General features: G+C 39.9%; 59 protein-coding genes (1 of these 59 cut by a window edge). 29 read left to right on the forward strand and 30 right to left on the reverse strand.

Features of this window, described 5'->3' with window-relative positions; translation table 11 throughout:
- The 3 genes from IPZ59_RS01220 to IPZ59_RS01230 form a co-directional block, all read right to left on the reverse strand.
- A protein-coding gene (locus IPZ59_RS01220; protein WP_236138070.1) for a TlpA family protein disulfide reductase crosses the window boundary here: on the reverse strand, positions 1–853 show its 5' portion. Its footprint begins 482 nt before the window's first position; 853 of the gene's 1,335 nt are visible here — the first part of the coding sequence; it begins with the start codon at positions 851–853; the stop codon falls past the left edge of the window.
- A gap of 371 nt (positions 854–1,224) precedes the next feature.
- Complete coding sequence (locus tag IPZ59_RS01225; RefSeq protein ID WP_236138071.1) at positions 1,225–2,502, reverse strand: M20/M25/M40 family metallo-hydrolase; 1,278 nt, start codon at positions 2,500–2,502, stop codon at positions 1,225–1,227.
- Between the two features lie 359 nt (positions 2,503–2,861).
- Positions 2,862–3,647 carry a zinc-dependent peptidase gene (locus tag IPZ59_RS01230; protein ID WP_236138072.1) on the reverse strand — a complete coding sequence of 262 codons (786 nt, stop codon included), beginning with the start codon at positions 3,645–3,647 and terminating at the stop codon, positions 2,862–2,864.
- Positions 3,648–3,748: 101 nt separating this feature from the next.
- Between IPZ59_RS01230 and IPZ59_RS01235 the strand changes: the two genes are divergently transcribed.
- The 3 genes from IPZ59_RS01235 (at position 3,749) to IPZ59_RS01245 (ending at position 6,387) form a co-directional block, all read left to right on the forward strand.
- The gene (locus IPZ59_RS01235; protein WP_236138073.1) at positions 3,749–4,564 is read left to right on the forward strand and encodes a DUF481 domain-containing protein; all 816 of its coding nucleotides are present in this window, start codon (positions 3,749–3,751) and stop codon (positions 4,562–4,564) included.
- 90 nt (positions 4,565–4,654) lie between these two features.
- Positions 4,655–5,797, forward strand: a complete 1,143-nt coding sequence (locus IPZ59_RS01240) for a DNA polymerase III subunit gamma/tau (protein ID WP_236138074.1) — start codon at positions 4,655–4,657, stop codon at positions 5,795–5,797.
- A gap of 56 nt (positions 5,798–5,853) precedes the next feature.
- Positions 5,854–6,387, forward strand: a complete 534-nt coding sequence (locus IPZ59_RS01245; protein ID WP_236138075.1) for a DNA polymerase III subunit gamma/tau — start codon at positions 5,854–5,856, stop codon at positions 6,385–6,387.
- Here the strand turns inward: IPZ59_RS01245 and IPZ59_RS01250 are convergent.
- The 4 genes from IPZ59_RS01250 to IPZ59_RS01265 are packed head-to-tail and all read right to left on the reverse strand — an operon-like array spanning position 6,384 to position 10,847.
- A complete protein-coding gene (locus IPZ59_RS01250) occupies positions 6,384–7,376 on the reverse strand; it encodes a DUF3078 domain-containing protein (protein WP_236138076.1) in 993 nt (330 codons plus the stop codon). The two genes, IPZ59_RS01245 and IPZ59_RS01250, sit on opposite strands and share 4 nt — an antisense overlap.
- Positions 7,377–7,393: 17 nt before the next feature.
- Positions 7,394–8,974, reverse strand: coding sequence for a LysM peptidoglycan-binding domain-containing protein (locus IPZ59_RS01255; RefSeq protein ID WP_236138077.1), 1,581 nt, complete (start codon positions 8,972–8,974; stop codon positions 7,394–7,396).
- Positions 8,971–9,615 carry an O-methyltransferase gene (locus IPZ59_RS01260; protein WP_236138078.1) on the reverse strand — a complete coding sequence of 215 codons (645 nt, stop codon included), beginning with the start codon at positions 9,613–9,615 and terminating at the stop codon, positions 8,971–8,973. The genes IPZ59_RS01255 and IPZ59_RS01260 overlap by 4 nt, the downstream gene beginning before the upstream one ends.
- Positions 9,616–9,617: 2 nt before the next feature.
- Complete coding sequence (locus IPZ59_RS01265) at positions 9,618–10,847, reverse strand: M16 family metallopeptidase (RefSeq protein ID WP_236138079.1); 1,230 nt, start codon at positions 10,845–10,847, stop codon at positions 9,618–9,620.
- Between the two features lie 127 nt (positions 10,848–10,974).
- Here IPZ59_RS01265 and IPZ59_RS01270 point away from each other — a divergent pair, with 127 nt between their 5' ends.
- From IPZ59_RS01270 to IPZ59_RS01290, 5 genes are all read left to right on the forward strand, one after another.
- Positions 10,975–11,130: a hypothetical protein gene (locus IPZ59_RS01270; RefSeq protein ID WP_236138080.1), complete on the forward strand. Its 156-nt coding sequence runs from the start codon at positions 10,975–10,977 to the stop codon at positions 11,128–11,130.
- A 209-nt stretch (positions 11,131–11,339) separates the two neighbouring features.
- Positions 11,340–12,626: an aminopeptidase P family protein gene (locus IPZ59_RS01275; protein ID WP_236138081.1), complete on the forward strand. Its 1,287-nt coding sequence runs from the start codon at positions 11,340–11,342 to the stop codon at positions 12,624–12,626.
- 184 nt (positions 12,627–12,810) lie between these two features.
- Entirely contained in the window at positions 12,811–13,128 is a 318-nt protein-coding gene (locus tag IPZ59_RS01280) for a DUF6922 domain-containing protein (protein ID WP_236139846.1), read from the forward strand.
- A gap of 8 nt (positions 13,129–13,136) precedes the next feature.
- Positions 13,137–13,259, forward strand: a complete 123-nt coding sequence (locus IPZ59_RS01285) for a nucleotidyl transferase AbiEii/AbiGii toxin family protein (RefSeq protein WP_236139751.1) — start codon at positions 13,137–13,139, stop codon at positions 13,257–13,259.
- Positions 13,244–13,345: a hypothetical protein gene (locus IPZ59_RS01290; RefSeq protein ID WP_236139752.1), complete on the forward strand. Its 102-nt coding sequence runs from the start codon at positions 13,244–13,246 to the stop codon at positions 13,343–13,345. The genes IPZ59_RS01285 and IPZ59_RS01290 overlap by 16 nt, the downstream gene beginning before the upstream one ends.
- Positions 13,346–14,408: 1,063 nt before the next feature.
- Here IPZ59_RS01290 and tsf read toward each other — a convergent pair.
- The 10 genes from tsf to IPZ59_RS01340 all read right to left on the reverse strand — a co-directional run bounded on the left by tsf (position 14,409) and on the right by IPZ59_RS01340 (position 23,021).
- Positions 14,409–15,239, reverse strand: coding sequence for a translation elongation factor Ts (gene tsf, locus IPZ59_RS01295; RefSeq protein ID WP_236138082.1), 831 nt, complete (start codon positions 15,237–15,239; stop codon positions 14,409–14,411).
- A 160-nt stretch (positions 15,240–15,399) separates the two neighbouring features.
- The gene (gene rpsB, locus IPZ59_RS01300) at positions 15,400–16,161 is read right to left on the reverse strand and encodes a 30S ribosomal protein S2 (RefSeq protein ID WP_236138083.1); all 762 of its coding nucleotides are present in this window, start codon (positions 16,159–16,161) and stop codon (positions 15,400–15,402) included.
- A gap of 45 nt (positions 16,162–16,206) precedes the next feature.
- Complete coding sequence (gene rpsI, locus IPZ59_RS01305) at positions 16,207–16,593, reverse strand: 30S ribosomal protein S9 (RefSeq protein ID WP_236138084.1); 387 nt, start codon at positions 16,591–16,593, stop codon at positions 16,207–16,209.
- A 12-nt stretch (positions 16,594–16,605) separates the two neighbouring features.
- Entirely contained in the window at positions 16,606–17,049 is a 444-nt protein-coding gene (gene rplM / locus IPZ59_RS01310; protein WP_236138085.1) for a 50S ribosomal protein L13, read from the reverse strand.
- Positions 17,050–17,170: 121 nt separating this feature from the next.
- On the reverse strand, positions 17,171–17,881 hold the full coding sequence (locus tag IPZ59_RS01315) for an RluA family pseudouridine synthase (protein WP_236138086.1): 711 nt from the start codon (positions 17,879–17,881) through the stop codon (positions 17,171–17,173).
- Positions 17,882–19,013: 1,132 nt separating this feature from the next.
- On the reverse strand, positions 19,014–19,397 hold the full coding sequence (locus IPZ59_RS01320; RefSeq protein ID WP_236138087.1) for a DUF3037 domain-containing protein: 384 nt from the start codon (positions 19,395–19,397) through the stop codon (positions 19,014–19,016).
- Complete coding sequence (locus IPZ59_RS01325) at positions 19,375–20,178, reverse strand: HipA family kinase (RefSeq protein WP_236138088.1); 804 nt, start codon at positions 20,176–20,178, stop codon at positions 19,375–19,377. The genes IPZ59_RS01320 and IPZ59_RS01325 overlap by 23 nt, the downstream gene beginning before the upstream one ends.
- 125 nt (positions 20,179–20,303) lie before the next feature.
- Positions 20,304–21,389: a sensor histidine kinase gene (locus tag IPZ59_RS01330; RefSeq protein ID WP_236138089.1), complete on the reverse strand. Its 1,086-nt coding sequence runs from the start codon at positions 21,387–21,389 to the stop codon at positions 20,304–20,306.
- 4 nt (positions 21,390–21,393) lie between these two features.
- A complete protein-coding gene (locus IPZ59_RS01335) occupies positions 21,394–22,083 on the reverse strand; it encodes a response regulator transcription factor (protein ID WP_236138090.1) in 690 nt (229 codons plus the stop codon).
- Between the two features lie 149 nt (positions 22,084–22,232).
- The gene (locus IPZ59_RS01340; RefSeq protein ID WP_394800722.1) at positions 22,233–23,021 is read right to left on the reverse strand and encodes a DUF3108 domain-containing protein; all 789 of its coding nucleotides are present in this window, start codon (positions 23,019–23,021) and stop codon (positions 22,233–22,235) included.
- A 162-nt stretch (positions 23,022–23,183) separates the two neighbouring features.
- Between IPZ59_RS01340 and recA the strand changes: the two genes are divergently transcribed.
- Complete coding sequence (gene recA, locus IPZ59_RS01345; protein WP_236138092.1) at positions 23,184–24,215, forward strand: recombinase RecA; 1,032 nt, start codon at positions 23,184–23,186, stop codon at positions 24,213–24,215.
- Positions 24,216–24,318: 103 nt separating this feature from the next.
- Here the strand turns inward: recA and IPZ59_RS01350 are convergent, their stop codons facing one another.
- Positions 24,319–25,563 carry an ABC transporter permease gene (locus tag IPZ59_RS01350; protein WP_236138093.1) on the reverse strand — a complete coding sequence of 415 codons (1,245 nt, stop codon included), beginning with the start codon at positions 25,561–25,563 and terminating at the stop codon, positions 24,319–24,321.
- A 127-nt stretch (positions 25,564–25,690) separates the two neighbouring features.
- On the opposite strand from IPZ59_RS01350, the gene queA reads away from it, so the two are divergent.
- The 5 genes from queA to IPZ59_RS01375 all read left to right on the forward strand — a co-directional run bounded on the left by queA (position 25,691) and on the right by IPZ59_RS01375 (position 30,290).
- Positions 25,691–26,740, forward strand: coding sequence for a tRNA preQ1(34) S-adenosylmethionine ribosyltransferase-isomerase QueA (gene queA, locus IPZ59_RS01355; protein ID WP_236138094.1), 1,050 nt, complete (start codon positions 25,691–25,693; stop codon positions 26,738–26,740).
- A gap of 142 nt (positions 26,741–26,882) precedes the next feature.
- Positions 26,883–27,563: a 2-C-methyl-D-erythritol 4-phosphate cytidylyltransferase gene (locus IPZ59_RS01360; protein WP_236138095.1), complete on the forward strand. Its 681-nt coding sequence runs from the start codon at positions 26,883–26,885 to the stop codon at positions 27,561–27,563.
- A gap of 117 nt (positions 27,564–27,680) precedes the next feature.
- Entirely contained in the window at positions 27,681–28,478 is a 798-nt protein-coding gene (locus tag IPZ59_RS01365; RefSeq protein WP_236138096.1) for a LiaF transmembrane domain-containing protein, read from the forward strand.
- Positions 28,479–28,543: 65 nt separating this feature from the next.
- On the forward strand, positions 28,544–29,599 hold the full coding sequence (locus IPZ59_RS01370) for a sensor histidine kinase (RefSeq protein WP_236138097.1): 1,056 nt from the start codon (positions 28,544–28,546) through the stop codon (positions 29,597–29,599).
- Positions 29,574–30,290 (forward strand): LytR/AlgR family response regulator transcription factor, encoded by a 717-nt coding sequence (locus tag IPZ59_RS01375; RefSeq protein ID WP_236138098.1) that lies wholly within the window; start codon positions 29,574–29,576, stop codon positions 30,288–30,290. Before IPZ59_RS01370 ends, IPZ59_RS01375 begins: the two co-directional genes overlap by 26 nt.
- A 92-nt stretch (positions 30,291–30,382) precedes the next feature.
- Here IPZ59_RS01375 and IPZ59_RS01380 read toward each other — a convergent pair whose 3' ends face one another.
- Both IPZ59_RS01380 and IPZ59_RS01385 read right to left on the reverse strand, forming a co-directional pair.
- Positions 30,383–30,604 (reverse strand): DUF2795 domain-containing protein, encoded by a 222-nt coding sequence (locus tag IPZ59_RS01380; protein WP_008625540.1) that lies wholly within the window; start codon positions 30,602–30,604, stop codon positions 30,383–30,385.
- 75 nt (positions 30,605–30,679) lie between these two features.
- Entirely contained in the window at positions 30,680–31,927 is a 1,248-nt protein-coding gene (locus tag IPZ59_RS01385) for a DUF349 domain-containing protein (RefSeq protein WP_236138099.1), read from the reverse strand.
- Between the two features lie 131 nt (positions 31,928–32,058).
- On the opposite strand from IPZ59_RS01385, the gene ettA reads away from it, so the two are divergent.
- Positions 32,059–33,738, forward strand: a complete 1,680-nt coding sequence (gene ettA / locus IPZ59_RS01390; protein WP_236138100.1) for an energy-dependent translational throttle protein EttA — start codon at positions 32,059–32,061, stop codon at positions 33,736–33,738.
- 519 nt (positions 33,739–34,257) lie between these two features.
- On the opposite strand, the gene IPZ59_RS01395 is transcribed toward ettA, so the two are convergent.
- Entirely contained in the window at positions 34,258–35,262 is a 1,005-nt protein-coding gene (locus tag IPZ59_RS01395) for an alpha/beta hydrolase family protein (protein ID WP_236138101.1), read from the reverse strand.
- Between the two features lie 38 nt (positions 35,263–35,300).
- Here IPZ59_RS01395 and IPZ59_RS01400 point away from each other — a divergent pair, with 38 nt between their 5' ends.
- Positions 35,301–35,468 (forward strand): hypothetical protein, encoded by a 168-nt coding sequence (locus IPZ59_RS01400; protein ID WP_236138102.1) that lies wholly within the window; start codon positions 35,301–35,303, stop codon positions 35,466–35,468.
- Between the two features lie 68 nt (positions 35,469–35,536).
- On the opposite strand, the gene IPZ59_RS01405 is transcribed toward IPZ59_RS01400, so the two are convergent.
- The 3 genes from IPZ59_RS01405 to IPZ59_RS01415 are packed head-to-tail and all read right to left on the reverse strand — an operon-like array spanning position 35,537 to position 36,871.
- Complete coding sequence (locus IPZ59_RS01405) at positions 35,537–36,271, reverse strand: hypothetical protein (protein ID WP_236138103.1); 735 nt, start codon at positions 36,269–36,271, stop codon at positions 35,537–35,539.
- 29 nt (positions 36,272–36,300) lie between these two features.
- Positions 36,301–36,501, reverse strand: a complete 201-nt coding sequence (locus IPZ59_RS01410; RefSeq protein WP_317208031.1) for a helix-turn-helix transcriptional regulator — start codon at positions 36,499–36,501, stop codon at positions 36,301–36,303.
- A complete protein-coding gene (locus IPZ59_RS01415; protein ID WP_236138104.1) occupies positions 36,491–36,871 on the reverse strand; it encodes a hypothetical protein in 381 nt (126 codons plus the stop codon). Before IPZ59_RS01415 ends, IPZ59_RS01410 begins: the two co-directional genes overlap by 11 nt.
- Positions 36,872–37,297: 426 nt before the next feature.
- Here IPZ59_RS01415 and IPZ59_RS01420 point away from each other — a divergent pair, with 426 nt between their 5' ends.
- Positions 37,298–38,599, forward strand: coding sequence for a pyridoxal phosphate-dependent aminotransferase (locus IPZ59_RS01420; RefSeq protein WP_236138105.1), 1,302 nt, complete (start codon positions 37,298–37,300; stop codon positions 38,597–38,599).
- 675 nt (positions 38,600–39,274) lie between these two features.
- Here the strand turns inward: IPZ59_RS01420 and IPZ59_RS01425 are convergent.
- Positions 39,275–40,258: a zinc dependent phospholipase C family protein gene (locus IPZ59_RS01425; protein WP_236139754.1), complete on the reverse strand. Its 984-nt coding sequence runs from the start codon at positions 40,256–40,258 to the stop codon at positions 39,275–39,277.
- Between the two features lie 429 nt (positions 40,259–40,687).
- On the opposite strand from IPZ59_RS01425, the gene rpsT reads away from it, so the two are divergent.
- The 9 genes from rpsT to IPZ59_RS01470 all read left to right on the forward strand — a co-directional run bounded on the left by rpsT (position 40,688) and on the right by IPZ59_RS01470 (position 47,958).
- Positions 40,688–40,942 (forward strand): 30S ribosomal protein S20, encoded by a 255-nt coding sequence (gene rpsT / locus IPZ59_RS01430; RefSeq protein ID WP_236138106.1) that lies wholly within the window; start codon positions 40,688–40,690, stop codon positions 40,940–40,942.
- A 118-nt stretch (positions 40,943–41,060) separates the two neighbouring features.
- On the forward strand, positions 41,061–41,759 hold the full coding sequence (gene radC / locus IPZ59_RS01435) for a RadC family protein (RefSeq protein ID WP_236138107.1): 699 nt from the start codon (positions 41,061–41,063) through the stop codon (positions 41,757–41,759).
- A 3-nt stretch (positions 41,760–41,762) separates the two neighbouring features.
- Positions 41,763–42,383, forward strand: a complete 621-nt coding sequence (locus IPZ59_RS01440; RefSeq protein ID WP_236138108.1) for a DUF1684 domain-containing protein — start codon at positions 41,763–41,765, stop codon at positions 42,381–42,383.
- A 117-nt stretch (positions 42,384–42,500) separates the two neighbouring features.
- Complete coding sequence (gene pheT, locus IPZ59_RS01445) at positions 42,501–44,912, forward strand: phenylalanine--tRNA ligase subunit beta (protein WP_236138109.1); 2,412 nt, start codon at positions 42,501–42,503, stop codon at positions 44,910–44,912.
- Between the two features lies 1 nt (position 44,913).
- Complete coding sequence (locus tag IPZ59_RS01450) at positions 44,914–45,198, forward strand: hypothetical protein (protein WP_236138110.1); 285 nt, start codon at positions 44,914–44,916, stop codon at positions 45,196–45,198.
- Between the two features lies 1 nt (position 45,199).
- Complete coding sequence (locus IPZ59_RS01455; RefSeq protein ID WP_236138111.1) at positions 45,200–45,484, forward strand: cell division protein ZapA; 285 nt, start codon at positions 45,200–45,202, stop codon at positions 45,482–45,484.
- A 70-nt stretch (positions 45,485–45,554) separates the two neighbouring features.
- Complete coding sequence (rny, locus tag IPZ59_RS01460) at positions 45,555–47,123, forward strand: ribonuclease Y (RefSeq protein ID WP_236138112.1); 1,569 nt, start codon at positions 45,555–45,557, stop codon at positions 47,121–47,123.
- Between the two features lie 54 nt (positions 47,124–47,177).
- Positions 47,178–47,498: an antitoxin Xre/MbcA/ParS toxin-binding domain-containing protein gene (locus IPZ59_RS01465; protein WP_317208049.1), complete on the forward strand. Its 321-nt coding sequence runs from the start codon at positions 47,178–47,180 to the stop codon at positions 47,496–47,498.
- 4 nt (positions 47,499–47,502) lie between these two features.
- Positions 47,503–47,958, forward strand: a complete 456-nt coding sequence (locus IPZ59_RS01470) for an RES family NAD+ phosphorylase (RefSeq protein ID WP_236138114.1) — start codon at positions 47,503–47,505, stop codon at positions 47,956–47,958.
- Between the two features lie 14 nt (positions 47,959–47,972).
- On the opposite strand, the gene IPZ59_RS01475 is transcribed toward IPZ59_RS01470, so the two are convergent.
- Both IPZ59_RS01475 and IPZ59_RS01480 read right to left on the reverse strand, forming a co-directional pair.
- A complete protein-coding gene (locus tag IPZ59_RS01475) occupies positions 47,973–49,607 on the reverse strand; it encodes a transcriptional regulator (protein ID WP_236138115.1) in 1,635 nt (544 codons plus the stop codon).
- A complete protein-coding gene (locus IPZ59_RS01480; protein ID WP_236138116.1) occupies positions 49,604–50,011 on the reverse strand; it encodes an EVE domain-containing protein in 408 nt (135 codons plus the stop codon). Before IPZ59_RS01480 ends, IPZ59_RS01475 begins: the two co-directional genes overlap by 4 nt.
- Positions 50,012–50,161: 150 nt before the next feature.
- Between IPZ59_RS01480 and IPZ59_RS01485 the strand changes: the two genes are divergently transcribed.
- Both IPZ59_RS01485 and IPZ59_RS01490 read left to right on the forward strand, forming a co-directional pair.
- Complete coding sequence (locus IPZ59_RS01485; protein WP_236139755.1) at positions 50,162–51,823, forward strand: DNA polymerase/3'-5' exonuclease PolX; 1,662 nt, start codon at positions 50,162–50,164, stop codon at positions 51,821–51,823.
- Positions 51,820–52,107 carry a hypothetical protein gene (locus tag IPZ59_RS01490; RefSeq protein ID WP_236138117.1) on the forward strand — a complete coding sequence of 96 codons (288 nt, stop codon included), beginning with the start codon at positions 51,820–51,822 and terminating at the stop codon, positions 52,105–52,107. The genes IPZ59_RS01485 and IPZ59_RS01490 overlap by 4 nt, the downstream gene beginning before the upstream one ends.
- A gap of 383 nt (positions 52,108–52,490) precedes the next feature.
- Here IPZ59_RS01490 and IPZ59_RS01495 read toward each other — a convergent pair whose 3' ends face one another.
- The 3 genes from IPZ59_RS01495 to pruA form a co-directional block, all read right to left on the reverse strand.
- On the reverse strand, positions 52,491–53,675 hold the full coding sequence (locus tag IPZ59_RS01495; protein WP_236138118.1) for an ATP-binding protein: 1,185 nt from the start codon (positions 53,673–53,675) through the stop codon (positions 52,491–52,493).
- A 434-nt stretch (positions 53,676–54,109) separates the two neighbouring features.
- A complete protein-coding gene (locus IPZ59_RS01500) occupies positions 54,110–54,322 on the reverse strand; it encodes a hypothetical protein (RefSeq protein WP_236138119.1) in 213 nt (70 codons plus the stop codon).
- Positions 54,323–54,748: 426 nt separating this feature from the next.
- Complete coding sequence (pruA, locus tag IPZ59_RS01505) at positions 54,749–56,383, reverse strand: L-glutamate gamma-semialdehyde dehydrogenase (protein ID WP_236138120.1); 1,635 nt, start codon at positions 56,381–56,383, stop codon at positions 54,749–54,751.
- Positions 56,384–56,546: 163 nt separating this feature from the next.
- Here pruA and fabG point away from each other — a divergent pair, with 163 nt between their 5' ends.
- On the forward strand, positions 56,547–57,293 hold the full coding sequence (fabG, locus tag IPZ59_RS01510) for a 3-oxoacyl-[acyl-carrier-protein] reductase (RefSeq protein WP_236138121.1): 747 nt from the start codon (positions 56,547–56,549) through the stop codon (positions 57,291–57,293).
- Positions 57,294–57,314 lie beyond the last annotated feature (21 nt).

The raw sequence follows: 57,314 nt of genomic DNA on the forward strand, positions 1-57,314 counted from the left end.
TATTGGCATCCGTAGGCGCTGAGAAGGTTAATTCGGCAAGCATCTCTAAAGTTACTTTTTCTTGATCATTGGCTAATAAAAATTCCTGATACTTGGCTTTATACCCAATTTCTTTGGTATTGCCTGTAAGTAATAAAGCGTCATAAAAATAGGCTCCACGATAGGCTTGATCGTTTAAATCTGGGCTGTAATCCCCGGCTTTAGCAAGATAATCAGCACGTTGCTCTACATGAGAAAATAAAGTCGCATAACTACTCGCAATCATATAGCGTTTCCATGCACGGTTTTCCCCCTTTTTACGATCGGTTGTGACTTCGTAAATCCAAGGATCAGCCGTCAATCGCTGGATGTTTTTCTCTAAAATAGTTTGGGTTGTAGCTTGATCAATTGCCTCTTTTTTAATCAGGTCTTGCAAAATAAGGAGCACATATAACTCAAAACGGGAAATATCTGGTTGATATTCCTGTTGCATTTGGATCAACTCCAGCTGTATGCTGGCTAATTCCTCAGCATCTCTTGTGGGTAAAACTCTGCTCCAAAACAACATAGGTTCAATAAGTTGATTGACCTCTACATCATCCAATGCATATAATTGCTCCAGATAATTCAATCCAACTTGATTGTTCTGTTTCTTAATCTTTTGTGCTAAATCAGCATGAATTCTATCGGCAAACATATCCTTGTCAATAGCATACAGGTCTATAGAATTCTTAACCGCCTTCTCAATCTTTCCCTTCTCCCACAAATCATCCAAGGAATTCGACAAGCGCATAGCTTTTATGATTGACTGAGCATTTGCAGCCAATACAAAAGCCAAAAAAAACAACATCATGAGAGTAACATGTTTCTTCATCTACATCCAATTAAAGGTAAAAGAAATGAACGAATCCAACTAACTATCAGCCATTAACAAACCTGACTTCCCAATTGATACGCACTAAAGTTATTAAAGTTACCTTTAAAAATAGTTACCCGCAACATCAAAAAAACAAAAACTAAAAAATCTTAACTGATTGTCCGTAGTAGGTTAAAACCCACGTATATGAATCAGAAGATACTCATTTTTTCTCGGGTTAAAACCCGGGGCAATTGATGGAGCTAAGTAGCTGAATCTCAATTTATCTCTTATGGTACAAATTTTTCTGCGTCTTTTGTGAATTCTGCGAGCTTACTCGCTTCATCCTTCCAAATTTTTCCGCGAATTCCGTACCTTCAGCGAGCCTCCTAGAATCCCCCCTGCATCAACATCAACACCAAGGCATGCTGAATCGCCAAGTATCCATCTTTGTTAATCCAAAATTCATCCAAACTATGCACGCCTCCTCCGATTCCTCCTCGACCAATGGTTACAGCGGGAATACCCTTGGAAAATGCAATATTGGCATTAGTAGAACCTGCACTGAGTATGGGATCATTTCCAGAAAGGAATTTAGCTGCTGCCATGACCTGTTGGATAAGTTCGGTGCTCGGATCAGCAGTCCCGGATGGCCTGTCGCCCACTTTTTCTACTTCGAGCGTTAAGGGAGTTCCTCTGCGGATGATATCATTTTCTTGTTTCAGCCCTTCTTCCATGGCTTGTAAAAACAGCTGATTGATTCCTTGCAAGCGTTCCTGACTTTCGGAGCGCATATCAACCAACATCCACGATTCGTAAGGAATTGAATTGACTGAAGTACCTCCCCCTAAAACCGAGACACTGTAAGTGGTTTTTGGACCAGACTTGGTAAAAGTATCGGCTTGAGGAACAAATGCTGCCACTGCTTTCGCCAAGGCATTATGAGGATTTCCAATACCAAAGGCGCCATAAGAATGTCCTCCAGGTCCTTTAAAGGTGACTTTGTAACGAATGGAGCCAATTCCTGCATTCACAATATCCTCCACCGCGCCACCATCGATGGCAATATGTGCAGCCAAGGGATGCGCTCCCTCTCTAAATAAATGTTTCATTCCCAACAAATCTCCTAGTCCTTCTTCCCCGACGGTACCACCAAACCAAATATCGTGAGTAGTTCTAATATTTTTCTCATGCATGGTCTTGAGCAAAGCCACCACCACAGCCAAAGCACGGTTTGCATCAGAAATTCCTGGAGCAAATAGCGTATCTCCTTTTTGCTTGACGATCACATCCGTGCCAAATGGAAAAACCGTATCCAAATGTCCCTCCACCAAAATGGTTTTGGTCGAGTTGGTCCCTTTTCTCAACGCAATCACATTTCCAACTTCATCGGTCCACACCTCATCTGCGCCTGCTTGACGCAACATCTCCATAAACACTTTCCCTTTGGCCGCCTCATGAAAAGAAGGGGATTCAATCTCCGTCAAGGTAATCATATCGGCTATTGTCTGCGCATCAATCTCATGGATATAGGCAAAGGCCTCTTGGACACGGGTATCCTTTACAAGTGCTTCAACTTTCTGAGTGTATACAGGCTCAATCTTCTGCGCAAAAAGCAAAGGAGTGTGTAGAAATGCTAACAGTGATAAAACAAGCAATCGATTCATGATAAGGGTGGTTTAATGCCTTGAAATTGAAGAGAAATTCCATCAGTTCAAATACCGCTCTTAGAAATTTACAATTTTACGGAACAGATAGACAAATTTGGTTCAAGTCTACAGACTTGCGAATAGGTTCTTCTGGAAGGGCATCTCTCGCGCCACGAGCGCAACGTATCAACGCCACGTTCGCGGCAGTTAACATACTTATATTTCCAAGGGTAAAAAACCCGAGTCAATTGATTGGGTTAACAGGTTGATTCTTAATTTCACTCATTGGCTCAAATTTTTCAATGTGAATTTTTCAGCGCATTCCGTGTATTCTGCGAGATTTCACACTGTTCACTACTCATTGCTCACTGTTCACTTCATCTTCCATCTCCCCTCACCAACACCATTGGATCCTGCTTCAGCAAATACACCAAAGACTGATACAACTCCGGATTGTATGCTTTTAGTTCTGCTGATTTCTCAAAGAACAACTCAAGGGCAACCGCAAAAAACTCATGTTTATTAGTTCCAGCATAGGCTCGAAAAATGGTGTGTTGTTCACCCCTTGCTATCTTGTCCATTTGGGCATAGGCGTGTTCGGTATAGGCTTTCCAGCGGGTCGGGTTAAAGACTACGCTTCCATTGTTGAAATGAATCTGGTTTTCCAGTTTCAATGCATGGGCAATCTCATGGATCCCCAAATTCCTTCCCGAAATAGGGTCAGCGACTCCCTCCAGAAAATTGACTAAACTGAGCACAATAATTCTCAATTTGGGATTGACTTCGCCAAAATGATAGCGTTGATTAATAGCCGAGTAATAGGAGTCTGGATAAACTAGAATTTTATCAAAGTACTCAAACCTAAAATCCCGAAAGCCAAAGGAAACCTTCACCGCAGTCGCAGCAATTAAAAGTTTGACTTTGAGGGGTACTTCTTGGAGACTTCCTCTTGGAATAATTTTTTTTTCTTCTAAAAACAAGAATACACGCTCTTCAAATTCCTTTTGATGTTCAGGAGAAAGGCCTGCGTAATAGGGGAAAAACTTACGTAAGAAATCCTTTTGCTCAAAGGATAATTCAATCCCCAAGAGCTTGTATTTAACATTTCTATAGCCCAAATAAAGCCGCTTTACAACATCTAGGAGGAATGAAAAAAGGAACATTGGTCTAAAATTTGTAATTTTGAAGTCTTGTACCGTACAAATCCGAAGCTACGGATTAGATTTTCATTCAACAAGCTTTTCAACTAAATACCATTCACGTTTTGCAATTTTCAACAAAAACTACCTTAGTCCCATTTCTGATTTTAATTGTTAGCTCTCTGCTTCCACACTTTACTGATGCCCAGATCCTCAATATCGAGCGCTACAGGCTCCAACGGGATAGTACAAAAAATTTTATTGCCAAAGCAACCGGAGGTTTAAACATTTACAATAGAAGTGCATCAGCCGAGTCTCCAGTTAATTTATTTGGTTACAACTGGGACTTCAACTCTATGTACCAGCCAGGTAAACATGCGTTTGTCTTCGTGTCTAAATTTGATTATTTGAAAATCAACGATTCGGATTTTCTAAATTTCGGATTGCTACATGGCCGAGTCGTATTCAATCGGGATAGAAAATCCCATTTGGAAGCTTATACCCAATACTCCTTTGATAATTTCAGAGGACTGGCCCCTCGATGGATTGTAGGGGGAAGTTGGAGGCAAAAAGTAATCAATTCAACCAAAAGCACGCTGATTGTAGGCATTGGAGCTTTAAAGGAGTGGGAAACTTGGGAAAACCCACTTGAAGAAGAGTTTGTACGTGTGAGTTTTATCAAAAGTGCCAATTACCTATCCTTACGACAAAGCATCAATGATTTTGTTGATTTAAATACGGTCATTTACTTCCAAACCGGCTATGATTCAGACATCCGCACACTCAGAAACCGGTTATCTGGAAATATTAATTTGAATACAAAAATCACGGATATCCTTTCATTCACCAATTCTTTCGAGTTTTCGTATGAAGACAAGCCAATTGTACCTATTACTCCTTTCATTTTCGCTTTTCGAACAGGAATTTCTCTCGATTTTTAAAAGAGTTGATTTGAGCGATTTAGAAAAAAAATAAACATTATTGCAGTCCAAAGCTTCCAGCAACTTGCAATAATTTTATATCTTGCAGGGATGGAAAATTTTGTTGTTTCAGCTAGAAAGTATAGGCCTTCCAATTTTAAAAGTGTCGTAGGGCAAAGCCATATCACTACCACACTAAAAAATGCTATAAAAAACAATCACTTGGCCCAAGCCTTCCTCTTTTGCGGTCCTCGAGGAGTGGGGAAGACTACTTGTGCCCGTATTTTGGCAAAAACTATTAATTGCCAAAAGAGAACAGCTGACTATGAAGCATGCAATGAATGTGACTCCTGCAAGGCTTTCAACAACAATGCCTCCTTCAATATCCATGAATTGGATGCAGCCTCTAATAACTCCGTGGATGATATCCGTAATTTGGTAGATCAGGTTCGATACGCTCCGCAACAAGGACTTTATAAAGTCTATATCATAGATGAGGTACACATGCTTTCTACTGCCGCCTTCAATGCTTTCTTAAAAACATTGGAGGAACCACCTAGCTATGCGATTTTTATACTTGCTACAACAGAAAAACATAAAATCATCCCAACAATTCTGTCCCGTTGTCAGATTTTCGATTTTAATCGAATTCAGATCAATGATATGGCAGAACATCTCCGTTATATTTCTGGAGAGGAAAAAATTGAAGCAGAAGAAGAGGCCTTGCGATTGATTGCAACCAAAGCAGATGGTGCCTTGAGAGATGCTTTATCTATTTTTGATTTGATAGTTACTTATTCAGCAGGTAATAAATTAACCTACCAAGAGACTATCAGCAATCTTCACATCTTGGATTATGACTACTACTTTAAAGTGGTAGACGCCTTATTGGAAGAAAGTATCGCTCAGGTTTTGTTGATTTTTGATGAAATTTTAAAGAAAGGATTTGATGGCCATAATTTTATTGTAGGCTTGTCTGAGCATTTACGCGATTTATTAGTCTGTAAGGATGAGTCTACGATTCAACTGATCCAAGTATCCGAAAATATCAAAAAACGATATTTAGAGCAATCTCAGACCGCCACCATGTCCTTTTTGCTAAGTGCACTCAATATCAGCAATCAGTGTGATATTCACTACAAAGGCAGTAAAAACCAGCGGTTACATGTAGAATTGGCATTAATGAAAATGGCCAAATTACCACATGCCATTTCAATGGCTACAGCAGCTGATCAGTCAAAAAAAAAAGTCTGAGTGAGGAGGAGTCGAGTCCTGAACCTACAACAGTCGTAGTAAAACCATCCAGCCAAATGACCGTCAAGAAAACGGTCGTTCAAAAAACTATTGCTCTACCAAAAAGTATGGCAGAGGCACAAGCCAATGCCAAGGAAAAACCACAAACAACTTCACCTGTTCACAAGCATTCGTCATCTGAGGTGTTGGCAGAAACCAAAGAGGTCCCTGCGCTAGCGGAAACCTTTGACTTACCCAAACTCAAATTTGTTCTTTCCGAAATTATTGAAGACTTCAAATCCAATCATAAAAATCTTGAAATCACTGTATTAAAACAGGATATTAAACTTGAAGGCGAACGAATCATTTTTCAATTAAATGGGGAGATTCAGGAAGAAATCTTTCATAAACTCAAACCAGAGCTCCTTGGTATTCTTCGAAGAAAGTTAAACAACTACAGCATTGCTTTAGCCGCAGCACTGGTAGAGGAAGATGAAGAAAGCAATGCTCAACGCTTGTACACCAATACTGACAAACTAAGGTTCCTTCTTCAAAAATCACCAGCGTTGGGGGAATTGCAAAAACGATTTGGACTGGAAACGGACTTCTAAAAGTCTATTCCAATCCCAAAATTAATCATATTCTGAAGCTGTATAGCTTGACGGGGAGGGCCTGATTCCTGCTGAATAAATACCCGCTCATCATAGATTAAGATAGTCTCAATTCGCGTGGTGATATACTTATTAACCCGCATGGAAATGACAGAATTGACATTAACAACAAAGTTACCCAAGCGTTCAAAGTTGGTAAAAAGATTTAAATCAGCTCTCCAACGAATATTTTCAAATATTTCAAAATCGGTTTGAGAACTAAAAGACAATCCCGCCTCCGCTAAAACCCGTTCTCCCGGAATCACCCCGAAGGCCCCCGCTGTACTCAAGGAGTCATCCATAACAATGGTAAAACGACCGGTAAAAGGAGAAGCAATTAAAGATAAGCGATTGTTTTTCTCATATTGTTTCCGATAGTTTAAACCCGTAGAAGACTGCACATAGGCCGGCGCTAAGAAATCAGACAAACGTGTCCGGGCATCTTCCTCTGCTCCTGGCGGCCTGAAAAAACGAAATCCTGGCAATAATTGTGTTCGGGCATCTATCTGAGTAGAAAGGTACCACCGAGGTGTTAGCTCACGTCCATACTTGGAAATAAAGATAAAGTTATCATTCGTTTTTCGAGTAGGAAATCGACGGTCAGAAATCCTATTGAAACCTGCATTAACGGTCAAGTTGGTATCCCAAATAATGGCATCTTTTTTATAGTTGGCAAACAGAGCGGTACCGGTATTTAATGCTAAATTACTTGCCCCCCCAGCATTCCAATTGGATAAACTTACCTGTTGGATACTCAAATTAAAGTTTCCACCTTTTTTCCAATAAATGGGTCGTACTTTTTCTTTAATGATGATGGAGTCTCCAATCATGATGATTGTATCTCCGCTGATTAATAATGTATCAGCTTTCAATAAATCATCAACTTGAGCCATTCCGCGAAAAGAGAACGTACCCAAAAACAAAAGGAAGCCGATAAAAATACGTCTCATGAAAGTATTCCGATGATTTATTGATAAATAGTGAGTTTTTGACCAACACGAATGGTATTATCCCGCAAGTTATTCCATTTCTTGATATCTTCCACACTTACAGCATAGCGCTGGCTTAAACGAAACAGTGTCTCTCCTGTCGCTACGGTATGTGTGACGGTTTTTCTTAGAGCTGGAGCAGGGGTTTCATTTCTTGGAGCGGAGGATTGGATGGCATTCCCTCCCTGTGGCATTGATTTTACAAGTTCTTCCTCTCCCATCAAACGTTTTAATTCTGTTGCCGAAACGAATCGAATATCTTCATTGCGCTTACGGTGGTCCTGCAAATATAAAATCATCCCCGGCCTTAAAGAATTATCCTCCCGCATTCTATTTTTTGCCTTGAGGGTAGCAACCTTCATCCCATACATCTGAGAGATCGACCAAAAGGTTTCTCCTGGTTTGACAATATGTTCCTTTGCCTCCGCACTTCCTCGTTTTGGCTCGGTGTAATAATATTGCCCCTCTTGGATTTTTTCCCCTTTTTCTAAGTCATTGATTTTCCTGAGTTTTCGCTCTTTCAGGCCAACCTGCCTTGCCAAAGCCTCTTGAGGCATGGATGCAGCAGCTTGAATCCCATCCAGATCATTTACCTTAATCTGATTAGGTTTGGTAGCCTGCTGCTGATTTCCTGAAATTTTTGGAAATTCTTGAGAAGAACTCACAACTGTGGTGACCGAGGCAGTGCTTTCAGAAGTGGGAGTGGTATTTCTCCTGACTGCTGGGGTTACTGTGGCTGAACCTTGCTTTATATAAAAAACGGAATAAGGCTTGTCTCCGGGAACTGTACCTTTAGAAGCCCATTTATTATATTCTTTCAAATGATCTTCCGTAACTCCTAATCTTGGGGCCAATGCTTTTAACGTAACTGGCCCCTGAATTCTGGCTTCTTCCAAAAAACCATCCGAACTGGCAAACATCTGCCATCTTCCTTCAAAAGCAATTTTATGGGCCAAAAACTTTTTGAAATACCAATGAGAGTTTCGATCGATTTCAACCACTTTTTTTCCGTTATACTGATTTCCAAAATAAGCTTTAGCTCCTCCAAGACCCATTTGATAGGATACAAGCGCGCACATCCAATTGTCAAATTGGTTATTGTGCTTTTTCACATACAAAGCAGCCCCTTTCGTCGAAGAAGCAATATTCTTTCGCTCATCCACTTGCGCATCCACCCGTAAAAAAACCTCCTCGGCAGTTCCTTGCTTAAACTGCCAAAAACCAACCGCATTGGAAGTAGAAACTGCATCCGGAATAAGACTCGATTCTTGAATGACCAAATATTTAAAATCCTCGGGTACGCCTGCATTTTTCAACTCACGCTCTACAATAGGCATATATAACGCAACACGCTCTGCTTTTACCCGGAAAAAGGTGGGATTTCTATACAATGCATCTACATCTAGTTGTATTTCTCTTCTGGCTTGTTCGTTAATCAAAATTCTCAAATCAGCAAATACAATTTCCCTTGGCACTTGCGGTATTTGTTGCGCATAACCAAGAGGTGCTAAATACAATAGTAGATTAATAAAAAATATTATTTGTAGTCTATTTCTCATAACTTCCTAGCCATCATCAAACCATCTCTTATCGGCAACAATACATTTTCTACCCGAGAGTCTTCCTCCACCATACGGTTATAATCCAACAATGCCTGTGTGTCCTTATCTATTTTTTGACCAGGTGTCACCAATACCTTGCCAGACCACAACACATTGTCAGCCAAAATGATGCCACCTGGATTGACACGGTCGATTATCAGATTGTAGTAGGGAATATAATTTGCTTTATCAGCATCGATAAATACCATATCAAACCGGTCTTCCAATGTAGGAATGACTTCCAGTGCATTGCCCAATCGGTAATCTATTTTATGCTCCAAACCAGATAGTTTAAAAAAACCTCTCACCATAGTTTCCAGCTCATCGTTGATATCTAAGGTGATTAACTTCCCGTCCTCTTGGAGTCCGCGGGCCATGCATATACCAGAGTACCCAGTATAGGTACCAATTTCTAAGATCACCTTGGGTTGTAACATCTTAACCCATAATTCTAAAACTTTACCCTGTAGATGTCCGGACAACATACGGGGCATCAAGACCTTTGCATGGGTGTCTCGTGTTATATGCCTTAGTAAATCATCTTCTTGGCTTGTATGATGTTCACAATAAGCTAATAAGCGCTCGTCGATAAATTCCATAGTTAGGCTGGTAGATATTGTAAAAAACTTAATTGATTAGGATGATAAACTTCATTCGCTATATCCATAAGTTCCTCTGCGGTGGCAGACTTAATCTGCCCAAAGATAGTGTCCAAAGAGTCAATTCTTCCCTTATCTATCAAATTTTTACCAAATACGAGCATCAAGGCCGCATAGTTCTCCTCTGCCATGGCCATTTGACCAATGGCTTGTTCTTTGGCCATATGCAACTGCATCGTGCCTAATTTTTTGCTACGGAGCTTTTCCATCTCCTTCAAAACCAATTTTCTTGCCCGATTGACCGTATTCTGTTCCGTCCCAAAAAACACCCCAACAAAACCTGTATCCGAATAGGCTTGATAGGTTGACTCTACACTGTACACATAGCCATACTTTTCCCGCAAGGCTAGGTTTAATCTACTATTCATGCTAGGACCTCCCAAAATATTGTTTAAGAGATACAATTTAAATCGTCTGGGATCATACAAAGAATAGGCTGGCTGACCAATCGCACAATGAGCTTGGGTAATTTCCTTTTCAACCAGTTTATTGGAGGGCGAATAGGTTTGAAAGGGGCTTCGGATGTACAAGCTCCTTTTGGTAGGTATACTGGTCAAAAACCCTTCTACCTTTGCTAACACCTTTGAAAAAGAAATATTTCCAACGACTGAAAACACGAGTTGTGTTGTGTCCAAGCGGGTTGCTATAAAATCAAAAAAATCTTGTTGTTGAAACTTGGCCACCGTTTCCTCTCGACCTAGGATATTTCTGCCCAAGGCATGCCCTTCAAAGACCAAGGCGTCAAAGTCATCTTGTATAGAGTCATCTGGTGAATCCCGGTACATGGACATTTCCTCCAGGATTACCTGACGCTCCTTTTCTATTTGTTTTTGTGGAAAAGTAGAATTAAAGGTAATATCACATAGCAGTTCCGCAGCTTTGCTAAAATGTTCCTTGAGTGTTGTAGCGTAAAAGCAGATTTTCTCTTTCGTGGTGTAGGCATTCAATTCTCCTCCCAAAGACTCCAAGCGATTAAGAATATGAAACGCCTTGCGCTTTTTGGTGCCTTTGAAAGCCATATGTTCCCAAAAATGTGCCAAGCCTTCTTCTTCTGTAGACTCATCCCTACTCCCAATATTCACTATAAAACCACAATGTACCATCCGCGTATGGGTGACTTCTTGGTGCACGATGCGGATGCCATTGGGCAATTCCTTGAGATTATACTGCATGTAAACGTTTTTTCAATTGTAATGAATCATTCCTATCCTTCGCTTCAAACAATTCCACGACGCAACTGATTCAATTACAAAAATAAAAGTGTTTTCGGGATTACAACACAGGAATAGAATTACTGGCATGAGAAGGGGATTTAATAGAATAGATTATATTTGTTGGAGAGAAGAAAAGAGTGAGCAGTTGACAGTGAACAGTGAACAGTTGACAGTGAACAGTGAGCAACTACCACGGGGGCTGAGCGAAGTCGAAGCCAGTGAGCAGTTAAAAGTTGATTAAGTGATTAGTTGATTAAGTGCTTACAAAATCTAAAATATAGCACTTGAAGAGTGATTAGTTAAATTACAGCAATAACAGAAAGAAATTCCCATCTCCTATACCTGCCCCGAGTCTTGATTCTTGGCTCTTGATTCTTGATTCTAAATCTAAATTCATACTTGGTACTTGGTACTTAATACTTTGTACAATTAAAAAAATATCTCTAAACCATGAAATACACCCCTCTCCCAAAAGAACTTTACATCAAAAACCGTCAGAAATTAATCAGCAAACTTCCTTCTAAGGCGGTCGCTGTATTCCACTCCAATGATATCATGCCTACCAATGCTGATGGTACGATGAAATTCAGGCAGAACAATGATATTTTTTACTTGTCTGGAATAGATCAAGAAGAGTCAGTTTTGGTGATTTGTCCCGATTTCCCAAATCCCGAAATGCGAGAAATCTTGTTTTTAAGGGAAACCAATGATCATATTGCGGTTTGGGAAGGACATAAATATACTAAAGAAGAAGCCGAACAGGCGTCGGGAATTCAGAATATTCAATGGGTAGCAAATTTTGATCAGGTTTTTAACACATTGGTTACATTGAGCGCGCATATTTTTCTGAATACCAATGAACATTTACGCGCAGATATACAAGTGGAGAGCAGAGATGCACGATTTATCAAAACCTGCAAAGAGCGGTATCCCTTGCACAACTATCACCGAGTAGCCCCATTGATGCATCAGCTGAGAGCTGTAAAAGAACAGGAAGAAATTGATCAAATGCAGATAGCCTGCGATATTACGGAAAAAGGATTCAGAAGAATTCTCAAGTTTGTGAAGCCTGGGGTAACCGAGTATGAAATCGAGGCGGAATTTATTCATGAATTTATCCGTAATCGCAGCAAAGGGTTTGCTTACGAACCTATCATCGCTTCTGGTCCAAATGCTTGTGTTCTCCATTACATCGAAAACAAAGAAATCTGCAAAGATGGAGACTTGATCCTATTTGATGTAGGTGCTGAATACGGCAATTACAATGCAGATATGTCAAGGACCATCCCTGTCAATGGCAGATTCACCAAAAGGCAGCGAGCGGTTTATGATTCTGTCTTGCGTGTACAAAGTGCAGCCATGGATATCTTAAGACCCGGTGTGAATATTCAGGATTACCACAAAGAAGTGGGTTTGATTATGCAGTCTGAGTTGGTGAGTTTGGGCTTGATCGATCAGACAGATATCAAAAACCAAGATCCAAAATGGCCTGCATACAAAAAATACTTTATGCACGGCACATCCCACCATTTAGGCTTGGATGTGCATGATGTAGGTACTATGCATGAGCCCATCACCGCAGGCATGGTGTTCACGGTAGAACCTGGCATCTATATCCCTGAAGAGGGAATGGGCATCCGTCTAGAAAATAACATCGTCATCCAAGAAAATGGTTACTTTGATTTGATGCGCAATATCCCGATTGAGGCCGAGGAGATTGAGGAATTGATGAGGTAAGCTGGAAGAGGCTAGAGGCGTAGGAAGGAGGAAGGATGAAATTGACTGCTATGGACGTGGCATTGTTCCCTTGCGCTGTTGGCGTGAAAAGATTCTCTTTCATAAGAACGTTTTCGCAAGTCTGAAGACTTGATTCATAAAAACATGTGAATTGGAAAATTATTCTTAATTTGAAATTAGAAGAATGAAAAACACTAAACTGAAGATGTTTGACCCTAAGGAATTTTCTCCCCATTTATTTTGGGATGTAATTGTAGAAGATATAGATTTCCAAAAATCTAAGGTTTGGCTAATTACTAGAGTTGTTCAATACGGGAATTTAGATGATTGGAAAAAATTACTTGACCTATATGGAGAAGAGAAGATAAAGAAGGAAGTCGTCAACATTCGATCATTGGACGACATATCTATTTCATTTTTAGCAGTTTATTTTTCATTAAACAGAAAGGATTTCAGATGTTACACACAGAAACCGTCAACCAGCGACTTTTGGAAATCCTAAATGAATTAATGATTAATTCATTTTTCGAAAGTTATTATCTTGTAGGAGGCACAAATCTCGCATTACAACTTGGTCATAGGAAATCGATTGATATAGACCTTTTTGGAAATCAAGAATCAGTGAATATCTAAACGGCAAAAACCAACCAACCCTCAAAATCGCCCGAGAAATCAGCAGAAAACTTGATATAGAAGCTTCGATTGTTCTTGGTGTTTAGAGCACAAAATCCTGGCAGGTTTTGAAAACCTGCAAGGATTGCATCATCTAAATTTACAGACAATAGAAAAAAATCCATCCTAAAAAAGTGCAACAAAAATCACCTCACAGAAACTTGTAGTTGATTATTTTCACAATGAATCTTTGTTAAATTGCATTTTTCAAAGACAATTTAATCATTAATTTATTTTTAATTTTTTATATGATCTTTTATAAATGAAAAAATAAACCATTACTAATTATGAAAAAGTATCTATCTATCCTACTTTTAGGCTTAGTAGCTATTAGTTCTTGTCAAGAAAATGGACAAGAGGACCATTTAAGTTATGGATTATGAGGATAAATGAGCTTGTCAACAGATCAATACTGATCGGGATACTTACACTTCTAAGTATGTCTGGCTATGCCCAAACTAAAGAGCAAAATTAGAATATTGACTTAAAAAACCATTGGTACGACGGAAGCAGGGTAAATTCTCCCTCTGGATATGGACTTGGTGTTTTTGTCAATCATCAGGCAAGCATCTTTAACCATTCCAAATGGCTGATGATCAATGAGCTTGGCTATGATCGGATCTTGTCAAAAGCTGAAACAAATAACCCCTTATTTTGGTACCAAGAAGGAGCCGTTAGACTTAACAGTTGGATTGCAAGGACTCTTGATTATAAAAGTAACCATTTCACAATTGGACTTGGATTATCATTGATGTATGGTAATCAGCTAACCGGCGGTGCTCATGTAAACGGGAAGTTTATAAACGCCAATTATTCTTATGAACTGAGTTATGGACCGGTGTTCTCACTAACGTATAGCAACAGCGCAATTAGTGATCGCTTCGGCTTACGACTTGACCATGAAAGATACGATTCACGGGATAAAATCAGCAGCATATCAATACTGTACAGAATCTTCTGATTATTCCACAGCTAAAAAAATGATAGTATATACTATTACTATTCAAAAACCCTTCGTGTTCATTTGTGTCATTTGTGGACAACAAAAAAGCCAACTCCTTTCGAAGTCGGCTTTTTCATATTTCTAAAATTTAAGACCTTAGATCTAAATTATCCAATTGACACTCTTTTGAAAGCAGCTACGGTCATTCCTTTGCTTACTTTGTCAAGATACTGAGCAATAGATAATGAGTTATCTTTTACGAATTGCTGGCTCAACAACGTATTTTCTTTGTAGAACTTATTCAATTTACCCAAAGCGATTTTCTCCAACATCTCCTCAGCCTTACCTTCTTGTCTAGCTTGCTCTTTACCTACTTCGATTTCTCTTTCTACTACAGAAGCATCTACGCCGTCTTTGTCAACAGCTACAGGGTTCATCGCAGCAATCTGCATCGCTACATCTTTACCAGCTTCTTCTACAGCAGCACCGTTGGTGTTAACTAAAGAAACCAATACTCCTAATTTACCATTAGAGTGGATATAAGGAACAACTGCTTCACCAGAAACTACCTCGTAATGAGAGATCTCGATTTTCTCACCGATTTTACCGGTCATTTCAATGATTTTTTCAGCTGTAGTGATATTTTCGAACGGCAATGCAAGAATTTGCTCTACAGAAGTTGCTTTGTTAGCAACAGCTAGGTCCAATAACGTATTTGCAAAAGCAACGAAATCTTCATTCTTAGCAACGAAATCAGTCTCGCAAGTCAATGAAAGCAACGTTCCAGTAGCTCCGTCAGCACTTACGTGCGTCACAATAGTACCTTCTTTGGTCTCTCTGTCAGCTCTTGAAGCAGATACTTTCTGACCTTTTTTTCTAAGGATATCGATAGCTTTTTCGAAATCACCTTCAGCTTCGGTGAGGGCTTTTTTACAGTCCATCATACCAGCTCCGGTCATTTGTCTCAATTTGTTTACTTCCTGTGCAGTAATAGCCATTGTTTTAGTCAATTTATGAGATTAAACTTTTTTCTATGTTAGGGAAGACCTGGCAGTCCGCCGCGGCAAACTGCCAGGTCTTAGTCAATTAAAAACAAAAAATTGAACACAGGCCGAAACCGCATGTTCAATCTTTTGTATTTAGTAAATCAAAGTGGAATTACTCTTGTGTGTCAGCATCCACAGCTCTCTTTGCTTCTTCCTCTTCAGAAAGTTTAGCATCTTCTTTGTCTCTCTTACGCTCAGAAAGACCTTCTTCGATCGCTGTTCCGATGGCTTTTACCAACAAGGAGATTGATTTGTATGCATCGTCATTGGCAGGGATTGGAAACTCTACCTCATTAGGGTTAGAGTTGGTATCTACCAACGCGAAAACAGGGATACCAAGCTTTTGTGCTTCAGAGATAGCAATATGCTCTCTCTTGATGTCTACTACAAACAAAGCAGCAGGAAGTCTTGTCAGATCAGCGATACCGCCAAGTACAGATTCCAATTTCTCTCTTTGTCTTGTGATCATCAATCGCTCTTTCTTCGCAAGATTTGTATAAGACTCGTCTTTCATCATTTTGTCGATGGTAGACATCTTCTTCAAGGACTTGCGGATAGTAGCGAAGTTTGTCAACATACCACCTAACCATCTTTCAGTTACGTAAGGCATGTTTAATCGTCTTGCTTCTTCTGCAATAAGGTCTTTCGCTTGCTTTTTAGTAGCAACGAACATCACTTTTTTGCCAGAACGTACGATTTGCTTGATTGCATTGGATGCTTCTTCGAGGCAAACAAGCGTTTTGTTTAGGTCAATGATATGGATACCGTTCTTCTCCATGAAGATATACGGAGCCATTCTTGGATCCCACTTTCTCGTCAAGTGTCCAAAGTGAACACCAGCATCCAGTAAGTCTTTATATTCTATTTGTGCCATTAATAAAGTATATTTTGCTGTATAAGGTTGTGAGAAAACTCCCAATTAACGCTTGGAGAACTGGAATCTTCTTCTCGCTTTTCTTCTTCCTGGCTTCTTACGCTCAACCATTCTAGGGTCACGGGTAAGGAAACCTTCTTTTTTCAACGGAGGTCTGTGCTCAGCGTCAAATTCGCAAAGTGCTCTAGCGATTGCCATACGAGCCGCTTCTGCTTGACCTTTGATACCACCACCGTCTACATTGATAGTCACATCGTAAGTACCTTCTACACCAACAAGTGCAAGAGGCTGCTTCACTACGATCTGATGCAAATCAAACGGGAAATACGTTTCGATCGACTTATTGTTGACAACGATCTCACCTTTGCCCGGCTTCATGTAGATTCTAGCGACGGATGTCTTTCTTCTACCGATTGTGTTGATAATTTCCATGAACTGCTAAGGTTAAAATTTGACTTCTTTAGGTTGCTGTGCAGCATGAGGATGCTCAGGACCATTGTAAACAAATAGGTTTCTGTACATCTGTCTGCCAAGTCTGTTCTTTGGCAACATACCTCTGACTGCCTTTTCCACCAAAATTGAAGCTGATTTAGCTTTCAATAATTTTGGTGTAGAAATGCGCTGTCCACCTGGGTAGCCGGTATGACGAACGTAAACTTTCTCGTCCATCTTTCTACCAGTCAACCTAACCTTGTCTGCATTGATGACAATCACGTTGTCTCCGCAGTCCACGTGAGGAGTAAAGCTTGGTTTATGCTTACCCCTTAGGATTTTGGCAACCTCACTCGAAAATCTACCTAAAACTGCAGACTGGGCATCCACTACCACCCATTGTTTGTCTACAGTAGCAGCATTTGCCGATTTGGTCTTGTAGCTTAATGTATCCACTGTGTAAATGTTTAATTATTAGCTTGTTAAATATATTCCACCCCCAAAAAGGGACACAAAGATAGAAGTAATTTCTTTTACATGCAAAAGAAACAACATTATTGCCCACATTTTCTTTACGTTAGCTGTTTTTCTCCAGCTGTTTGACCACCACGTCAAAGTCTTTAGGATAAGGAGCTTCTATTGAAATTGGCTCTTCCTTCAATCCTTTAAACCCGATGGCATAGGCATGCAGGGAAACCCGCTGCATAATGGGCAGTTCATCCGTGCCTTTTTTAAGGTTAAATCGCCGTTTTAAGGCAGACAAATAAAGTGGCTTCCCTCCATAGGTATCATCCCCACAAATCGGAGCTTTCAGATGGGCCAAATGAACCCTGATCTGATGCAATCTTCCGGTGATAGGCTTACATTCGATCAAAGAATGAGCAAAGTAAGTCTTGAGGGTATTGAAAACCGTCTGTGCAGGCTTGCCTTCTTTGGTTATCTTGGCGATGCCTTTATTGGTTGCGTGAATATTGCGGTCCACCAATTCATTGCTGAACTCATGAATCCCATCCACTACTGCATGGTAAATTTTATTGACTTTTCGGTCCTCAAACTGGATAGCGATGTTCCGATAAGCATCCTGGTGTTTGGCGATCACAAGGCATCCCGAAGTCTCCTTATCCAGTCGGTGACACACCTGGGCATCTGGGGTGTAACCTCTGGCAAGTTCCAGAATATTCTGGGCTTCATGCCGATCTTCCAATGTCGATAAATAGGGAGGCTTATTGATGACAAGGTAATCCTCGTTTTCAAACAGAATCAAGTCCTTAAAATCAATTTTTTTCATGCAGTCCTTTCCCAATAAGGGCGCAAATGTAGGGAAATAAATTGAGTTGAAGAAATATGGTAAGTGAAAAATTAGTGATTGGTTCATTGAGTGATTCGTAGTGGGAAGTCCACAGTCGTCGGTCGACAGTCAACGGTTTCGTTGTCCCCTCATGAAATAGGTTGACAGGTCATTGACCGAAGACCGAATGGTTTCAAAAATTCCTCATTTAACTACTAATGTCACAATGGTAGGAAAACCATTAAGAAATTGAGGAGCATTAAGAGAAAACTTGAAAAAGGCTTAATTCACTTAATACCTTAATGGTTATAAAAAATCTCATTCAACTACTAATGTCACAATGGTAGGAAAACCATTAAGAAATTGAGGAGCATTAAGAGAAAACTTGAAAAAGGCTTAATTCACTTAATACCTTAATGGTTATAAAAAATCTCATTCAACTACTAATGTCACAATGGTAGGAAAACCATTAAGAAATTGAGGAGCATTAAGAGAAAACTTGAAAAAGGCTTAATTCCCTTAATACCTTAATGGTTATAAAAAACCTCATTCAACTACTAATGTCACAATGGTAGCGAAACCATTAACAAATTAAGGAGCTTTAAAAGAAACCTCGAAAAAGGCTTAATTCCCTTAATACCTTAATGGTTTCAAAAATTCCTCATTTAACTACTAATTTCCCAATGGTAGGAAAACCATTAAGAAATTAAGGAGCTTTAAAAGAAACCTCGAAAAAGACTTAATCCCCTTAATACCTTAATGGTTATAAAAAACCTCATTCAACTACTAATGTCACAATGGTAGCGAAACCATTAACAAATTAAGGAGCTTTAAAAGAAACCTCGAAAAAGACTTAATCCCCTTAATACCTTAATGGTTTCAAAAAAACCTCATTCAACTACTAATGTCACAATGGTAGGAAAACCATTCAGAAGTTATGGAGCATTAAAAGAGGTATGATGCTCTCAACATCTGGTGAACTTTGAAAAAGTTTCTCATTATCAGTAATTTATATGTTAGCTCTTGTTTCTTGATTCTTGCTTCTTGGCTCTTGATTCTTGATTCTTGTTTCTTAAGTCTAATCTCTCGCTTCTCGCATCTAATCTCTCGCTTCTAAACCCGCTTCTCCTACTCATTCCACAAAACCCATATACAACTCTTCCAACGTCTGTTCCAAATCCTCCGTAAATCCTCCATGAGGGCGGGAGGTTTGGATCATGGAGCTTCTGTTTGCAGTCAACCATCGGAAACGGGCCGGTGCATCGTGCTGGGCAATGGGACTGCTCGTATTTGTTCCTTTGCATATGCCAGCCAAAGACTCCAAATACCCTTTTAAAACTTCTAAATCAGCCGCAGAATCCAAGGCAAGCACTTTAGTTAAGTCCGGATTAACCTTACAGGCTAGAAAGTCCTTTCGCTTACAGCAGATCAAGACGCCCACATTGACAAACTCCTCACGCTCTACCCTAGGTACTATGCGGAGGATAGCATATTCATATAAGTGCTTTCCTTGCATCTTCGGCTCCTTGGATAAAGTTTTCAGAATTTTTCAGACGGGTTTTCAAAAACCCAGCGTAAACCGCCTTCCCCTCTTCGGCTGATTCTACATCCCTAGATGCCAGAATCCATTCATCCGGTATGAGGGATACCAATTGATCTATCTTCTCTTCTGTAATCAAGCCCTTTATTTCTTGGTCGACTTCTGAAAGATGCGAAGCTTTAGGCAGCAATACATGATCTTTGATCATAGGAAATGCACTCAAAGCCTGCTTTTCCCAATTGTCCCAAGAATGATGAAAAAGAAAAGAGGCTCCATGATCGATCAGCCACAATTCTCTATTCCACCAAAGCATATTGGTATTACGGAAGCTGCGGTCCACATTGGTAATAAATGCGTCTAACCATACAATTTTAGAAGCCAAAACTGAATCTATTGCAGTAGCCCCAGGGTCATAAGTCAGCGCCTTGGACAAAAAATGAAGAGCCAAATTCAACCCTTGACTACCTTTCAGCAAATCCTGTATTTCCTCATCTCCCTCAGATCTCCCAAAAGCTTCATCCAGATTGGCAAACACCAACTCAGGCACCTTTAAACCCAAGACTCTGGCTATCTCACCTCCCAGCAATTCAGCAATCAGCGCTTTTTCACGTTGACCGGCACCTTTGAATTTGAGCACATAGCTAAAACCATCATCAGCATCTGCCAAGGCAGGTAGCGATCCCCCCTCCCTCAAAGGCATCACGTACCGCATCACCTGCACGGTTCGAAGACTGGGTTGAAAGGAATGGTTGGTCATAGGGGGATGTAGTGAATAGTGAACAGTGAGTAGTTAATAGTTAGCGGTGATTAGTGGACCATACTTGGTTCTTGGTACTTAGTAGATGGTACAGTCATCCGAGTCTTGTTTCTTGTTTCTAATATCTAATCTCTCGCATCTAATCTCTCGCTCCTGCTTGCAGCAGGCAAGTCTAATCTCTCCAACGGTAATTCAAAGCTAAATAAGGATCCTTTCCCCACTGTACTACTAACGGAAATCTTGCTCTTATGGCCTTCTAGGATATGCTTGACAATCGCCAAACCTAAGCCAGTCCCTCCAGCTTCTCGGTTTCTACTTTTTTCCACTCGATAAAAACGCTCAAAAATCCGTTTGATATCTTCAGGAGGAATTCCCTTTCCATTATCTTTCACCTCCACAGAGATATGGTTTTTATGAGCCTTTAGATTGACTTCAACCTCTCCTCCGTCGTGGTTATATTTGATCGCATTGGAAATCAGATTTTGACACACCCGAAATATTTTGTCCTTATCCGCCTTGGTATGATACTGCTTTTCTTTGTCGTAAAAGAAACGGATCAACATATCCCGCTTATCTGCTTTTTGCTCCAACTCTTCGATGACCTCATGTAGCAACTCTTTTAAGTCGAAGGTTTCTAAATTAAATTTCACAACCCCACTCTCCATTTGATTGAGCGTCAACAAGTCGTGAACGAGTTTATCCAGTGCATTTAAACTCTTAGCCGCTCGTTTCAAAAATTTCAATCGTACCGACTTATCTTCCACCGCTCCATCTAGGAGGGTATGAATGTATCCTAATGCCGCAAAAATTGGAGTTTTCAGTTCGTGAGAAATATCTGCAATAAAATCTTTCCTAAACTCTGCATTTTTTTTGAGCGTTTCTATCTCCTGATTTTTCGCTTGTGCGTAGGAGTTGATAGTTTTGTTGATGCGCTTTAATGGAGAAATAGAAAGACCATCAAATTTGTCTTGTGCAATGGAGTAATCCTTTTTCTGGATCTTTTCCAAAACTGAATAGATATTGCTAATTTCTTTAAATATCAAAAACTCCAACGTGACATTCATTAAGATATAAGATACTGAAAAAGAAATACCACCCGCTACCAGTAGCAAGGTAGGGGTGGCAGTATCTAGTAATGAAATAAACGCAACGGTCAGGGCTGAAATCGCTAATCCCAAAACGAAGGATATCCCACGGGATGTTGTAAACATATACTTAATTCAATTCGAATTTATAACCTACTCCTTTAACAGTAGTGATATAATCTTCGCCAATCTTCTCACGAACTTTTCTAATGTGCACATCCACGGTACGAGCCAAAACAAACACATCTGCTCCCCAGATATTCTGCAACAGATCATCTCTACTAAACACTATATTAGGGTTTTTGGCTAAAAAATACAACAATTCGAATTCTTTCTTTGGAAGTGTGATGGTCGTGCCCCGCTGATCGATGGTGTAACTCGTGCGGTCAATGATCAAATCCTTGATTTTGATTTGGGTAAATTCCTGCTCTTTTTTGGATTCTCTACGGAATAAAGCGGCAATCCTACTCATGAGGGCACGCGGCTTGATAGGCTTGGTGATATAATCATCTGCACCCACATCAAAGGCAGCTACCTCGGAGTATTCTTCAGAACGAGCAGTTAAAAAGATGATAAATGTATTTTTTAATTCGGGAATCTCCCGCATCTGCCTACAAGTTTCGACACCATCCTGTTGAGGCATCATGATGTCCAATAGGATCACGTCTGGAACAAACTTATTCGCCAGCTTGACGGCCTTCATCCCATCCTCTGCAGACTCTACTTCATAGCCTTCTTTTTTGAGATTATATGTCAATAAATCGACAATATCCGGCTCATCATCGACGACGAGAACTTTTACTTTTGGTTTATCGCTCATGTAGAAATAGCGTTTGATGTCTCGCTAATATATTGCTAAGGTAAAAAAAGACTTGTGATAAAAATAGAATTAACCTACTTAGGTCAAAAACACAACATAAAATTTTTATTAAATATGTAGATGTTACCAAAATGTTAAGAAATGGTAGCCTAATTATTACGCAAACCCTTTACCTCCATCAACTCCATATCCAATGAACCAACCATTAATTTAGCTTTGATTTTTAACGGTATTTTATTTTGATCATCTGAAACCCACACTGTCACCGGCTGCTCTCCTCTAAAAAGCTTGTTTTTAGGAATGATAGGGGATAGTTTGAATGTATTAAAAGTACCAATGGGCGTATCTACCTTTTCTTTTCCTTGAAATACCATTTTCAAATTATAGATCTCCTTATCAAAAAATCCTGTCAATAAAATTGTCTCTCCTTTTTTGAGTTTACTCAAATCCATTGTTCTCAAATAATAAAATCCACTCACAATGTCCTGTACATTGGTAGGAACAGCATAGTCTTTTGTACTCACTACTTCCTTATTTTCTCGATCAAAAAGCTTCACATGCGCATTTTTCTGGAGATGATCGAAATATACCTGTTCGTGCTTGCGATAACTCCCTTCTTCAATATGTCTGTACGAACGATGAGGAATCATTTTAGCAGTATCAATGTAACTCCCCCAATTGTCATTGACTTTAAACAGCTTGAACACACCCAAAGTAGAGCCAAACACATCCATTTTGTAAGTCGGCCTATTATTAACAGTAGAAATTGATGGTGCTACCACCATTTTTGCTTCTGCAGCATTCAAAAAGCTATAGCTTACTTTAAATGTCAATTCCTCTCCTGGCAAAAAGGCAGTATTTTTCTGTCCCATGCTTGAAAAACTCAAGCACAAGAAACAAAGCGTGACAATTACTGACATTAGTCGACTATTTTTCATTAAAACCATAGCTAGGCTAAGTTCATTTCAAATCTTATTCCAATATTAGCAGATAATTTAAAGATCCACGAAACAATTACGTAAACTCTCAGATTATCGTTGAGGGTTCAAGTATCAATCTTTATTTTGAATCAACCAAATCATTGAATTGTTAACATACCTATGAGCATCAATACAGAAAAACTAAAAGCACTTCAGCTGACCATTGACAAGCTGGAAAAAACGTATGGAAAAGGTACGGTGATGAAATTGAGTGACAATACCGTTCAGGATGTACCTGTTATTTCTACCGGATCCTTGGGCTTGGATATGGCTTTGGGAGTAGGTGGTATCCCTAGGGGCCGTGTGATTGAAATATACGGACCTGAATCATCTGGAAAAACAACATTGACAATGCACTGCATTGCCGAAGCACAGAAGGCAGGCGGTTTGGCAGCTTTCATTGATGCAGAACACGCTTTTGATAAATCATACGCCGAAAAACTCGGGATTGACACTGAAAACTTGCTAATTTCTCAACCGGACAATGGTGAACAGGCCTTGGAGATTGCAGAACACCTCATTCGTTCTGGTGCAATTGACATTATTGTGATTGACTCGGTGGCAGCTTTGGTACCGAAGGGGGAATTGGAAGGAGATATGGGAGACAGCAAAATGGGTTTACAGGCCCGATTGATGTCCCAAGCGCTAAGAAAATTGACTGGTGCCATTCACAAGACTGGCTGTGCCTGCATTTTCATCAATCAGCTGCGTGATAAAATCGGGGTCATGTTTGGAAGTCCTGAGACAACAACTGGTGGAAATGCATTGAAATTCTATGCATCTGTGCGATTAGATATCCGTAGGATCGGTCAAATCAAAGAAGGTGCGGACAATATTTTAGGTAATAGAACGAAAGTAAAAGTAGTTAAAAATAAAGTCGCACCTCCATTCAAAGTTGTAGAGTTTGACATCATGTATGGACTTGGTATTTCTAAAGTAGGAGAAATCATCGACTTGGGAGTGGAGTTTGAAATTGTTAAAAAGGCTGGGTCTTGGTTCTCTTATGAAGGAAACAAGCTAGGACAGGGAAGAGATGCTGTAAAAAATCTTTTATTGGACAATCCGGAATTGATGGAAGAGTTGGAAAGAAAAATCAAAGAAAAATCAGGATTAATAATCGGAGGAAGTCCAAAGCCCGCATTGGAGGAATAAAAATTTAGATTACCTAGAAAAAAAAGCAGCTGAGTTAATTCCCAGCTGCTTTTTTTATGTCCCAAATTTATCAAAAGACATATCGTGCATGGCATTCATCAGCTTAAGCTGCTCTTATAGCCTCTACAGGATCCAATCTTGCTGCCATTGTTGCAGGGACAATGCCCGAAGCAATTCCTATTACAGAAGAAATACCTAAACCTAGAATAATATTTTTGAAGGATAAAATGAGTTCTAAACTTCCGAGTTGGATAAAGGATAGCCCAAAGACGATCAAAATCCCTCCAATTCCCCCAATCATACTGAGGAATACTGCCTCAAACAAGAATTGGTATAGGATAAAATAATTTTTAGCACCAAGAGATTTTTGAATCCCTATGATATTGGTCCGCTCTTTTACAGAAACAAACATGATATTGGCAATCCCAAAACCTCCAACTAGGATTGAAAAACCTCCAATGACCCAACCTGCAGTACTGATCACATCAAAAATAGAGCCTATGGTATTCAACAAAAACTCAGATTTATTCAATGAGAAATTATCCTCCTGAGTAGGTTTCAAACCTCTTTTTGCCCGTAAAAGCCCAATCAGCTCATTTTCTAGCGCCACCATTCCAATATCAGATTCTATACCCTTCACCGCGATGGCTGGTTCTATCCCATTTTGCCCAACATAATACAGCTTGGTAAAACTCCCAAATGGAATCATTACAGCTTCATCTTTGGAGGAAATTTCAAGCAATCCCTCACCCTCCTCTTCAAAAAGGCCAACTACAACAAATTTATTCCCTTTGATTTTCAATTCCTTACCAAGAGGATCCACATTTGGAAACAACGTATTTGCCACTTTAACACCAATCAAGGCTACATTTCGTGAGGCATTGACTTCTTGTTCTGTAAAATACCTCCCTGATTCCAATGCAATATCATATACATCTTGGTAAGAAAAAGTTACTCCATTGATATTAGTCCCTCTGTAAGCATTGCTCCCTGCCTGCACGGTACCATTAGCTCCAGCAGAGAAAGCTACACCACTTGCATTTTTCAACTTTTCACGCAAAAACTGATATTCCGAATAGGTGTTATAGGGTCTTCTAAAATACTTCCACCATGGATAATCCGGACCTCCTACAAATTGAAATCGGTTTACGGTTACTACATTGGTTCCTAAAAAACTAAAACTTGATTTGATGTTTTTTTCCAAAGAATCTACCAAAGTGAATACCGCTATAATTGCAAAAATCCCCACGGTTACTCCCAATAAGGACAAAATGGTTCGGGTCAAATTAGATTTGAGCGCTTGCATAGCAAATCGAATACTTTCCCACATTAATTTTAGATAGTTCACGGCTTCAATTAGTTGGTTTAAAACAAAAATGCAATATAGATAGATTTCGGGAATTTTATTTTGTATCTTTGCACTTTTTACAGAGTATTTCAAACTCAAAAAAAAGCGAAAATTCTATTCATTCTATATGAAGTTATCAGACTTTAAATTCGACGTCCCCAAAAAATTAATTTCCTTGTATCCAACTGACAACCGTGATGAATCCAGGTTGATGGTAGTTAACAGAAAAACAGGTCAAATTGAGCACCGTGTTTTCAAGGATATCATTGAATATTTTGGCGAGGGAGATGTATTTGTCATCAATGACACAAAGGTTTTCCCAGCTAGGCTCTATGGCAACAAAGAAAAAACAGGTGCCAAAATTGAGGTGTTTTTGTTACGAGAACTTAACCAAGATCTCCGTCTTTGGGATGTATTGGTAGATCCTGCCCGAAAAATCCGAGTAGGCAACAAGCTGTACTTTGGGGATTCCGATTTGGTAGCAGAGGTAATTGATAATACTACATCAAGAGGTCGTACCATTCGATTCCTTTTTGATGGAACAGATGAGGAGTTTTATAAAACCATTGATACCTTAGGGGAGACACCTCTATTGAAGGAGTACATTGAGCGGAAAGTTGAAGCGGAAGATCGCGAACGTTATCAAACAATATTTGCTAGTCATGTTGGGGCCGTTGCAGCACCAACAGCAGGTATGCACTTTACCCCTCATTTGCTTAAGCGCTTAGAGCTAAAAGGTGTAGAAGTTTGCCCGATTACTTTACACATTGGTTTAGGTACTTTCAGAAAAGTAGATGTGGAAGATCTGACCAAGCACAAAATGGATTCGGAAAATTATGATATCCCAAGTAAGACTGTAGACTTGGTCAATGAAGCGCTGGACAATAAAAAGCGAGTAGTCGCTGTTGGTACAACTTCACTAAAAACCATTGAATCTTCAGTTACAGCCAATTCGCATTTGAAGCAAAGTAGTGGTTGGACAGATAAATTTATCATCCCTCCTTATGAGTTTAAAATTGCTAATACCTTGATCACCAACTTTCATTTGCCAGAGTCCACATTACTGATGACTGCTTCAGCCTTTGGCGGATATGATCTGATCATGAAAGCCTATCAAGAGGCGATTAAAGAAAAATATAGATTCTTCTCCTATGGAGATGCTATGCTCATACTCTAATTTGATGGATAATTAAATTTCACCATCAACGCTATATTCAAGAAGACCCGCCAATATTGGTGGGTCTTTTTCATGGTGATTTCTTCATTTGATTTGCATAGCTTATTTTTAACATTCCAGAATGAATCCTTAACATCAACGCATGAAAAAATATGCATTAATCGTCGCGGGTGGCAGTGGGACCCGTATGGGAAGCCCGATAGCCAAGCAGTACCTGCCCATAGGCAAAAAACCTGTACTGATGCATACCCTGGAGAAATTTCATGAGTTTGATCCAGAAGTTTCTCTTCGATTAGTCATACCAGGCTCAGACTTTGATTATTGGAGAAGTTTATGTCAAGAATATAGTTTCTCGATTCCTCATCAATTGGTAGCAGGTGGACAAACCCGGTTTCAATCAGTCAGAAATGGACTTCAGTCTATCTCCGAGACAGCGGGACTCGTGGCAATCCACGATGGGGTAAGACCATTTGTAGAGGCATCCGTAATACATCAAAGCTTTCAAACAGCTGCATTGACAGGGAGTGCTATCGCAGTAGTAGAATTAAAAGACTCTATCCGAAAAGTAGAGCCATTAGGAGCATCAATTTTTCAAAATAGATCAGAGTTTAGGTTGGTACAAACCCCACAAACTTTCAGATTAGATAAGATTAAAGAAGCCTTTCAAACCCAAGAAAGCACGGCATTTACCGATGACGCAACCGTGTATGAGCATCAGGGATGGCAAGTAAGCCTGATCCCTGGCAATCTTGAAAACATCAAACTGACAACACAAGAAGATTTAATGTTTGCTGAATTTTTACTCGGTAAAAAATCCCACTGATGTTTACCGAGAAAATCCGAACACTTACCGAGAAAAACCATGCGATTGCCTAATCATTGAAAGAAATCTGATTGCCATCATCTACTTTTGATTCATCAAACATTCAAATACACGACAATGGCAACTCAAAAATTCAACTCCGGAAACTCTGACCTCACCGCAGGTTTGATTGTGCTTTTAGTTGGGGTGGTACTCTTACTAAAGGCAATTGGATTCGTTTTCCCCTTTTGGCTAATCTCATGGCCCATGCTCTTAGTAGCTATAGGGCTTGTAATTTTAGCTAGGCATAACTTCCAAAATGGCTTTGGCTTCTTTTTGGTGATATTTGGCGGCATCATGCTGATCAATAAGTATTTTGGATTCCCTTTTGAAGTCAGACAATTTATCATCCCAGGCGGACTGATTTTATTCGGGCTCTACCTGATATTAAAGAAAAATAGAGACAATCAACGTCTCCAAGAAGACTTAATGAAAAACTACGGTATCAGCAAAAAAGAACCTACCGAAGCAACCCTAACGCAGGAAGCATCAGAATCAACAGAACCAAAACAAAATTTTACTGGGTTTGATCATGCCGAGGTTTTGAATGCACAAGCATTATTCACCGGTATTCAACGCAGGGTTTTCTCTAAAAACTTCAAAGGTGGTAAAGTGTCGGCAACCTTTGGAGGGACAGAAATAGACTTTACCCAAGCTGATATTGACGGAGAAGCGTCCATCAACTTAGAAGTAGCTTTTGGTGGTGTAAAATTACTGGTACCCCCTCATTGGGATGTGCAAGTCCAAATCGGCACCGTCTTTGCCGCTGGCGTGGAAGACAAACGATTCTACAACCCTACAAAAGTAGACAAAACAAAAGTTTTGAAAATCTATGGATCTGTAGTGTTTGGAGGTCTCGAAATCAAATCCTTTTAGTAACTTCAGCAGGCCTAGTAGATCCACTCAATCTTCTAGGCTTGTTGTATTTTCATGACTAGCATATGCAACTCTTTCGTCAAGGAATTAAGGCCTACTGGATAAGTTTCCTACTGATCAGCAGTAGTTGGATTCTGCTAATAACCGCTTTACTGAATTTTTATGGTTTAGCATTTCCCCTTGCCTCAGTTGAGTCTTTTTTCCTTTGGACGCAAACCATTACAGGTGCTTGGATATTAGGAAACATTTTCAATTACTACACCCCTCAAAAAGGTCAAATATGGATAGGAATTGCACTTCCCCTCATCTTTGCAGCTGGGTTTACAGCACTATATTACTGGCTTATCATGTGGGTGAGTCCCAAGCAAGTAGATTACATTCTTTTTTTACAGGGTAGCAGCATTTTAAAAGGAACCTATCTTTACATATTCTTTCAATTTTGGACCATTTTACTTCTCATCGCGAGCAAGTTAGAAGACCAACAAAAAATCAAAGAAACTGAAACTCATACAGCGAAATTAGCCAAAGAAGCAGAAATGTATCATTTGAGACAACAACTTCAACCTCATTTCCTTTTCAACAGCCTCAACTCCATCGCTGCCTCGGTTAAACTTCAACCCGATCAAGCACGTGAAATGATTGTCGAGTTGGCAGACTTTCTTCGAGGCACCATCCGAAAAGATGGCAATCAATGGATCCCCATGGAAGAAGAGCTCGTACAAATTCAAAAATTTTTATACATCGAAAAGGTTCGTTTTGGAAGCAGGTTAGATGTGCAAGTCCTCATAAATGATGGTGCCAGAAATATCAAGATTCCTCAATTAATGATTCAACCATTGCTGGAAAATGCGATCAAGCATGGGCTTTATGGGGTGACAGGTGAAGTAATGATCTCGCTAAAAATTGGATTGAAGAATGATAATTTGCAAATTACCATTCAAAATCCCTTTGATCCACAAGCTGGGCAGGCCAAAGGAAGTGGATTTGGGCTGGAGGCAGTCAATAGACGTTTGCAGCTGTTGTTTGGACGCACAGATCTCTTGAAAATCAACAAAACCAAAGACTCTTTTCACGTAGAACTAACAATCCCTCACCATGCACTTGAAAACCATTATCATTGACGACGAACCACTCGCAACAACACTAATCCAAGAGTATCTTTTGGACTATCCATTTATAGAAATCTGTGCAGTAGCCCATAATGGATTTGATGGCATGAAGGCCATTCAGACATTTCAACCCGATGTGCTTTTTTTAGATATAGAAATGCCTAAAATCAATGGTCTTGAGTTGTTGGAACTGCTGGAAAATCCTCCAGCTGTAATTTTTACAACAGCTTATGAACAATATGCTGTCAAAGCTTTTGATAATGCCGCAGTTGATTACCTTCTCAAACCTTTTTCAAAAACTCGGTTTTCACAAGCTATTCAAAAGCTACAGAGCTTCAAAAATCAGATCTCTGAGTCTGCTACTGAGGATGAACAAATCAGTCGGATCGTATTAAAAGAAAAAGGGGAAATAAAAATCATCCCAATCGGAAATATCCGATACTTAGAAGCCAATGATGATTATGTAAATATTTTCACAAATGATGGCAAATTTCTTAAAAATAAAACGCTTAGCTATTACGAAAAGACCCTGTCTGCCAAAGATTTTGTTAGGGTACACCGATCTTATGTGATCAAGGTATCAGAAATCTTAAAGCTAGAATCCTACGAGAAAGACAGCTACATTGTGTTATTAAGCAAAGGAGAAAAAATCCCCGTTAGTAAAAGTGGGTATGGGAAATTAAAAATGGTTCTAGGAATCTAAGCGCATTCATCGAATAGCATACAGACAATTCATTGTGTCTTTTTCACCTGCGACAGGGTCAATAAAAAAGCCTCATCACTGAGGCTTTGATATTAATATTCGTCTTCATTGAAGAAGAAATCGTCTTTTGTCGGATAATCAGGCCAGATTTCCTCGATGTTCTCATAAGGTTCGCCATCATCCTCAAGTTCTTGGAGATTTTCTACCACCTCCAACGGAGCACCTGAACGGATTGCATAATCAATCAACTCGTCTTTGGTTGCAGGCCATGGTGCATCTTCTAGGTAAGATGCTAGTTCTAGTGTCCAGTACATAGCTTTAATTTTAATGTTTGTGCCTCAACGGCTTGCAAAAATAGAAATTGTTTTAAATTTTCAACTGATAACCAATTATTTATTTGAAAGTTCCTTCAAGAGTTGATTTTTTACATCTACTTTTCTTTTGAAGGCACTCAGCTTTCTACGTAACATTATTTCAAAATCTGGTTCATTTGTGCGGAAATTCTCAGCATTGTCCCGAATGGTAGCCAACTCAGTTTCATCCCGATGAATGAGATCCTTTAGAATAGACGTCTTGATTTTGATTTGCTCTGTAGTATCTTTTTCACGGAAATCTGCATACTTGCCGTTTGCAAGTTTATCTAGGAATTGTTTTTCGAAAACCATTTCAGAGAAAAACGCAAATGAGCGCATTAGCAGATTCGCATCCTTTGGTTTTCGATGAGGCAATCTTTTCCAATCAGCCTGGAGTTTCTTGGCAGACGAAATAACGGCCGGGTTTGTTTCAGCATGCGCCAGTTTTTTTATTTCATCCAGCATGGTTTCCATCTTTTTCATCAGTTCCCATGGACGCATCTCGGGTTCTGTTTGCATGGAACGCTTAAACCTGCTAAAAATTCTATTGTTTAACTTAGAAAATTCATCCCACAAAGGTTGCCTTCTTTCTGCAGGAACCTTTCCAGCTGCCTTCCACTCTTTCTGGATTTTTTTTGAAATCTCAAAAGACATTTTAGGATCTTGCATAGCGAACGCATCCCTTGCTTGCTGAACAAGCGCTTGATAGACTTTGATATTCTCTTCTGCCTGTAAGGCTAGCCCTTCAAAAAAGGTTTTCCTGTTTTCGAAGAAAGAATCTACAATAGCATTGAACTCCTCTTCCATGGAAGCTTCTACTTCCTTATCCACAGGACCAGTTTTTATCCAACGCATCTTCAGGTTTTTGAACGCCTCAGAAGTATTTTTCCAATCCGTATCATGTTGCAGTGCCTGAGCCTCTAGAATCAGTCCTTTTTTTATTTCAAGATTTTTTTCCCGATTTTTTTGAATGATGTCTTCCAAAAAGTTTTGCACCTTCTCCAAATCCTCAATCAAAGGTACAAAATCCCCCAAGGCATCGTATTGATATAAGGAATCTTTTAGATGTAATAACTTCATCAAAAAGGAACCCTTGTTTTGATTTTCCTCAATATCCTTTTTTAACTGATTGATTTTTTCGAGGAGGGTTACAAACCTATCCTCAAAGTACTTCAGTGTACTTCCTTCGTCTTCTTTTACTTCTCCAATCACCCGATCCGGCTGATTCAAAAATCCTTTGAGATAAACCTTATTATCTTTAATGTACCCGTATGGATGCTCCATGATGATTTAATAGGTTGGTTGCGTGGTAGCCAATTGTTAATTTTCTGCAAATTAATTAATTCAAAAGCATTTATCCTAAGAAAGCTATTTTTTTGGCATCTTTGCATTTTAGCAAACCTAACTTCAAACGAATGAGCGGAGAAAAAATTATATTTTCAATGGCCGGGGTATCCAAAATTTATCCCCCACAGAAAAAAGTATTAAAAGATATCTACCTGTCATTTTTCTATGGTGCCAAAATCGGTGTCCTAGGTCTCAACGGTTCTGGAAAATCCTCTTTATTGAAGGTTATTGCGGGACTTGATAAGGACTTTATCGGTGAAGTCGTATGGTCTCCAGGATATACCGTAGGAATGTTGGAGCAGGAACCTAAGCTAGACCCTACCAAAACTGTCAAAGATATTGTGGAGGAGGCTGTTTCAGAAACAGTTGCCTTACTCAAGGAATTTGAAGAAATCAACGAGAAATTCATGGATCCTGCCTTGATGGATGATCCGGATGCCATGGATAAACTGATCACCAAACAAGGAGAAGTACAGGAGAAACTGGATGCTGCCAATGCTTGGGAATTGGACACCATGTTGGAGCGAGCCATGGACGCACTCCGTCTACCACCCAGTGACGCACTTGTGGAAAACCTTTCTGGAGGTGAAAAAAGACGCGTTGCCTTGTGTAGGCTCCTTTTACAAGAGCCAGATGTACTCTTACTCGATGAACCTACCAACCACTTGGACGCTGAATCGGTCCATTGGCTAGAGCAACATTTGCAGCAATATAAAGGAACCGTTATTGCAGTAACCCACGACCGTTACTTTTTGGACAACGTAGCGGGATGGATTTTGGAGCTAGATAGAGGAGAAGGTATTCCTTGGAAAGGAAACTATTCTTCTTGGCTAGATCAAAAGCAGCAACGCCTCAAGCAGGAAGAAAAGACAGAGTCCAAAAGACAGAAAACCTTGGAACGTGAATTGGAATGGATTCGAATGTCGCCCAAAGCCCGACAGTCTAAAGGTAAGGCTCGTTTGTCTGCTTATGATAAATTGGTGTCAGAAGAATCCAAAGAGAAAGAAGCTAAATTAGAATTGTTTATTCCTCCGGGTCCACGATTGGGAGCCAAGGTCATTGAAGTGAATGGAGTTTCTAAAGCTTATGGAGATAAACTCTTATTTGAAAATCTTAGCTTTAGTTTGCCACAAGGGGGTATCGTAGGAATTATTGGACCAAACGGCGCCGGTAAATCTACCCTATTCAAACTAATCACTGGTCAGGAAAAACCGGATGCAGGTAATTTTGAAGTAGGTGACACTGTGAAGCTGGCCTACGTAGACCAAGAACATGATAACTTAGACCCTAATAAATCGGTTTACCAAGCCATCAGTGAAGGGAATGAATTGATGAAGTTGGGCAATAAAGAAGTGAATGCGCGAGCCTATGTCAGCAAATTCAACTTTGGAGGATCCGATCAGGAAAAGAAACTAGGTGTGCTTTCTGGTGGTGAGCGAAACCGAGTTCACTTGGCCATGACCCTGAAAGAGGGGGGAAACCTGCTATTACTAGATGAACCTACCAACGACTTGGATGTAAACACCTTGAGAGCCTTGGAAGAAGCCTTGGAAAACTTTGGTGGCTGTGCGGTGATTATCTCCCACGACAGGTGGTTCCTGGACAGAATCTGTACACATATCTTGGCCTTTGAAGGCGATTCTCAGGTATATTGGTTTGAAGGAAACTTCTCCGATTACGAGGAAAATAAGAAAAAGCGGTTGGGCGACCTGACTCCGAAGAGGATTAAGTATAAGAAGTTGAGGTAGGTAGAGTGTTCGAAGTACCAAGTATAAAGTACGAAGTACCAAGAAGGGATTTCCGCAACAGAGGCAAAAGAGAAACTATAAGTCAGAAGCGAGAGACAAAACGATTCAAAGCTCGCAGAATTCACGGAAAAACGCAGAAAAATTTGTACCCAAAGAAAGAAATTAAGAATCAACCAATAAACTCCATCAATTGCCCTGGGTTTTAACCCAAGTAAATATGAGTATTTCCTGATTTATATACGTGGGTTTTAACCCACTACCATGAAACGTCAGAAAACACACCAAATCACAGTAATATATATTGAAAACTATAAGGATTGGGATTTATCCGTCCAAAAAGAAGCAATAGCATTGGAGACAAAAGAAAAACAATGAAAAAAGTGTCAAGTAATTTCAGGACGAGACAAAGGCAAAGCACCCCGAAAATTTAACCGGGGTGCTTTTTTAATACTTAATTGATTGGTCAAAATTACTCAGGTTAAAAGGATTTGTTCAAGATGAATCCAAACCTTATCTAGCTTATTGCCAATTAAGTTTTGCCTTCCAATTACTAATCATTTCAAAAAATAAGGGGTTTATTTCATGATTGAAGTTCTCACGCAAAAAATGATCTGTGTTACTTAGAGTTTTAAAGCTAACGTTTTTTTGGTTTTTCAATTTCTTTTTTAAGAAATAATGGTTCTCAAGAGTTACGTTTACATCCTTCTCACCATGGATAATTAGTAATGGAATATCAGCATTTGAAACTCTTGCTATGGAATTTTCAACCTGTGTTTTAAAGTCATTAAAATAATATTTTGAGTAAGAAAAAGCTTTTTTGCTAATACCAATTATCTGGGATTTATTTTCATTATATAAAGTATCATAGAATACTAACCTATTTTCATACTTCTCATCATTCTTCTGTCCTACCTGTTCAATTTGATGAATAAATTGATATCTATAAGATTTAGCCCTTTCTTCATTGCCTTCACAATTTTTATATAAATCATAATAAGCATCGGCTTTCATTATTATAGGATCCATAAAAACTCCTCCAAATAGAATCATTCCTGCAATATCTAAATCATATTTAAATTGGTTCAATGCGACTGTAACACCTTCCGACCATCCAAAAAGAACTATTTTTTGCTCTTTTAATTGCGGTTTACTTTGAACATTTTGAATTATATGATTTAAATCTTCTATAAAATCTTTGATAATAAAATCATCATTAATTTTATCTCTAACATTTAGTTTTTCATATCGTAAGGTTGAAAAGCCAATTTCAACTAGGTTTTCGGATATCTCATCAAATAAATTGAATTCTCTATTAGCGTACTCAACATAAAAACACTCAGGTCTTGAACCAAAACTCAAACTGCCAGCCATATTTTGTTTTCCAGACCCATGAACTAAAATGACTAAAAATTCACTATTTTCATTATACTTTAAAATAGTATTTACACCTTTGATATTTAATGCATTTTGACCAAATACTGATGAAGCGTAAAATATCAATATTATGAATATTCTGTAATTCATTTCAAATAACTTAATTAGTCTTTATCTTAAATCAATCAATGAGCTGGGGATTGAAATTTCGAATTGTTTTGCTGATTGTAGCTTCTTTGCTAGCAATACTTGCAATTATTAGAACAAGCTGGTTAAGTGCAGTAGCCATGGTCTTGTTGATGACTTCCTTATTGATTCAAATTTATCAAGAAAGGAAAAATGAGAAAGAGCTTTAAATTAAGGCTCTAAACTTCTTGCACATCCCTTAAAACCTACTCTTTTGGATATTGAATGAATTTGCTTTTTAATTTTTCTTTTGAACAATCCACACATCCCTTTCTTCCTCTGTCTGCTCCACCGAGATCCCCTGCAATTCCAAATCTTCAAGTACACGGTCTATTTTTCTTATATCCGAAAATGTAAGGTACAAAGGCTGATTGCTCTGATCAGAGGGTACAGAAAAATAAGTAGCAGGAAATAAGTCCTCCAACTCTTTCTTCAGCTCATTCAAGCTGTAACCAAGAAGCTCCATTCTATTATTTTTCACTTCCCTGTAGGTCAAAACTCCAGGGCCCATTTCTTTTTTTGCTTGGGTAGCTTTTTCCCAATCCTGAACGTTTAGCTTTTTTGTTTGCACTAGTCGCTCAGTTTTCTCTACGGAGAAGCCCATCGTATCCAAAACAAAGGCTGCAATTTCAGGCTGTACAAGTTTCAATGGCTTGGAAGTATTGATTTCAAGTTTGTATTGTCGCTTGTCTGTATCAGCAAGTTCCACTTTGCTCACATCTAACAATACTCCAAAGACTTCTCCTAAGTCACCTGATTTTTGTAGAATCTGAGGACCAATTGCATACCCTTGATGAGTTATCCCAGTAATAAATTTTTCCCGATAGACACGTACTTGGTAATCCTCATTGATTTCCTCCAATACCAGTTCTTGTCGCGGCCCCTCTGATTTGAGCGATTCAAATTTCCAGAAAAAGGAAACCATCCCAAAAAACAGGATCGCTACAACTCCGACTAATTTCATTTTTTTCATATGTTGATTACTTTTTTTAATACCTTCGCTTAGTCCCCATCCTCTAATTCAAAAATAGTCTCCACAGCCTGACCAAAAATTCGGGCAATTTTGAGCGCAAGTACTGTTGAAGGCACATACTTCCCTGCCTCTATGGAGTTGACTGTCTGACGGCTGACTTGGATCAATTCCGCTAGTTCCTGTTGGGTCATGTTCTTTTTCGCCCGCTCTACCTTGATGCTATTCTTCATGATCCAAGCGATAAATTTTGTAATGGAAGACCAACAGATAAATCCCAATAAACAGTATCCCCGCTAAAACTGCCGGAATTGGCAAATTGACCAAGCCCTCCCCTTTCCAATCATCCAGTAATGAAAATCCTAAAATGAATAGCACTTGGCTAAATACAGCAGTTTGAAGCGAACGAAGACGGATACTCTGAATCATCTCATCTTCCACTTGCTGTCTAGAAGATGCGACTACAAACAAGCCTAACAAAGCCAGAGATAAAAAGAGTAAGAAGTAGTAAAACCCAAAAATCAGATGACCAAGAACGCCCAAGCTAAATAAGATCCAGCCTAGCCATTTGAAATAATTTGGAAACAAGAAATTCGGAATCATATGTCAATTATTTTTTACCAAATGTAAAACGAACTTTACAAATTGTCAAAATATTTTTACATTTAAAAATAAACTGAATCCAAACTAACCGTCGGATTACATTAAAATCAGTTGCCTGATTCAACTATTTTTTTTTATTTTCGTGATGGTAAAAAAAAGATACTGATGGTTGGAAAATATGTTAATTCGGCATACAATGTTGTCTTCATCCTTTTAGGCATCACATTGATAGTAAAGTTTATGGGTTGGGCAACCGTACCTTCTTTCGTAAGCTCAATTTTACTTATTCTTGGCTCTATTTTGTTTTTTTGGCATGCATTGATTTTCAAAAAGAAGCAAGACTCAAAAAATTAAGTAGTTCCTTAGCATTTTTTCATTAATTCTACTTGTTTTTTGTTTCTTTGCTAAGGAAATGTAGGCCAGCACATGAGAAATTTACTTTTACGTCCAGGAGCAGAAGAACTCTCCTATGAAATCCGGGGAATTGTCAAAAAGGCGCGTGAAATTGAAGCCTTAGGCTATCCGATCACCTGGGAAAATATCGGGGATCCCATTCAAAAAAATAATATCATTCCAAGTTGGATGAAAGGCATTGTTTCCGAATTAGTCTTGGATAATAAAACCTACGGATATGCTGACTCCAAGGGAGTATTGGAGACTAGAAAATTTTTAGCCAATATCAGCAATGAAAAAAATGGGGCTCAAATCACGGCTGATGATATCCTGTTTTTCAATGGACTGGGAGATGCCATAGCCAAATTATACCAGTTTTTGATTCCGACGGCACGCATCATTGGCCCTTCCCCTGCCTACAGCACACATAGTTCGGCCGAAGCAGCACATGCCAATACCGCACCCATTACCTACCGACTGGATCCGGACAATCAATGGTTGCCCGATATGGAAGACCTTTACAATAAGGTGAAGTATAACCCTTCCGTGATTGGCATTTTGATAATCAACCCTGACAACCCTACAGGTATGGTCTATCCAGAAGAGGTTTTAAGGGGTTTCGTGAAAATCGCCAATGAATTTAATCTCCTCTTGATAGCCGATGAAATCTACCAAAACATCACCTACAACGGTGTAAAAGCTATTTCTTTGGCAGAGGTAATCGGGGATCGCCCAGCTATTTCCTTGAAAGGAATTTCGAAAGAATTTCCTTGGCCGGGTTCCCGCTGTGGCTGGATGGAGTTTTATAATCGCAATTCATCCAAAGAGTTTGCTAAACTCTGTCAGACCTTAGAAAATGCAAAAATGATTGAGGTTTGTTCGACTATACTCCCTCAACTATCCATTCCCAAGATCATGCAGCATCCGGAATATCCTGCATATCGAGCAGCTGAAAATGAGAAAATCGGCAACAGAAGCCGTATCATGGCTGAAATCATGGGAAAAATCCCCGGCATCAAATTCAACCCTACCAAAGGGGCATTTTATAACACCATTGTATTTGAAGAAGGAGCATTAAAACCAACCCAAACCCTCAGGATTGAAAATAAAGCCTTAAAAGAAAAATTAGAATCCTGGCTTGAACCTGATATGCCATTGGATAAGCGCTTTGTTTACTACTTATTGGCGGCCAAACACATCTGTGTAGTTCCTATTTCCTCTTTTTGTTCAGACCTACGAGGATTCCGCGTAACACTCCTAGAAGAAGACGAATCCACCTTCCGCCAAACCTTCGAACGCCTAGGTGCTGCCGTAGATGAGTATCTCAATAGCTAAAAAATAAACCCAATACTTCCAATTTCTATAACCCCATTTCGATAGCAGTTAATTAAGTGATTGGTTATTGGGTTGATTAAGTTAACCGTCATATCGACATGAATTCAATATCCATCAATATCCCTCTCCTTATTTCGCGAAGCCTATTTCAACCTTATTTCCATTTTTTCCCTCTACCTATTACAAAAAATCCATCCTCCCGGCAATATCCTAATATCCAATATCAACCAATATCCCTCTCCTTATTTCGCAAAGCCTATTTCAACCTTATTTCCATTTTTTCCCTCTACCTATTCCAAAAAATCTACCCTCCCAGCAATATCTTAATATCTATTATCAACCAATATCTCCCTCCTTATTTCGCAAAGCCTATTTCAACCTTATTTCCATTTTTTCCCTCTACCTATTCCAAAAAATCTACCCTCCCGGCAATATCCTAATATCCAATATCAACCAATATCCCTCTCCTTATTTCGCAAAGCCTATTTCAACCTTATTTCCATTTATTCCCTCTACCTATTCCAAAAAATCTACCCTCCCGGCAATATCCTAATATCCAATATCAACCAATATCCCTCTCCTTATTTCGCAAAGCCTATTTCAACCTTATTTCCATTTATTTCCTCTATCTATCCCGAGAAATCTCTCCTTCCAAGAATATCCCATTATCAATTATCAACCAATATCCTCATCAATTTTCCTCGAATTCAGCGCATTCCGCGAGAACATTACTCCTTCATGTTCCCTTACCGGTAAGGGGTCTTTGGTGTCAAATTTTTCCTCTGGAAGTTGCTCCTTTATATCCAATAAATCTTCTAACACCGGTTGGCCTGCATCAATCCATGCCGTGTACCAAAAATCAGCTACCAACTTAATGGCTGCCCGCATTTGCCGCTCTACTTGCCCATCCAGGAGTTCATGATACGCGAGTGTAAAAGGCCTAGAATGCACACGAGTATTGATACCTCCCCTTTCTTCGTACGTAAATTTTTTATCTGTATCAAAGCGGGCTGTAAGCTCTTGCTCAAACCGCAACACCGAATCCAATCCTGCATGAGCCCCTTCTACAGCAGCCCATATAGCTAGTTGAGGTCGTTCGATATACATCGCTTGCCCTACAAAAAAATCATAGTCATCTACCAATAACTCTGGAATCCTACTTTCCCAAAACGCATGAATCCCATGTTGGTTGGTCAACTGTCCATTGTAATTCTGGGTGGTGTGTAGCGGCACATGCATATCGGCAATATAGTGCCCTAGATCAGCTGACAGCCGAAGAATGGCTTTTTTATCTTTCTTCAAAAATGCATTAGTCAATTGCAACTTTACATGATATACATTCCAAGGCCCAATCCCGTGGGCTCGCAAATAGCTTTCTTCATATACTTCGAGGGCCTGATGCCAATACCTCGGAAGCTTGTAAAGAGCACTGTCTCCATATGCCTCCACATCTATATAATGCTTCTCAGCCTCCCCAAGTACTGCATACCTTCTCCTATCAGGGTTGATCGCATTATCGGTAATAAAGTCGATATGATATTTAAAAAACCCAAACATCTCAGGAGGTAAGGAAAATACGGCCTGTCTATTTATTTTACGATGTGCAAAAAACCCCCAAGCAAGACAGTCCTCCATACACCCTAATAGCAGGACTATCATCACTACTTGTATCAACTTTCTTTTCCAACGTGATTTCATAGACAGGCAGTACCAACGTTAAACCATGAAATAAAACATGGTTAAAGCTACGTGAATACTAAAAAGATTCCATAAAAAGACCCCATCTTAAACGTTTATTTAAACGACTAATTTACAGTCTCTTCCTATTTTTTCCTCTACAAATCCAAGTTCACACGGTCAAAATGACCGAAATACAGTGTGAATTTTAAATTTTATGAATAGAAGGTTGTTTGAATCCCTTGAAAAATACTACCTTTGCGTCATTCGGCGGGAATACTAGAATCACATATGATTTTCATACTCAACAAGGTTTTGTTTGAAAATCCCTTTGCAGTTAAAAATATTTGTATTAGTTTTGCACTCCCTTTAGAATTGGGGTGTATCAAAAGAATTTAAGTAAATAAAGATATGGCAAATCATAAATCCGCGCTAAAGAGAATTCGTGCAAACGAAGCCAAGCGATTGAGAAACAGATATCAGCACAAAACGACTCGTACGTTCATCAAGAGGCTGAAAAGTGTTACTGACAAAGCTGAGGCTGAGGAATTATTGAAGACAGTAACTTCCATGATCGATAAACTTGCTAAGAAGAACATTATTCATAAGAACAATGCTTCCAATAAGAAGTCTAAATTGACAAAATTGGTCAACGCATTGGGTTAATACTAAACTTAAACGTTTAAATTGCCCTGGCAGTAATGTCAGGGCTTTTTTATTTTTTATCCGCTCCCTATTTTTATCCAACAGTTTTTTTCAGTCTTGAACAACATGTGTTGGATCTATGGAAACATTTAACTCAATTAAAATCTCACTGTTAGCAGAGGATGATCGTCCTAGGGAAAAGTTGTTACTCCGCGGAAAAGCGCATTTATCCGATGCTGAACTTTTGGCCATCCTCATCGGGTCCGGCACCAAATCCTTGAGCGCTGTCGACCTAGCCAAGTATATGCTAAAGCACTGCAACTACGATCTCTCAGAATTAGCAAAAAAATCGATCGCAGATCTCAAAAAATTTAAAGGCATAGGTGAAGCTAAAGCCATCACAATCGTCGCTGCATTGGAGTTGGGCAGGAGAAGGAAGTTGATCACTGAGCAATCGAAACGCTTTAAAATATCCTCTTCTGCAGATGTCTGGCAGTTGATGAAAACAGATTTACTGGATGAACCAATCGAGCATTTTTACGTGCTCTATTTGAATCGAAGCAATTACGTCATAAAAAAACAGCTCATCAGCTCGGGAGGTACGACTGGAACAGTGGCAGACCCCAAAATCATCTTCAAATATGCCTTGGAGTGCACAGCTAATGGTATGATTTTAATACACAACCATCCATCAGGCAATGTTAAACCTTCCGAACAAGATCGTCGTTTGACACAGAAACTGGTTGATGTAGGCAAAAATCTAGAAGTATCTGTACTCGATCACCTGATATTCACAGATGTTGCCTATTTTAGCTTCGCCGATGAAGGATTAATGTAACACATGACGACTCGAACAATAATTGCACTTGGGGTTTTTACTGTCGTAGCCTTGGCTTTTGCCTATATGCTGACAGGGACAGAAAATGAAGAAGTTTATTTGGAAAAAATCGAACGGGAACGGGATAGGCAGTATAAATATCTGCGATTCAATGTAGACTCTCCACTTACAGAAGATCAAAAAAAGACATTGGGAGAACTTGATTTCTTTCCTATTGACCCCACTTATCGAGTTAGAGCTAAAATGGTCCCTGTAGAGGATCGTAAAATGCTGGAAATCCCCATGACCGATGGAAGTGTAGAAAAATACCTGAAACACTCCTATGCTGAATTTCAATTAAATGGTCAAGCTGTGCGCCTCTTGCTCTTACAGGCGGCTAGGGAGGCTGATAAGCGAAATTTCTTTCTTGCCTTTGCTGATGCTACCAGCGGAGAAAGCACTTATGGAGGAGGTCGATACTTAAATCTACGGCAGGATGGTAAAAATAGCATCACTATAGATTTCAATTTAGCTTATAATCCTTATTGTGCTTACAATCCTGAATATGCCTGTCCTTTACCTCCCCAAGAAAACCTTTTAGAGATTGGGATTGAAGCAGGCGAAAAGGATTATATCAAAGATTAAATTCTGGCATGTAGACCACTACACTACTCCTGCTTTCAATTCAATCTTTTTCGAACTTAGGCTTCCTGCCTACAGCTTTTATCTTAAATTTGTAGATTATTTTGAAAAGCAGAACACATGAAAATTTCATATAACAGACTTAAAGCCTTCATTGCCATCCAAGAAAGCCCTGAGGAGATCGCGGCCTTATTAACGGGAAGTGGCTTGGAGGTCGAAGGAATAGAGATTTTTGAATCGATCAAAGGAGGACTAGAGGGAGTAGTGATCGGCGAAGTACTTACCTGTGAAAGACACCCCAATGCAGATAAGCTAAGCTTGACAACTGTTGATATTGGTTCAGAAATAGTTCCTATCGTATGCGGAGCTCCCAATGTAGCTCAAGGGCAAAAAGTAATCGTAGCCAAAGAAGGCTGTACTTTATACCCTTTATCGGGAGAACCCTTTGAAATCAAAAAAGCGAAAATCCGTGGGGAAGTTTCTCAGGGAATGATTTGTGCTGAAGATGAAATAGGTATAGGCGAAAGTCATGCGGGTATCATGGTTTTGGATACTGAACTAGCAAATGGGACACCTGCCGCAAAATATTTCAACATTGTAAAAGACCATATATTAGAAATTGGCTTAACCCCCAACAGAGCTGATGCTGCTTCACACTTGGGTGTAGCAAGGGACCTAAAAGCGCTGCTTGGAAGAGAAATCTGTATACATGCAGTAAATGATTTTTCTCCCGACAATGAATCTAAGATCATCCCAGTAGAAGTCACCAATGCAGCGGATTGCCCGAGGTACGCAGGACTGAGTATTTCCAATGTAAAAGTTGGACCATCTCCTGAATGGTTACAAAACTACCTAAAGGCCTTGGATTTGGAGCCAATCAATAACATTGTAGACATTACCAATTTTATCCTGCACGACTTAGGTCAACCATTGCATGCCTTCGACGCTGACAAAATAAATGGGGGTAAAATCATTGTGCAGAAACTTGCCAAAGATAGTCTATTCGTCACATTGGATGACAAAGAACGTAAACTTTCCGGAGAAGAATTGATGATTTGCGATGAAAAGGGAGGACTTTGCATTGCTGGGGTTTTTGGAGGAAAAGGATCCGGTGTCTCAGACCAAACTACCTCAATCTTCTTGGAATCCGCCTACTTCTCTCCTGACATCATCCGAAAAGGCTCCCAATTTCATGGCTTAAAAACAGACGCTTCCTTCCGCTTTGAGCGAGGTACTGATCCCAATATGCCCGTCTATGCCTTGAAGAGAGCGGCATTACTCATCAAAGAAATTGCAGGTGGGGAGATTTCCTCTCCAATTATAGACGTGTATCCAGAGCCAGTTGAAGACCGTGTGATTGAGGTCAGCTATGCCAATATCACCCGATTAATCGGGAAAGAATTGGAGAAATCCCATATCAAAGAAATCCTCGAATCTTTGGAGATTCAATACATTGGTGAGACAGAAAAAAACATCACTGTTCAAGTGAAACCTTACCGCGTGGATGTAATACGGGAAGCCGACGTCATCGAGGAAATTCTGAGAATCTATGGATTTGACAATGTAGCGCTGAGCGAAAACTTGCAAGCCGATTACTTAGCTGAACATCCGAGCAAAGACCTTAATAAATTACAGCTCCGCTTGAGTGAACTCTTAGCATCTAGAGGATTCTTTGAAATCATCACCAATTCGCTGACCAAACCATTTTATGCAGAAAAATCGGGGTTTTTAAACCCATCTGCCAACGTAGAAATTCTCAACAAATTGAGTGAAGATTTGGGCGTGATGCGTCAAAACCTATTGTTTTCTGGTTTAGAAGTTTTGGCACACAACATCAACCGAAGACAAAAAGACCTGAAGGTTTTCGAGTTTGGTACGGTTTATTCAAAAACCAGTGATGGGTATGCAGAAGGTAGAAAAATCGCTCTATCCTTAACTGGTGATAAAGCCGCAGAAAGCTGGCTGGAACCTTCCAAAAAGTTGACTTTCACCGACCTATATGCTGCGGTAGAACTCATCGTTGAAAAGTTAGGTATCAGTAATATATCAACTGAAATTATCCATACCGCGCCTTTTGATTATGCATTGCAGTTGAAGTTAGGGGAAAAAGTATTGGGTACAGCTGGTCTTGTACAAGAATCGCTCGCGAGATTAGCGGAAGTTAAGCAAGAAGTCTGGTATGCCGAATTGGATTGGGACCTATTGGGTAAAAAAGCCAGTGGGCTCAAAAAATTCCAAGAAATTTCTAAATTCCCGGAAGTAAGAAGAGACCTCTCTTTGGTCATCGATCGCGAAATTTCTTACGATCAGATCAAGAAGGTAGCATTGAAAGCCGGAGGAAAATTGCTTCAACGCATGGGTGCTTTTGATGTGTATCAAGGAGACAAAATCGAAGCTGGTAAAAAAGCCTATGCCTTGAGTTTCTACCTTCAAGACACCGAGCAAACATTAACCGATAAAGTCATTGAAAAAACAATGTCCCGATTGATTCAAACTTTTGAAAATGAAGTAGGGGCATATATCCGAAAATAACATGATTCACGAATCCCTTCAACGTACAGAAAAGCTCGTTCAGCAGCTTGGCAAAAAACTTCAACAGTCTCAAAAAGACAATGAGGCCTTGCAATCCGAGTTAATTTCCTTGAGAAATCAATTGGATTCGAAAGAACGTACCTTGGAGGATTTTAAAAATCAAATTAAAATCGCTAAACTTGTAAACAGCATACCGGTAGAAGACTTGGAGTCTGCCGAATTGAGAGAAAAGATCAATAATTATATACAGGAAATTGACAATATAATCGCCTATTTGTCTGAGTGATATGGAAACACTTTCGATTAGAATTAAGATTGGGGACCGTGAGTACCCGATGAAGGTGAAAGCAGAAGATGAAGCCAAAATCAGACATGCAGGCAAGTTGATTAACGATAAAATCAAAAGATACCGCGAGGAGTTTGGCTTGGATGACAGGCAAGACTTATTGGCCATGGTGGCGTTTGACGCAGTAGTGGAATCCATGGAACAAAACCTCCTTAACAGTGAAGACAGTGAATTGATAAAATCCAATATAGAACGCATCAATCAACAGCTCGAATCTCTTTTATGATTTATCGTACCATCCTCAATTGGTAGATTTTTAGGCTCTACAGGGTAGCGTAATTAACTATATATTACCTATGGGAGCATCCGCATTATTTATTATCCTCGCAGGCCTCGTTGGCTTGGCGATAGGAGCTGGAATAGCCAGTGTATTTGTAAAAAATAATAGTAAAAAAATTGAAGAAGAAGCACGTGACAAAGCAAAAAGCATAGTCCGTGAGGCTGAAATCAATGCAGAGGCATTGAAAAAAGACCGTATCCTGGAAGCCAAAGAAAAATACCTGAGACTGAAATCTGAGTTTGAGGAGGAGATGAACAAAAAGAAAAATATCATCATCACCAACGAAAACAAAATCAAACAACGGGAACAGGTACTTTCAAAGGAGCTAGAGCAAATCAAGAGAAAAGAAGCTGAACTGGATTCCAAAAAAGAAAACCTTCAGGCTCAGCTACATTCTATTCAAGTGAAAAAGGAGGATCTTGACCGAATTACCAATCAAAGAATAGCCGATTTAGAAAAAATCGCTAATCTGACAAGAGACGAAGCCAAGGAACAATTGGTGGAAATGCTCAAAGACGAAGCGCAAACGAAAGCCTCTTCCCACATCAAAGATATTTTAGACAATGCAAAACTGACTGCTACCAAGCAAGCTAAAAAAATTGTTTTGGATACTATTCAGCGAACAGCGACTGAACATGCCATCGAGAACTGTGTCTCAGTATTCAACATTGAATCCGATGACATCAAGGGTAAAATCATTGGTAGAGAGGGTAGAAATATACGTGCGTTGGAAGCCGCTACCGGCGTAGAAATTATCGTTGATGATACTCCTGAAGCAATCATCATCTCAGGCTTTGATCCAGTGAGAAGAGAGGTTGCAAGACTTTCCCTACACCGATTGGTTCAGGATGGACGTATCCACCCTGCACGCATCGAAGAGGTTGTACAAAAGACCGAGAAAAACATCGAAGAAGAGATTGTGGAAATCGGGGAAAGAACTTGTATTGAACTAGGAATTCATGGATTGCACCCGGAATTGATTCGCATGGTAGGACGCATGAGATTCCGTTCTTCTTACGGTCAAAACCTATTGCATCACTCCAAAGAAGTGGCCCGTCTGTGTGCCACCATGGCGGCTGAAATGGGCTTAAATGCTAAGTTGGCGAAAAGAGCAGGTCTCCTTCACGATATTGGAAAAGTTTACCCAGAAGAGGCGGAGTTGCCTCATGCAATCTTGGGTATGGAGTTGGCAAAGAAGTATAAGGAGCATCCAGAAGTATGCAATGCGATTGGAGCTCACCACGATGAGATTGAGATGACTACAATGATCTCACCTATTGTACAGGCCTGTGATGCTGTATCAGGTTCCAGACCAGGCGCAAGAAGGGAAATCATGGATAGTTACATCAAACGACTCAAAGAATTGGAAACCCTTGCCCTCAGCTTTGACGGAGTCAACAAGTGTTTCGCAATGCAAGCAGGAAGGGAATTGCGTGTAATGGTAGATGCGGACAATGTAGATGATCAAACAGCAAGCAAACTTTCCTTCGATATTTCCCAAAAGATTGAAAAAGAAATGCAGTATCCTGGTCAAATCAAGATTACTGTCATTCGGGAAATGAGAGCAGTAAGCTACGCCAAGTAATTAATCCTAGCCTTATATTCAAATCCCCAAGCAATCCTGTTTGGGGATTTTTGCATTTTAAAGGAATCTTTCGAAAGCCTCAAAGCGATAGCAGGATTAGATTACAATACCTTAGCAGCTGCATTGGGCATTTCTGCTAAGACCATACAGCGCAAAGAAGTATTTGACACCATCCAATCAGAAAAGATTTTTGAGTTGGCTGAGTTATATGCTATGGGCATCTCTTATTTTGGCTTAGAAGGTTTCCGTAGATGGATGGAGCGCCCACTTTTTTCTATTGGTAATCGCAAGCCATTGGACTTGATAGATGTATCCGAAGGCTTGGACATCTTAAAGTCTGAGATCATGCGCTTGCAGCATGGTATTGCTATATAAGCTCATGAAAGCCTATAGAATTGCGTTGACAACTTATGCCGACACGAGTGGTGAAGGGGCGAAACGCTATGGAGGCAGATGGAATTTACCTGGTACTCCTGCCCTGTATGCAGGCGAAAATATTGCAGTTGCATTAGTAGAAAGATTGACCATTGATCCGGAGCTTTTCTCATCGGAACGACATATCCTTTACTCTATCATCGAATTTGATTTACCGAGCGAACACATTTTCACACCTACCCTTGAGGAATTACCTACTGGTTGGAACAGCCTCCCGGCAACTCAGGCATCTATGCATTTTGGCAATAAACTTTTGATGGAAGGGAGATTGGGTTTTGCTATTCCTTCTATTGTAGACCTCACTTCCCTGAATCTTGTGATTAATCCACAAGCAGAGCTATTTTCTTGCCTAACCATCAAATCTTATTCGCTTAACTTAGATAACCGAATCATTCGGTAAATTATAAATTGATCTTACTTTACATTCCGAAGCATTCTGGATTGTTGCTCTCCTGTAAAAAGTTCTCCATCCACTCTAATTTTGGTTAGAAAGAATACATCTTTAGTAGCTTCTTTCATATTTTCATCCATAAAGCGAACCTTTTGCTTTCCAGAAAGCAGAAAAAAATCATCATACCAATAGCGAAGCTCTAAAGATTCTTCTTTGGTCTCTCGAATCCGTGAGTTTTCATCAATCAATTGAATTTCGAATTCTTCATTTAGAAAAATCATTTCTCCCTCTTTGAGGTAGGTAGCTAAAATTTTCACCCCATCCAAATGGAGGAAATGTAGCTTTTCCCCATCAAAATGAACTTCTCCATACTTTCCAGGTACAATACGGGTATGGTTAAATAAATTGATTGCATTATCCCATAAAACCCTCCCATCTCGATGGATATAGATCATATAAGCCGCATGATAGCGGTATTCTGTCGGGGTCATCGCATTCATGGTTCGGAATCCCGGGTTGCGAACTCCCCACGGCCCTCCCATAAAGTTAGGGTCATAAAACATCCGCTGATTAGCATTCACCTGTGGAGAATACACACCGTCACGGGTAGTATATCGGGGATTATTAATGGTAAGATTTTCCGTGTAGATCAAAAAACCGTTTGGGGTTGGTATGATCTCCCGAAGTGTAAATACCGGCCGGATGATGGGTACTTTCCCTTTTGCAATCGTTTTTTCAATAGTCCTGATCTTTTTCAGTTCTTGTTTTTCAGAAAGATAAGCATAGTAATTTGGGAAGTCTTCCAAGGTATACTTTTTCATCTCATACTCACCAAATTGATTGATCTCTGCGATATAGAGACCTCGATAAGCTTCTCTTCTTCGTAAGCCAAAGGTGCCAAGCATGTACTGCTGATAATCCTGAATTTCTGTCAACACTCCTTCAACTAATTCATTTTCTTGGCTCTCAGAGTCCTGCATCACCACATCCCGCATCTTATTTCCTTGGTTATCAAAACTTAATAAGGTAAGTTGCTTTTCTTTGAAGCGATTACGTTTGGAGACTAAAATATCAAGCAAGCCTAGTTCAGGCTCTTTTCTCACCTGCAAAATTTTACTATCCCTGAAATAAATTCCTTCCAACGTGAGAATGCTCCCATCCTCTAATCGAAAAAGTTGTACTGCCGGTCGATTTTCAATTAAGCCCATTAAAGCCACGCTCCCATCAAACACAATAAACTCCTGCAACTCCATTCCCAACAACTTACTTAGATCAACTTCTTTGGCTTCTTTACTCAGCAAGTCAATGGCAATCAAATATTTGTCCGTACTTAATGTAGTACCTTTTTGCATCAATGCGTAAAATACACCTTCATCAATGTCATAACCTACCAAATCGTAATTATCCTTGACAGCTACTTCATGTACTGGCTCTGAATGTAACTCCTCATTTGCAACAAAGAACTGCAATTTGGTCTTGAGGTTGAAGCCTTTCTCTGGCAGAGTCCTAAATCCAACCACACGCTCACCATCCATAATGACCATAAAATCATTCTCCATGAATTTCACCTCTACCTCATGCCTGTTGAGAAAGGTAACTTGTGCATAGCTAATCAAAGCCATACCTATCAAGATCCATGTGAGCAAAATCTTTTTCATTGGGCTTGCGCTAGTATATGGTCGAAAACTTCTTTTTCTACAGGCATGACAGACAACCGGCTCTGCTTGAGCAAGGGAAGACTGGCACAAGCAGGATCTTCTTTAATCATGGCTAAGGTAAATGGAAATTCGAATACTTTTACCCCTTGAAGGCGAACAGCTACCCAACCTTTACCCTCTTCGTCTTTTGGATCGGGAAATGCTTCTTCCACTACTTTGCTGACACCAACGATGGCCTTTTCTTTTCCACTGTGGTAAAATAACATCAAATCACCCATTTGCATAGATTTCAGGAAGTTACGGGCCTGATAGTTACGGATTCCATCCCATATATCATCCTCTTTCCCCATCAAATCCTGAAAGCTATATTCCTCAGGTTCAGATTTTACGAGCCAGTACTGCATAAGTATCGTTTTTTAATGAAGGTAAGATACATGATATCAATTTCATTTTAAAACAATAATTGATGACATTTGTCTTACTATACAACCAACCTTTTTGAAATTTTGGACCAGAAAACAATCCTTAGACGTCTCAAACTCATCATCAAGCTTATGGAGCTGCATGATGAGAACAGTTTCAAAATCCGAAGCTACCAATCCGCAGTCAATACCATTGATCGAGGGGATGCATCCATCGAAGGAAAATCAGTAGCCGAACTCCAATCCATCCAAGGTATTGGTAAAAGTATTGCAGAAGTAATTGCCTCCTTGCAAGAGAATGGCTCTCACATGGTGCTGGATGACTTACTGCAACGAACGCCTGAAGGTATTTTAGAAATTTTGGAGATCAAGGGCTTGGGACCCAAAAAGGTAAAAATCCTGTGGGATGAATTGAACATCACTTCCACACATGAACTGATGGAAGCCTGCCAATCCGGGCAAGTAGCGAAGGCCAAAGGTTTTGGTGAAAAAACCCAAGAAAGCATCATTCAGGCCTTGGAATTTAAAGCTGCCAATCAGGGAAAATGGCTCTATGCAGATATTGAATTAAGTGCTGAAGCCTTTTTGGAAGAAGTAAAGGAGAAGCTTGGAGTGTCTAAAATTGCCTTTGTGGGGGATTTTGCCAGAAAAATGGAGATCATCGATACCATTGAACTATTGGTGGGTACTGACCATCCAAAGGCCGCTCTTCAAACCTTAGACAGTCTTGAAAACATTGAAAAGGACCAAAAACACTCCAGTCCTTTCAAATGGAGAGGTAAAATCATCGCTCCTGAGGTTTCTTTGATCATTCATTTTTCATCAGAAAACAGATTTATCAGTGAAAAAATGCTCCGCTCGGCATCGAAGGCGCATTTACTTTATCCACTAGAAAACAACCAAACCTTGGCAGAAACCATTCAGGGAAATCCTGAAGTTAATTCCGAGGAGGATATTTATACAAAAGTCAATCTCCCGTTTATTCCTGAAGAATTAAGGGATGGTTTTTTTGAGTTTGATATTGCCGAAGCGGAACAGTTGGATAAACTTCTTACCCTTGCTGATTTGAAAGGTATCCTACATAATCACTCTACGTATTCGGATGGCAAACATAGCCTTCGTCAAATGGCTGAGCATTGCAAGGCTTTGGGATACGAGTATCTAGGGATTTCCGACCACAGCCGCACAGCTTCCTATGCAGGAGGGTTGGACATTGATCGGGTGCAGCAGCAACATCAGGAAATCGATGCACTAAACAAAGAGTTGGCTCCTTTCAAAATCTTCAAAGGAATCGAAAGTGATATTTTGTTGGATGGGAGTTTGGATTACCCAACTGAGGTATTGGCTAGTTTCGACTTTATCGTGTCTTCTATCCATTCATCCTTGAATATGGATCAGAAAAAGGCTACAGCACGTTTGTTAAAAGCCATTGAAAATCCCTACACCACCATCCTAGGACATCCAACTGGAAGGTTATTGTTGAGGAGAGAAGGCTACCCTATCGACCATAAGGTCATCATTGACGCTTGTGCTGCCAATGGTGTAGTCATCGAAATCAACTCCCACCCTTGGCGCTTGGACTTGGATTGGAGATGGATACAGTACGCCTTGGAAAAGGGCGTGATGCTATCCATCAATCCTGATGCGCATGAGATGGACGGGTATTTGGATATGAAATATGGGGTATTGGTAGCACGCAAAGGTGGGCTGACCAAAGAAAAAACCTTCAACACCCTAACGCTACAGGAAATGGAGCGTTATTTACAGTCACGAAAACAACACATCACTCCATGAACTGGAAAGAAAAAGACTCCGGATTATTGTTACAGCGCTCCTTCTTATTTGGTATCACAGGTATTGTTATCTGCTTGATTCCTTTAATCAATAAAAACTTTCTGTTTATGAATTTGCCTATGGGTCCTCTGAATGGAGTAGGCATCTTACTACAATTCTTTGGGCTAAGCATTGCCGTGATGGTCATGCGTCAGCGCAAAGTAGCTGAAGAACTCCAGGAAAAAGCTAAGAAGATGATTTTGGTATTGGCGGTGGCCTTGGTGTTTTTCTTTATGGTGATATAGGAAACGCGGATTGGGGGTTCACGCCAAGGCGCAAAGACGCAGTTTTAAGAGCGCTAAAGAAATCAATTATATCTTCGCGAAATCCGTTAAATCGCCTGTATCTGTGAGAGATTGTAGCCACAAAGGCGCTAAGGCACAAAGAAAAGGGTTCACGCAAAGACGCAAAGACGCGGTTTTAAGGGCGCTAAAGAAGTAATTTTATCTGTGTCAAATCTGTTCAATCCCCTTTATCCGTGAGATACTTTTGCCACAAAGGCGCTAAGGCACTAAAAAAAAATCACGCCAAGGCAAAGTCGCAATTCAAAGAGCGCTAAAGAAATCAATTATATCTGTGTTAAATCTGTTCAATCCGATTTATCTGTGAGAGACTTTACCAAATCTGCTCAGTCTCCTGTATCTGTGAGAGATTGTAGCAAGTCCATCATATGGGATAAGGGAACTACGAATGTATCCGACCCGATTGGATAGGTCTCTTTTCCGCTATATACAAAATATCTTTTGGTAGCCTGAATATCATCACAGCCACTGATAAAGCCTTTGCTAAGCTTAGGAGTCCATGTTTTTTTTATTTCTATAGCCCAGACCTCCATTTTAAACACTATTACAAAGTCAATCTCAGCACCGGCACTTGTACGATAGTACCAGAACTCCGCATTTCGTGGAAGGACAGCAATTAAATTTTCTATCACAAATCCTTCCCAACTAAACCCCACTACTGGATGACTTAGTAAATCTTCCAAATTTGAAATCGTTAGTAAGGCATGCAGGACACCTGAGTCTCTTATGTAAACTTTCGGAGTCTTTACAAGTCGCTTTTTGGAATTACTATACCAAGGTCTGATGGTTCGTATTAAAAGCAAATCTTCCAATAGTTCAACATAATTCTTAACTGTTGGTGAGGTCAAATCCAAACTTGCTCCTAATTGACTCATATTGATTTGGCAACCTTGCTGATGCGCAAGCATAGTCCAAAGTCTGCGAAGCCTATTGGAGGGAATAAAATTCGCAATCTGTGGAATATCCCTCTCCAAATACGTGGTGATGAAATTCTGCCGCCAGCGCAAACTGGCTAAATCAGAGTTTGCCAAATAACTATCAGGAAAACCTCCCCTCAACCATAAGTTATTTACAACACTGTCACCATAAATTTCTTTGAGATTGAATACAGACAATTCCTCGTATGCTATCCTGCCAGCTAAGGATTCCGAACTTTGTCGTATTAAATCTAAGGATGCAGAACCTAAAATTAAAAATTGTCCTACTTTTATTCCTTTTCTTCTTCTCTTGTCGATAACACCCCTAAGAATTTTGAAAATTTCAGGTGTACGTTGAATCTCATCAAGAATAATTAACTTATCCTCATTCAATGAAAAATACTCCTCCGCCTCTTCTAATTTTTTCAAATCAGAAGGACTTTCAAGATCAAGATAAATGGATTTGGAATCAACCTCTTCTGCAATTTTCAGGGCAAGGGTCGTTTTACCAACTTGCCTTGGACCAATAATTACCACGGCAGGAAACTCTCCCAGCACTTCTTTGATTGCAAATGCCTTTAAACGCCCTATCATCCTTGCAAATTTAAAGTATGATTTTAATTTTGCAAGGTATTTGAGTCTTTATCTGATTTTTTGATGAGAGTCTATTGCCACAAAGGCACAAAGAAAAGGGTGTCAAGCAAATCTGCCTGAAGGAAGACAGGGGCGCAAAGACGCAGTTTTAAGAGCGCTAAAGAAATCAATTATATCTTCGCGAAATCCGTTAAATCGCCTGTATCTGTGAGATCCTTTTGCCACAAAGGCGCTAAGGCACAAAGAAAAGGTGTCACGCAAAGAAGCAAAGGCGCAATTCAAAGAGCGCTAAAGAAATCAACTGTATCGGCGTGAAATCTGCCAAATCTCCTGTATCTGCGAGAGACTTTTGCTACAAAGGCGCTAAGGCACAAGGGAAAGGTGTCACGCGAAGGCGCAAAGACGCAGTTTTTTATGGTGCAGATGAGATAATTCTAGTTGCTTAAATCATAGGAAATCAAGACATACTCATCTTCGGACTCTTGCTCAAATTGATTGAGGTATAGTAATTCATTATCGACAAATACACTTTCCAATGAACCTCCTCCTGAAACTGAAAATTGGAATACCTTCAAAAGCTTCCAATCTTCATCATACACCAATAGCTGATAATCTTTAGGGATTTTGGAAATTTCTCTTAAATCCAACCATCATGCTCAATAGAACAACTAAGCTAATAAAAACACCTAAAGCCTAAACTAAAATTCACATAAATAAAAAAACCTAAAGTCCCACTACCATACAGCATACAAAAAAAGACCTTCGAGATTCCAAAAATCTCAAAGGTCTATTCATCTTCAAACTTCTATTTCCAAAATCCCTACTTTGTACTTCGTACTTGGTTCCTGGTACAAGTCTATAAATTAGATCTTTGTCTCCTACTGAAATTACTAGACACTTTTTTTAAGAATAATTCTCTTGTCTACAAGCCTCCAATATATCGACGAACCTGTCTACCACAAGTAAAGGCATATTTCAACTTTATTTCGCGCTAGCATATTTCATTTGTCTTGACTCTTGCTTCTTGAGTCTAAACTCTCATTTCTCGCTTCTCGCTTCTCGTCTCTCGCTTCTCAATCCTCACCCAAAAACGGATATCTATAATCCACTGGAGGCACAAAGGTTTCCTTAATTGTTCTCGGAGATACCCATCTTAAGAGATTGATCATAGAACCGGCTTTGTCATTGGTACCGGAAGCTCTTGCACCACCAAATGGCTGCTGTCCTACGACTGCGCCGGTTGGCTTATCGTTGATGTAGAAGTTTCCGGCAGCATTTTTCAATTTCTTCGTAGCCAACTCCAACGCATATCGATCTTGCGCAAATACAGCACCTGTCAGAGCGTATGGGGAAGTTTGATCTACCAATTCCAAAGCCTCTTCAAAATGCTCCGAATGGTACACGTAGATCGTCAATACTGGACCGAAGATTTCTTCCTGCATGGTCACATACATCGGATCTTTGGTTACGATGACCGTTGGTGCAATAAAGTACCCTTTGCTCTTATCATAGGTTCCACCTGCAATGATTTCCACTTCAGGAGCTGCTTTAGCATTATCGATGTATTTGGCGATTTTGTCAAACGATTTTTCATCAATTACCGCATTGATAAAGTTGGTAAAATCTTCCGTACCACCCATTTTCATGCTTGCCAAATCTTCCAATAAATATGTTTTCACATCCTCCCAAATATTGGATGGAATGTAGGCTCTGGAAGCTGCCGAACATTTTTGCCCCTGGAATTCAAAAGCGCCTCTGGACAAGGCGACAGCAACTGCCTTTGCATGAGATGATTTGTGCGCAATGACGAAGTCTTTTCCACCTGTCTCACCAACAATTCTAGGATAGGACTTGTATTTGTAAATATTGGTACCGATGGTTTTCCACACGTGCTGGAATACCCCCGTGGAACCTGTAAAGTGAATACCGGCAAAATCTGGATGATTAAAAATCACATCACCGGCAGTTGGTCCATCTACATACACCAAGTTGATAACTCCATCCGGCACACCAGCTTCTTTGAAAATTTGCATCAAGACATGAGCGGAGTAAATCTGCGTATAAGCAGGCTTCCATACAATGGTATTCCCCATCATGGCTGCTGAAGTCGGTAAATTTCCCGCAATAGCAGTAAAGTTGAATGGAGTCAAGGCAAATACGAAGCCTTCCAATGGTCTTTGTTCTAAGCGGTTCCATACGCCATTACCAGATACTGGAGGCTGCTGTGCATAGATTTCCGTCATATACTTGACATTGAATCGCAAAAAATCGATGAATTCACACGCAGAGTCAATTTCTGCCTGATAGGCATTTTTGGATTGACCGAGCATAGTTGCTGCATTCAATTTGGCACGGTAAGGTCCGGCAAGCAAATCGGCAGCTTTCAAGAAAATCGCTGCACGCTGCTCCCATTCCATATTTTCCCAGGCATATTTCGCTCCCAAAGCAGCATTGATAGCCTGCTCTACATGGGAAGCATCACCTTCGTGAAACTGACCCAAAATATGCTGATGGTCATGAGGAGGAGACATGGTTCGGGTTTTGCCGGTCCTTACTTCTTCCGAACCGATGTACATGGGCACATCGATTTGTTGGGAACGCAAGGTTTGAAGCATCGCTTGTAATTCTTTTCTCTCAGGAGAACCCGGTGCATAATTTTTGACCGGCTCATTGTGCGGAGTAGGCACATTGAAAAATCCTTTCAGCATATCTATTTGAGTTTATTTTGTTTCTGATTAGCAAATATAAGAAGCCTCCACGTAAAAGCCTGCCAAAAAGGACGGCAATTGCCCAAGGGGAACAAATTCACAGGATTTGGGGCATGGCAGGCAAATATGTATATTTGGCGATTGTTTTAAAAAAAATATTCTCATGGGATTACTATCAGGAAAAACCGCTCTGATCACCGGAGCTTCTAAAGGAATCGGAAGAGCCATTGCCATCCGCTATGCACAGGAAGGTGCCAATGTAGCATTTACATACCTCTCCAGCGTAGAAAAAGGCCAAGCCTTGGAAAATGAACTGGCAGCATTTGGTATACAGGCCAAAGGCTATCGCTCAGATGCTTCCGACTTCAAAGCGGCAGAAGAATTGGTCAACTCGGTAGTTGCTGACTTTGGTTCATTGGATATATTGGTCAATAATGCTGGGATTACCCGTGACAATTTATTGATGCGCATGAGCGAAGAAGCATGGGATGAAGTAATTGGAGTAAATTTAAAATCCTGTTTCAATACCGTAAAAGCGGCTACCAGAACCATGATGAAAGCCAAAGCAGGTTCCATAATCAACATCACTTCAGTGGTAGGTATCAAAGGAAATGCAGGTCAAGCCAACTATGCCGCTTCCAAATCAGGAATCATCGGTTTCACGAAATCAGTGGCTTTGGAATTAGGATCCAGAAATATCCGCTGCAATGCTGTAGCTCCAGGATTTATCGAAACAGAAATGACTGCTGTTTTGGATGAAAAAACCGTTCAAGGCTGGAGAGATGGCATTCCAATGAAGCGAGGCGGCCAACCGGAAGAAGTTGCTAATGCTTGTGTATTCTTAGGTTCAGACTTGAGTTCATATATCTCAGGGCAAGTACTTCAAGTGGATGGAGCGATGCTCACTTAAGAGGCGAGCTTGCCTACCGTA

It is taken from the genome of Mongoliitalea daihaiensis, from assembly GCF_021596945.1.
Taxonomy (GTDB): domain Bacteria; phylum Bacteroidota; class Bacteroidia; order Cytophagales; family Cyclobacteriaceae; genus Mongoliitalea; species Mongoliitalea daihaiensis.

What these genes read in the sequence shown, in the direction of transcription:
- IPZ59_RS01225 (WP_236138071.1), bottom strand. Translation starts at nt 2,502, where the DNA reads ATGAATCGATTGCTTGTTTTATCACTGTTAGCATTTCTACACACTCCT.
- IPZ59_RS01230 (WP_236138072.1), bottom strand. Translation starts at nt 3,647, where the DNA reads ATGTTCCTTTTTTCATTCCTCCTAGATGTTGTAAAGCGGCTTTATTTG.
- IPZ59_RS01240 (WP_236138074.1), top strand. Translation starts at nt 4,655, where the DNA reads ATGGAAAATTTTGTTGTTTCAGCTAGAAAGTATAGGCCTTCCAATTTT.
- IPZ59_RS01245 (WP_236138075.1), top strand. Translation starts at nt 5,854, where the DNA reads ATGACCGTCAAGAAAACGGTCGTTCAAAAAACTATTGCTCTACCAAAA.
- IPZ59_RS01250 (WP_236138076.1), bottom strand. Translation starts at nt 7,376, where the DNA reads ATGAGACGTATTTTTATCGGCTTCCTTTTGTTTTTGGGTACGTTCTCT.
- IPZ59_RS01255 (WP_236138077.1), bottom strand. Translation starts at nt 8,974, where the DNA reads ATGAGAAATAGACTACAAATAATATTTTTTATTAATCTACTATTGTAT.
- IPZ59_RS01260 (WP_236138078.1), bottom strand. Translation starts at nt 9,615, where the DNA reads ATGGAATTTATCGACGAGCGCTTATTAGCTTATTGTGAACATCATACA.
- IPZ59_RS01265 (WP_236138079.1), bottom strand. Translation starts at nt 10,847, where the DNA reads ATGCAGTATAATCTCAAGGAATTGCCCAATGGCATCCGCATCGTGCAC.
- IPZ59_RS01270 (WP_236138080.1), top strand. Translation starts at nt 10,975, where the DNA reads ATGAGAAGGGGATTTAATAGAATAGATTATATTTGTTGGAGAGAAGAA.
- IPZ59_RS01275 (WP_236138081.1), top strand. Translation starts at nt 11,340, where the DNA reads ATGAAATACACCCCTCTCCCAAAAGAACTTTACATCAAAAACCGTCAG.
- IPZ59_RS01280 (WP_236139846.1), top strand. Translation starts at nt 12,811, where the DNA reads ATGAAAAACACTAAACTGAAGATGTTTGACCCTAAGGAATTTTCTCCC.
- IPZ59_RS01285 (WP_236139751.1), top strand. Translation starts at nt 13,137, where the DNA reads ATGATTAATTCATTTTTCGAAAGTTATTATCTTGTAGGAGGCACAAAT.
- tsf (WP_236138082.1), bottom strand. Translation starts at nt 15,239, where the DNA reads ATGGCTATTACTGCACAGGAAGTAAACAAATTGAGACAAATGACCGGA.
- rpsB (WP_236138083.1), bottom strand. Translation starts at nt 16,161, where the DNA reads ATGGCACAAATAGAATATAAAGACTTACTGGATGCTGGTGTTCACTTT.
- rpsI (WP_236138084.1), bottom strand. Translation starts at nt 16,593, where the DNA reads ATGGAAATTATCAACACAATCGGTAGAAGAAAGACATCCGTCGCTAGA.
- IPZ59_RS01315 (WP_236138086.1), bottom strand. Translation starts at nt 17,881, where the DNA reads ATGAAAAAAATTGATTTTAAGGACTTGATTCTGTTTGAAAACGAGGAT.
- IPZ59_RS01320 (WP_236138087.1), bottom strand. Translation starts at nt 19,397, where the DNA reads ATGCAAGGAAAGCACTTATATGAATATGCTATCCTCCGCATAGTACCT.
- IPZ59_RS01325 (WP_236138088.1), bottom strand. Translation starts at nt 20,178, where the DNA reads ATGACCAACCATTCCTTTCAACCCAGTCTTCGAACCGTGCAGGTGATG.
- IPZ59_RS01330 (WP_236138089.1), bottom strand. Translation starts at nt 21,389, where the DNA reads ATGTTTACAACATCCCGTGGGATATCCTTCGTTTTGGGATTAGCGATT.
- IPZ59_RS01335 (WP_236138090.1), bottom strand. Translation starts at nt 22,083, where the DNA reads ATGAGCGATAAACCAAAAGTAAAAGTTCTCGTCGTCGATGATGAGCCG.
- IPZ59_RS01340 (WP_394800722.1), bottom strand. Translation starts at nt 23,021, where the DNA reads ATGAAAAATAGTCGACTAATGTCAGTAATTGTCACGCTTTGTTTCTTG.
- recA (WP_236138092.1), top strand. Translation starts at nt 23,184, where the DNA reads ATGAGCATCAATACAGAAAAACTAAAAGCACTTCAGCTGACCATTGAC.
- queA (WP_236138094.1), top strand. Translation starts at nt 25,691, where the DNA reads ATGAAGTTATCAGACTTTAAATTCGACGTCCCCAAAAAATTAATTTCC.
- IPZ59_RS01360 (WP_236138095.1), top strand. Translation starts at nt 26,883, where the DNA reads ATGAAAAAATATGCATTAATCGTCGCGGGTGGCAGTGGGACCCGTATG.
- IPZ59_RS01365 (WP_236138096.1), top strand. Translation starts at nt 27,681, where the DNA reads ATGGCAACTCAAAAATTCAACTCCGGAAACTCTGACCTCACCGCAGGT.
- IPZ59_RS01370 (WP_236138097.1), top strand. Translation starts at nt 28,544, where the DNA reads ATGCAACTCTTTCGTCAAGGAATTAAGGCCTACTGGATAAGTTTCCTA.
- IPZ59_RS01375 (WP_236138098.1), top strand. Translation starts at nt 29,574, where the DNA reads ATGCACTTGAAAACCATTATCATTGACGACGAACCACTCGCAACAACA.
- IPZ59_RS01380 (WP_008625540.1), bottom strand. Translation starts at nt 30,604, where the DNA reads ATGTACTGGACACTAGAACTAGCATCTTACCTAGAAGATGCACCATGG.
- IPZ59_RS01385 (WP_236138099.1), bottom strand. Translation starts at nt 31,927, where the DNA reads ATGGAGCATCCATACGGGTACATTAAAGATAATAAGGTTTATCTCAAA.
- ettA (WP_236138100.1), top strand. Translation starts at nt 32,059, where the DNA reads ATGAGCGGAGAAAAAATTATATTTTCAATGGCCGGGGTATCCAAAATT.
- IPZ59_RS01395 (WP_236138101.1), bottom strand. Translation starts at nt 35,262, where the DNA reads ATGAATTACAGAATATTCATAATATTGATATTTTACGCTTCATCAGTA.
- IPZ59_RS01400 (WP_236138102.1), top strand. Translation starts at nt 35,301, where the DNA reads ATGAGCTGGGGATTGAAATTTCGAATTGTTTTGCTGATTGTAGCTTCT.
- IPZ59_RS01405 (WP_236138103.1), bottom strand. Translation starts at nt 36,271, where the DNA reads ATGAAAAAAATGAAATTAGTCGGAGTTGTAGCGATCCTGTTTTTTGGG.
- IPZ59_RS01410 (WP_317208031.1), bottom strand. Translation starts at nt 36,501, where the DNA reads ATGAAGAATAGCATCAAGGTAGAGCGGGCGAAAAAGAACATGACCCAA.
- IPZ59_RS01415 (WP_236138104.1), bottom strand. Translation starts at nt 36,871, where the DNA reads ATGATTCCGAATTTCTTGTTTCCAAATTATTTCAAATGGCTAGGCTGG.
- IPZ59_RS01420 (WP_236138105.1), top strand. Translation starts at nt 37,298, where the DNA reads ATGAGAAATTTACTTTTACGTCCAGGAGCAGAAGAACTCTCCTATGAA.
- IPZ59_RS01425 (WP_236139754.1), bottom strand. Translation starts at nt 40,258, where the DNA reads ATGATAGTCCTGCTATTAGGGTGTATGGAGGACTGTCTTGCTTGGGGG.
- rpsT (WP_236138106.1), top strand. Translation starts at nt 40,688, where the DNA reads ATGGCAAATCATAAATCCGCGCTAAAGAGAATTCGTGCAAACGAAGCC.
- radC (WP_236138107.1), top strand. Translation starts at nt 41,061, where the DNA reads ATGGAAACATTTAACTCAATTAAAATCTCACTGTTAGCAGAGGATGAT.
- IPZ59_RS01440 (WP_236138108.1), top strand. Translation starts at nt 41,763, where the DNA reads ATGACGACTCGAACAATAATTGCACTTGGGGTTTTTACTGTCGTAGCC.
- pheT (WP_236138109.1), top strand. Translation starts at nt 42,501, where the DNA reads ATGAAAATTTCATATAACAGACTTAAAGCCTTCATTGCCATCCAAGAA.
- IPZ59_RS01450 (WP_236138110.1), top strand. Translation starts at nt 44,914, where the DNA reads ATGATTCACGAATCCCTTCAACGTACAGAAAAGCTCGTTCAGCAGCTT.
- IPZ59_RS01455 (WP_236138111.1), top strand. Translation starts at nt 45,200, where the DNA reads ATGGAAACACTTTCGATTAGAATTAAGATTGGGGACCGTGAGTACCCG.
- rny (WP_236138112.1), top strand. Translation starts at nt 45,555, where the DNA reads ATGGGAGCATCCGCATTATTTATTATCCTCGCAGGCCTCGTTGGCTTG.
- IPZ59_RS01470 (WP_236138114.1), top strand. Translation starts at nt 47,503, where the DNA reads ATGAAAGCCTATAGAATTGCGTTGACAACTTATGCCGACACGAGTGGT.
- IPZ59_RS01475 (WP_236138115.1), bottom strand. Translation starts at nt 49,607, where the DNA reads ATGAAAAAGATTTTGCTCACATGGATCTTGATAGGTATGGCTTTGATT.
- IPZ59_RS01480 (WP_236138116.1), bottom strand. Translation starts at nt 50,011, where the DNA reads ATGCAGTACTGGCTCGTAAAATCTGAACCTGAGGAATATAGCTTTCAG.
- IPZ59_RS01485 (WP_236139755.1), top strand. Translation starts at nt 50,162, where the DNA reads ATGGAGCTGCATGATGAGAACAGTTTCAAAATCCGAAGCTACCAATCC.
- IPZ59_RS01490 (WP_236138117.1), top strand. Translation starts at nt 51,820, where the DNA reads ATGAACTGGAAAGAAAAAGACTCCGGATTATTGTTACAGCGCTCCTTC.
- IPZ59_RS01495 (WP_236138118.1), bottom strand. Translation starts at nt 53,675, where the DNA reads ATGATAGGGCGTTTAAAGGCATTTGCAATCAAAGAAGTGCTGGGAGAG.
- pruA (WP_236138120.1), bottom strand. Translation starts at nt 56,383, where the DNA reads ATGCTGAAAGGATTTTTCAATGTGCCTACTCCGCACAATGAGCCGGTC.
- fabG (WP_236138121.1), top strand. Translation starts at nt 56,547, where the DNA reads ATGGGATTACTATCAGGAAAAACCGCTCTGATCACCGGAGCTTCTAAA.